19 protein-coding genes (1 of these 19 only partly in view) are annotated in these 57,671 nt (G+C 68.5%); 10 read left to right on the top strand and 9 right to left on the bottom strand.

Annotated elements, in window-relative coordinates; all coding sequences use genetic code 11:
* Positions 1–68: 68 nt before the first annotated feature.
* Positions 69–1,406, bottom strand: coding sequence for a lysine N(6)-hydroxylase/L-ornithine N(5)-oxygenase family protein (locus AC0SZ7_RS26065; RefSeq protein WP_475507079.1), 1,338 nt, complete (start codon positions 1,404–1,406; stop codon positions 69–71).
* Positions 1,407–1,662: 256 nt separating this feature from the next.
* On the opposite strand from AC0SZ7_RS26065, the gene AC0SZ7_RS26070 reads away from it, so the two are divergent.
* The 5 genes from AC0SZ7_RS26070 (at position 1,663) to AC0SZ7_RS26090 (ending at position 9,530) form a co-directional block, all read left to right on the top strand.
* On the top strand, positions 1,663–3,333 hold the full coding sequence (locus AC0SZ7_RS26070) for a cyclic peptide export ABC transporter (RefSeq protein ID WP_475507080.1): 1,671 nt from the start codon (positions 1,663–1,665) through the stop codon (positions 3,331–3,333).
* Between the two features lie 10 nt (positions 3,334–3,343).
* Positions 3,344–4,234: an ABC transporter substrate-binding protein gene (locus tag AC0SZ7_RS26075; RefSeq protein ID WP_475507081.1), complete on the top strand. Its 891-nt coding sequence runs from the start codon at positions 3,344–3,346 to the stop codon at positions 4,232–4,234.
* Complete coding sequence (fhuB, locus tag AC0SZ7_RS26080; RefSeq protein ID WP_475507082.1) at positions 4,227–6,245, top strand: Fe(3+)-hydroxamate ABC transporter permease FhuB; 2,019 nt, start codon at positions 4,227–4,229, stop codon at positions 6,243–6,245. Before AC0SZ7_RS26075 ends, fhuB begins: the two co-directional genes overlap by 8 nt.
* Positions 6,242–6,979 carry a siderophore-iron reductase FhuF gene (gene fhuF, locus AC0SZ7_RS26085; protein ID WP_475507083.1) on the top strand — a complete coding sequence of 246 codons (738 nt, stop codon included), beginning with the start codon at positions 6,242–6,244 and terminating at the stop codon, positions 6,977–6,979. The genes fhuB and fhuF overlap by 4 nt, the downstream gene beginning before the upstream one ends.
* Positions 6,980–7,058: 79 nt before the next feature.
* Positions 7,059–9,530, top strand: a complete 2,472-nt coding sequence (locus tag AC0SZ7_RS26090; RefSeq protein ID WP_475507084.1) for a TonB-dependent siderophore receptor — start codon at positions 7,059–7,061, stop codon at positions 9,528–9,530.
* Between the two features lie 326 nt (positions 9,531–9,856).
* On the opposite strand, the gene AC0SZ7_RS26095 is transcribed toward AC0SZ7_RS26090, so the two are convergent.
* The 8 genes from AC0SZ7_RS26095 to AC0SZ7_RS26130 form a co-directional block, all read right to left on the bottom strand.
* Complete coding sequence (locus tag AC0SZ7_RS26095; protein ID WP_475507085.1) at positions 9,857–10,825, bottom strand: alpha/beta hydrolase; 969 nt, start codon at positions 10,823–10,825, stop codon at positions 9,857–9,859.
* 26 nt (positions 10,826–10,851) lie between these two features.
* Positions 10,852–24,885, bottom strand: a complete 14,034-nt coding sequence (locus AC0SZ7_RS26100; protein ID WP_475507086.1) for a non-ribosomal peptide synthase/polyketide synthase — start codon at positions 24,883–24,885, stop codon at positions 10,852–10,854.
* Between the two features lie 140 nt (positions 24,886–25,025).
* A complete protein-coding gene (locus tag AC0SZ7_RS26105; protein WP_475507087.1) occupies positions 25,026–35,801 on the bottom strand; it encodes an amino acid adenylation domain-containing protein in 10,776 nt (3,591 codons plus the stop codon).
* 143 nt (positions 35,802–35,944) lie between these two features.
* Complete coding sequence (locus tag AC0SZ7_RS26110) at positions 35,945–38,974, bottom strand: non-ribosomal peptide synthetase (RefSeq protein ID WP_475507088.1); 3,030 nt, start codon at positions 38,972–38,974, stop codon at positions 35,945–35,947.
* On the bottom strand, positions 38,971–44,661 hold the full coding sequence (locus AC0SZ7_RS26115; RefSeq protein WP_475507089.1) for an amino acid adenylation domain-containing protein: 5,691 nt from the start codon (positions 44,659–44,661) through the stop codon (positions 38,971–38,973). Before AC0SZ7_RS26115 ends, AC0SZ7_RS26110 begins: the two co-directional genes overlap by 4 nt.
* On the bottom strand, positions 44,658–49,865 hold the full coding sequence (locus AC0SZ7_RS26120) for an amino acid adenylation domain-containing protein (RefSeq protein WP_475507090.1): 5,208 nt from the start codon (positions 49,863–49,865) through the stop codon (positions 44,658–44,660). Before AC0SZ7_RS26120 ends, AC0SZ7_RS26115 begins: the two co-directional genes overlap by 4 nt.
* A 16-nt stretch (positions 49,866–49,881) precedes the next feature.
* Entirely contained in the window at positions 49,882–50,595 is a 714-nt protein-coding gene (locus AC0SZ7_RS26125; RefSeq protein WP_475507091.1) for a thioesterase II family protein, read from the bottom strand.
* The gene (locus AC0SZ7_RS26130; RefSeq protein WP_473005379.1) at positions 50,595–50,810 is read right to left on the bottom strand and encodes an MbtH family NRPS accessory protein; all 216 of its coding nucleotides are present in this window, start codon (positions 50,808–50,810) and stop codon (positions 50,595–50,597) included. Before AC0SZ7_RS26130 ends, AC0SZ7_RS26125 begins: the two co-directional genes overlap by 1 nt.
* A gap of 224 nt (positions 50,811–51,034) precedes the next feature.
* Here AC0SZ7_RS26130 and AC0SZ7_RS26135 point away from each other — a divergent pair, with 224 nt between their 5' ends.
* The 5 genes from AC0SZ7_RS26135 to AC0SZ7_RS26155 all read left to right on the top strand — a co-directional run.
* Positions 51,035–51,742, top strand: coding sequence for an SIMPL domain-containing protein (locus tag AC0SZ7_RS26135; RefSeq protein WP_475507092.1), 708 nt, complete (start codon positions 51,035–51,037; stop codon positions 51,740–51,742).
* Between the two features lie 144 nt (positions 51,743–51,886).
* Positions 51,887–53,488 carry an ABC transporter substrate-binding protein gene (locus AC0SZ7_RS26140; protein WP_475507093.1) on the top strand — a complete coding sequence of 534 codons (1,602 nt, stop codon included), beginning with the start codon at positions 51,887–51,889 and terminating at the stop codon, positions 53,486–53,488.
* Between the two features lie 331 nt (positions 53,489–53,819).
* On the top strand, positions 53,820–55,433 hold the full coding sequence (locus AC0SZ7_RS26145) for an ABC transporter substrate-binding protein (protein ID WP_475507094.1): 1,614 nt from the start codon (positions 53,820–53,822) through the stop codon (positions 55,431–55,433).
* 264 nt (positions 55,434–55,697) lie between these two features.
* Positions 55,698–57,299, top strand: a complete 1,602-nt coding sequence (locus tag AC0SZ7_RS26150; protein WP_475507095.1) for an ABC transporter substrate-binding protein — start codon at positions 55,698–55,700, stop codon at positions 57,297–57,299.
* Positions 57,300–57,463: 164 nt separating this feature from the next.
* Positions 57,464–57,671, top strand: partial view of an OprD family porin gene (locus AC0SZ7_RS26155; protein ID WP_475507096.1) — the start only. Its footprint extends 1,169 nt past the window's final position; the window shows 208 of its 1,377 coding nt (coding positions 1–208); its start codon is at positions 57,464–57,466; its stop codon lies off the right edge, out of view.

Raw genomic sequence — 57,671 nt, forward strand, 5'->3', positions numbered from 1 at the left:
CGGGGGGGGGGGGGGTCCCAGCCATAAATAACCCGCGGGGGGCAACCCCCGCTCCCACACCAGCACTGCTACGCGGTCTGGCGCGTCGGCTCGCGAACCGGAGCGCCATCGAACGCCGACTTGAGATTCTCATGCAGCGCCGTCGCCACTTCTTCCGCGCGAATCGGCAGAATCGACAGCAACGTGTCGCTCAGGCCATGACTGGACTGGCTGAAGCCCTGAATGAACACCGGCGCCTTCAGGCGCGGGTCGGCCTGCACGCGGTACTCGCGGTTCACCTGGTATTCGTCCAGGTACTCGGCTAGCGGCGCGAGGATCTGCTGGTGCGAGATACGCTCGTAACCGGTGGCCAGGATGATCGCATCGTAGCGGTGCACCTCGGTGTCGCCGGTGGCCAGGTCACGCAGCACCAGCTCGATGCCGTTGGCATCGGCCTTGGCCGACTCGATCGAGCGCCGGCACAGGAAGCCGTGGCGCGGCTGCCCGGAAACTTTCTGGCGGTAGAAGATCGAGTAGATGCGCTCCACCAGGTTCAGGTCCACCACCGAGTAGTTGGTGTTGTGGTACTCGTTGATCAGGCGCTCACGCTCAAGCTCCGGCTGGTTGAACACCAGGTCGGTGTACTGCGGCGAGAAGATCTCGTTGACGAACGGACTGTCGTCGGCCGGCTTCAGCACGGCGGCGCGCAGCACCATGTCGACCTGGGCGCTGGGGAAGCTGTCATTGAGGTCGATAAAGGCCTCTGCGGCGCTCTGCCCGCCGCCGATCACGGCAATGCGCATGGGCTGGCCGTTGGCGCACGGCTGTTCGTTCATGCGTTCCAGGTAGCGCGAGTGGTGGAACACCCGGGCGTCGCCCTTGAGCGGGCGGAACACCTCGGGAATGCGTGGCGTGCCGCCGGTGCTCAGCACCACCGAGCGGGTGTGGCGCACCTGTTCGCGGCCCTGGCTGTCCTGGGAAATCACCCGCAGTTGCTCGATGCTGTTGCCGCTGTGCACCGGCTCCACCGCCAGCACGTTCTCGCCGTAGGCGGACTGCTCGGTGAAGTGCCCGGCCACCCAGCGCAGGTAGTCGTTGTACTCCATGCGGCAGGGGTAGAAGGTGCCCAGGTTGATGAAGTCCACCAGGCGCCCGTGCTGGTGCAGGTAGTTGACGAAACTGAAGGGGCTGGTGGGGTTGCGCAGGGTCACCAGGTCCTTGAGGAACGAGATCTGCAGCTCGCTCTGCGCCACCAGGGTGTTGCCGTGCCAGCGGTAGTCCTGCTGGCGGTCCAGGAACAGCGCGTCCAGGTGCCGGCCGCGCTTCACGCCCAGCTCTTCCAGGGCGATGGCCAGCGCAAGGTTGGAGGGCCCGAAGCCGATGCCCAGCACATCCAGCGGCGTGCTTGTAGTTACTGTTTGAGTCATCTCGCCAATACCTTTCGATCCATTAGTCGATTGGCACGAACACCCGTGGCGGCCCCAAGGGCGGCGCCAGGCGTATCGCCCAGGAACGGCGTCCCCTGTCGGAACGCTTACCCATGTGGTGACGAGAAGCCTGTGGGAAAATTTAAACGGCACTCATTCGCGATAGCGCCCAACGCCGGCAAGAAATTAATTTTTAAGGTTTTACCCCGCTCGTGCGTCCTATCTGGATATGAATCCCATTTGTGACGACAGCCCAATGACGCAGCCCAAGCCCCCCAAAGGTACGCTCTCCGAACTGTTCAGCCTGCTCAAGCCGTTCTGGCCCATCCTGGCGGTGTCCATCACCCTGGGCATCATGGGGGGCCTGAGCATCACCGCGCTGCTGGCCACCATCAACCAGAGCCTGCACGCCGACGGCCCCGCCGCCGGCACCCTGCTGCTGGCGTTCGGCGGCCTGTGCAGCCTGGCGCTGCTGGGCTCGATCTTCTCCGACATCGGCACCAACCACGTCGGCCAGCACGTCATCGCCAAGCTGCGCAAAGACCTGGGCAGCAAGATTCTCTCCGCGCCCATCGAGCAGATCGAGCGCTACAAGTCGCACCGGCTGATCCCGGTACTCACCCACGACGTTGACGTCATCAGCGACTTCGCGTTCGCCTTTTCGCCCCTGGCCGTGTCGCTGACCGTGACCCTGGGGTGCATGGGCTACCTGGCGCACCTGTCGTTGCCGATGTTCGTCTGCACCGTGGTGGCGATTTTGCTGGGCACCACCGCCCAATACTTCGCGCGCCTGAAAGGCATACGCGGTTTCTTCGAGGCCCGCGAGGCCGAGGATGACCTGCAGAAGCACTACCGCGCCATCTCTGAAGGCGCCAAGGAACTGCGCATCCACCGCCCGCGCCGCTTCCGCGTGTACCGCGACCACCTGCAGAAGACCGTGGAGAAAATCTGCGACATCCAACTGCGCTCGATCAAGCTGTTCGTGGTGGCCAAGACCTTCGGCTCCACGCTGTTCTTCATCGTCATCGGCGTGGTGCTGGTGTACCAGAGCCTCTACCCCAACACCGACAAGGCCACCCTCAGCGGCTTCATCCTGGTGCTGTTGTTCATGAAAGGCCCGCTGGAACACCTGATCGGCAACCTGCCCATCGTCAGCCGCGCCCAGGTGTCGTTCCGCCGCATCGCCGAGCTGTCTGCACAGTTCGCCTCGCCCGAACCGCACCTGCTGCTGGAAGGCACGGTAAAACCCGCCACGCCGCTGCAAAGCATCGAACTGCGTGACGCGCGCTACACCTTCCCCACCGTCGAAGGCGTGACGCCGTTCACCCTGGGCCCGGTGAACCTGCGCCTGAACGCTGGCGAGATCATGTTCATCGCCGGCGAGAACGGCGCCGGCAAGACCACCCTGATCAAGGTGCTGCTGGGCCTGTACGCGCCGCAGCAGGGCAGCATCCTGCTGGACGGCAAGGAAGTGGGCGTGGAAAACCGCGACGACTATCGCCAGCTGTTCACCACCATCTTCGCCGACTACTTCCTGTTCGACGACCTGATGGGCCCCGACGAAAAACTGCCCGACGAAGCCCACCAGTACCTCGACCGCCTGGAAATCAGCCACAAGGTCAGCATTCAGGACGGCAACTTCACCACCACCGACCTGTCCACCGGGCAGCGCAAGCGCCTGGCCCTGGTGCAAGCGTGGCTGGACCACCGCCCGGTGCTGGTGTTCGACGAATGGGCCGCCGACCAGGACCCGGCCTTCCGGCGCATTTTCTACACCGAGCTGCTGCCGGACCTGCAACGCCTGGGCAAGACCATCATCGTCATCTCCCACGACGACCGTTACTTCCATATCGCCGACCGCCTGGTGCGCATGGAGCCTGGGCGCATCTACGAAGACACCCGCCAGCAACACCCCGTGGAGGCCTGATAACGCGATCATGCACAGGCGCTCATTCCTGCAACTGATGAGCGTGGCGGCACTGGCGGCAAGCCCGCTGCTCCACGCTCAACCCCAGGCCCTGCGGGTAGCCCCGCTGGACTGGCAACTGGCCGAGATCATGCTCGGCCTTGGCGTTTCTCCGTTGGCCATTCCCAGCCTGGAGATGTACCGCGCGCGGGTGCCGCAGCCGCCGCTGCCGGCCGGCGTGCTGGACCTGGGCGCATCGTGGGAGCCGAGCCTGGAACTGCTGGCGCGGCTCAAGCCCGACCTGATCCTGCTCAGCCCCGTGCAGCAGATGGCTCAGGCGCAGTACGCCGCCATCGCCCCGGTGCGGGTGCTGGACGTGCCTACCTCGCTGACACCGATTCCCCGTGGCCTGGCCGCCATCGCCGAAGTGGGCGAGTGGCTACAGTGCCAGCCCCAGGCACAGGCCCTGGTGGCCAGCCTCACCCGCCGCCTGGACGACGCCCGCGCGCACATCCTCAGCCAGCAGCACCGGCCGCTTTACCTCGCGGACATCGACCAGGGCGGCAGCCACGTGCGCTTGTGGGGCCACAACAGCCTGCTGGGCGACACCTTGGCGCAGGTTGGCCTGGTGAACGCCTGGGACGGCGAGCTGGGCCCGGCCGGGTTCGCCCTGGTGCCACTGGAGAAACTGGTGGAGCGCCCCGAGGCGCGGATGATCTACCTGAACTTCGGCAAGGCCAGCCAGCGCTCGCTCAAGACCCTGGGCGCCAGCACCTTGTGGAACGTGCTGCCCTTCGTGCGCGAGGGGCGCCTGAGCGCCATCCCGCCGACCTATGTATTTGGCGGCACGCAGACCGCGGCGCGCTTTGCCGAACTGCTGGTGGAGCACCTGCCCGACGACCCGGAGTACGCCCATGGCTAGTTCCGCCCTCGATTACGCCGCCACCAAGGTGCGCAACCCGCAGCGGCGGCGCTGGCTGCTGGTGGTCAGCCTGCTGGCGCTGGCCGCCGTGGCCCTGAGCCTGCACGGCCTGCTGCGCCACCTGCCGCCCGGCCTGTGGTGGAGCGCCGCCGTACACCCCAGCGCCACCGACACTGCGCAGCTGCTGGTGCACCACGCCTGGCTGCCGCGCCTGGCCGTGAGCCTGCTCGCCGGCGCCGCACTGGGCCTCAGTGGCGCGCTGCTGCAAAGCATCCTGCGCAACCCGCTGGCCGACGCCTCCACCCTGGGCATTTCCGCCGGGGCCAACCTGATGCTGGTGGTGGGCCTGCTGTTCGCCCCCGGCCTACTCGACCAGGGCCGCACCCTGCTGACCAGCGCCGGCGGTGGCCTGGCGATGCTGCTGGTATTCGCCCTGGCCTGGCGCCAGGCGCTGGCGCCGTTGGCAGTGGTGCTGGCAGGGCTGATCATCGGCCTGTACTGCGGTGCCCTGGGTTCGATCATGGTGCTGTTCAACCATGAATACCTGGGCGAGCTGTTCGTCTGGCAGACCGGCAACCTGGCCCAGAACGGCTGGGGCCTGACCCGCCACCTGACCTTCAGCCTGATCCCCGGCATGCTCGCCGCACTGCTGCTGGTGCGGCCGCTGGACGTGCTGCAGCTGTCCGATGAAAGCGCGCGCAGCCTGGGCCTGTCACTGTCCTGGAGCCGCACCCTGGGCCTGGCGCTGGCGGTATTCCTCAGCACCACGGTGGTCAGCCACATCGGCATGGTCGCCTTCGTCGGCCTGGCCGCACCGGCCCTGGCGCGGCTGCTCGGCGCCCGCCGGCTGCGCCAGCAACTGTGGTGCGCACCGCTGTTCGGCGCGCTGCTGCTGTGGCTGGCCGACCAGGTCATCCAGAACTTCGCGCCGCTGCTGCCCACCGGCACCGCCACTGCCCTGCTGGGCGCGCCGCTGCTGTTGTGGCTGCTGCCGCAGATGCGCCGCAGCCTGCACCCGCCGCGCACTACGCCTGACGCCCAGCAGCCGAAACAGCACCGGCCGGCGCGCATCCTCGCAGTGAGTGCCGTGGCCCTGGTGGTGTGCCTGGGGTTGGCGCTGACCCTGGCCCCTGGCCCCAGCGGCTGGGCCTTCAGCAGCGTCAGTGAAACCCTGCAGCTGCTGCCCTGGCGCGCGCCACGGCTGTTCGCCGCCATGGCGGCCGGCGCCATGCTGGCCATGGCGGGCACCATGATCCAGCGCACCACCGGCAACGCCATGGCCAGCCCGGAAGTGCTGGGGGTCAGCTCCGGCGCCGCGCTGGGGGTGATCGTCGTGTTCCTCGCCAACCTGCCGCTCAACCCCGGCATCATCCTGCTGACCGCCAGCGCCGGGGCGCTGATCACCCTGCTGATTCTGTTGTCGTTCGGCTGGCGCCACGGCTTCTCACCCGAGCGGCTGCTGCTGACCGGCATCGCCCTGGCGACCATCTCCGGCGCCTTCTCCAGCATCATCCTGGTCAGCGGCGACCCGCGCCTGGGCACCCTGCTCAGCTGGATGGCCGGCTCCACCTACCGGGTCACCACGCCACAGGCGCTGGTGGCCTGCGCGGTGGCGGTGGTCGGCCTGGCACTGGCGCCGCTGATTCGCCGCTGGCTCGACCTGCTGGCCCTGGGGCCCAGCACCGCCAGCATGCTCGGCCTGAACCTGGGCCGCAGCCGCCTGGCGCTGCTGGCCCTGACCGCACTGCTGACCGGCGCCGCCACCCTGGTGGTCGGCCCGCTGAGTTTCGTCGGCCTGATGGCGCCGCACATGGCGCGCCTGCTGGGCCTGCGCCGGGCGCTGGTGCAACTGTATGGCGCCGCGCTGCTGGGCGCGCTGTTGATGGTGGCCGCCGACTGGCTGGGCCGCACGTTGATCTTCCCCTGGCAGATCCCGGCCGGGCTGCTGGCCACCTTTGTAGGCGGGCCATATTTCATGTGGCTGATGATTCGCCGCCGGGGTGGCGCATGATCGCCGCCTTCGCCAGTGCGTTTCCGGGGCCGCTGGCCGGGGTCGGCGAGTCGCTGGCGCTGGCCGACGACGCCGCGCCGGGCATCGTCCTCAGCGACCTGCTCGACCCGCAGCGCTACCAACCGCCGCTGGCGGCGTTCGCCCGGCGCTACCCTGGCGGCGACACCAAGGCGCTGGTGTCGCTGTGGACCCAATGGTACTTCTCGGTGCTGGTACCGCCGGTGGTCATCCTCGACCTGCTGCAAGACCGCCTGCTGCCGCTGGGCCTCGATCACACCCGCCTGCACCTGGACGCCGAAGGCAACCCGCAGCGCGTCGCGCTGAGCGGCGACGGCCAGGTGCGCGAGCCACGCTCGACCTTCGAGCGCTTCGCGCCGCTGGTGTTCGAGCACCTGGCGCCGCTGTGCGCCACCCTCGCCCAGTTCAGCGGCCTGTCGCCGCGCGTGCTGTGGAGCAACGCCGGCGTGCGCGTGGCCTGGGCCGTGGGCGTGGTTGCGCGCCACCCGCTGGGCGGCGCCGAACGGGCCGCGCCGGGGCGTGAGCTGCTCAGCGCCAGGCAGTGGCCGAACGGCTGCAGCAACCCGCTGTTCGAACCGGTGCGCTTCGCCGTGCCCGATGACGAAACCAGCGCCAGCACCCGCCGCGTGTGCTGCCTGCGCTACCGGCTGGACAGCGTGGATTACTGCCCGTCGTGCCCGTTGCCCGCCAATCGGCGGCAGTGCAAAAAAAAGTGAAAAAAACGTTCTGGTTTTGCTCGCGGGTTTCGTCTTATTGGAAACGATTCTTATAAGCTAACCTTAACGAGTGCTAATAATGTTTGAGTCTCGACACAACAAAGGGCGTGAAACGCAAGGTTCCGGTTTCACCAAGACCCTGTTGGCGGCAAGCCTGGCACTGGCCGCGTACAGCGCCCAGGCCCTGGCGGCACCGGTAGCCGTGCATATCCCGGCGCAACCGCTGTCCAATGCGTTGATGCAGTTCGGCACCCAGACCAACATGCAGGTGCTGTTCAGCGCCGACTCGATCAAAGGCCGCAACAGCCTCAGCGTTGACGGCACCATGGAGCCGCAACAGGCCCTGGAACAGATGCTGCGCGGCACCGGCCTGCGCTACGAAGTGAACGGCAACACCATCACCGTGGGCGCCGCCACCGCCGACGGCAACGCCATGCTGCTGCAGAACGTCAACATCAACGCCGCCGGCGACAGCAGCGGCTACACCCCCGACTACAGCATCGTTGCCAAGCGCACCAGCACCGCCACCAAGACCGACACCCCCATCGGCGAAACCCCGCAATCCATCTCGGTGGTCACCCGCAAGCAGATGGACGAGCAGGCGGTGCAGGACGTCAGCTCTGCCGTGCGCTACACCCCGGGCGTGTTCGGTGAATACACCGGCGCCAACAACACCCGTGAGCAGTTTCGCATTCGCGGCTTCTCGCCCTACGTCTTCCAGGACGGCCTGCAACTGCCCTACGGCGAGAGCGGCCAGGGCGGCATGTCCGAACCCTATGGCCTGGAAAGCGTAGAAGTACTGCGCGGCCCGGCGTCCATGCTGTACGGCCAGAGCCGCCCGGGCGGCCTGATCAACCTGACCAGCAAGATGCCCACCAGCACTCCCTACCACCAGGTGCAGATCCAGGGCGGCAGCTACGACCTCAAGCAACTGGGCTTCGACTTCGGCGGCCCCATCGACGACCAGGGCGTGTTCAGCTACCGCCTGACTGGCCTGGTGAAGGACAGCGGCACCCAGGTCGACCACGTGCAGAACAACCGCAACTTCATCGCCCCGGCCTTCACCTGGCGCCCGGACGAGGACACCTCGCTGACCGTGCTGGCCAACTACCAGCGCGACTGGGGTGGCAGCACCGAGCAGTACTACCCGGAATCGGGCACCCTGCACCACTCCCAGTACGGCAAGATCTCCAGCGACACCCTGCTGGGTGACAGCGACTTCGACAGACTGCGCCGCGAAAGCTCGCAGCTGGGCTACCTGTTCGAGCACCACTTCAACGACACGTTTACCTTCCGCCAGAACCTGCGCTACAGCCAGGTCAACATCGAGAACCGCACCGCCTTCGGCAACGGCTACGTCAACGAAGCCACCAGCCCGAACGTGGCGCGCCTGACCTCGGACATCAAGCGCAACCTGCAGATCTTCAACGTCGATAACCAGCTGGAAAGCAAGTTCAACACCGGCCCGCTAGAGCACACCCTGCTGACCGGCCTGGACTACCGCCGCAGCACCCTCGACAACAACGTGGTGAACAGCAGCTACACCTCCACCAACCCCTACGCCGGCGGCAACGGCAGCGGCACGCGCACCAACATCTACACCTCCCGCGACATGTACCAGGTGCAGAAGCAGACCGGCGTGTATGCCCAGGATCAGATCAAGCTGGACCACTGGCTGTTCACCCTGGGCGGGCGCTTCGACTGGGCCGACTCGGAAAGCCACTACCGTCCCGACCGCAGCAACGCCACCGACCGCTACATCGACCAGGACAACCACAAGGGCACCTACCGCTACGCCGTGGCCTACCTGTTCGACAACGGCGTGATGCCGTACTTCAGCTACTCGCAGTCGTTCGACCCACAGCTGAACACTGCGGTCAGCGCGGCCACGCCGATCTTCAAGCCTACCCAGGGTGAGCAATACGAGCTGGGCATCAAGTACCAGCCGCCGGGCCAGGAAAGCTACATCACCGCCTCGGTGTACAAGCTGAAGCAGAAGAACGTCACCACGGCTGACCCGACCAACATCAACAACACCATCCAGATCGGCGCCGCTGAAAGCCGTGGCTTCGAGCTGGAAGGCAAGGCCGTGCTGAGCAAGAACCTTGACCTGCTGGCGTCGTACACCTACACCGACAGTGAAGTGACCCGCACCGGCTACGTCACCTCGGCATACACCGACAAAGGCAACGAACTGCCGTTCACCCCGCGCCAGCAGGCCTCCGCGTGGCTTGACTACACCTTCCATGAAGGCCTGATGGACGGCCTCGGCGCCGGCCTGGGCGCCCGCTACACCGGCGACCTGTGGGGCAGCAGCGTGTCCTCGCCTTCAGCCGTGTATAACCGCATCGAGACCGGCAACTTCACCATCGTCGATGCCGCCGTGCACTACGACCTGGGCAAGCTGTCGAGCAAGCTGAACGGCACCAAGGTGGCAGTCAACGCCAGCAACCTGTTCGACAAGGAATACGTGGCCAGCTGCAGCAACTACGCCGCCTGCTACTACGGCCCGCGCCGCAACGTGATCGCGACCTTGAGCTACAACTGGTAAGCGCTACCCGCGGCACAAAAAACGCCAGCCCCTTGCGGGGTTGGCGTTTTTTTTGGGGCGGGTGATTGCGGCGTCTGGGGACGCTGTTTTGTGGGAGCTGGCTTGCCAGCGAGCTTTGATGGCCCCAACAGCTCGCTGGCAAGCCAGCTCCCACAGGATGTAGCAGCCGCCGAAAGCTGCGTCAGGCGGCGGTCCTGCATTGCTCCAGGACGCGGCCTGCGGCCGCTGCTACAGGGGGCGGGGTACGCAGGATTTCGCGTAGGCCGCGCGCCTGCGCAGCTTACGGCAGGGGCTACAGATTCGCGTAGCAGCTGCCGAAGGCTGCGTCAGGCTTTCGCGTGGAGCGCCTGGGCGAGCACGGCGGTGAAGGTTTCGTAGAGGTGCAGCGCCGCCGAGGTGATGCTGGCCATGCGCAGGAAGTCATGGGTCAGGTCAGCCTGGCAGTGCAGGGTCACCGGCACGCCGGCGGCGCTAAGGTGCGCGGCGTAGGCACGGCCTTCGTCCAGCAGCGGGTCGAAGCCGGCCACGGCGATGTAGGCCGGGGCGGTGGCCGGTGGAATGGCGGCGCGCAACGGCGAGGCGCGCCAGTCGCTGCGTTGTTCGACGTTGGGCAGGTAATGGTCGTAGAACCACGCCAGTGTCGGGGTCTCCAGCAGGTAGCCCTGGTCGAACAGGTCGGCCGAGGTGGTGCTGCCGGCCGCATCGGTCACCGGGTAGAACAGCATTTGCAGGCACGGCTGCACAGGCAACGCGCCCTGCCCGGCCGCAATCGCCGCCACCGTGGCAAGGGTGGCGCCAGCGCTGTCGCCGGCCAGGGCCACGCGGTTGCGGTCCAGGCCCAGGGCCGGAGCCTGCTCCCACAACCACACCAAGGCGTCCTCGGCGTCGTTCACCGCCGCCGGGAACGGCTGCTCCGGCGCCAGCCGGTAACCTACCGACAACACCGCGCACGGCGTGCGCCAGCAGAACTCGCGGCACACCTGGTCATGGGAATCGAGGCTGCCCACCACGTAGCCACCGCCGTGGTAGTACACCAGCACCGGCCACGGCTGCTGGCGTTCCGGCACGTCGGCGGGCAGGTACAGGCGCACCGGCACGCTGGCGCCATCGCGGCCGCTGAACTGGTGCTGGCTGACCGTCACCGGCCCCGCCACCTGCCAGCCCAGCTCCTGGGTGGAGCGCTCGAATTCGGCGCGCGCCTGCGCCACTGTCTGTTCGTGCATTGCCGGGCGCCCGGCGTCGCGGCCCTCGTCCACCAGGTCGAGAAAGGCCGCCAGTTCAGCGTTCAACGCCATTGTCTGTTTTCCATGCGAAAGAAGGTTCATAGCGCGGCCACCGGCAAGGTGCTGTCCACCAATTGCTCAAGCTCTGCGCGCAGGGCGTCCATCAGCCCCTGCACGGTCTCCGGCCGGTAGCATTTGCGGCTGTACACGCAGCGCAGGCTGAGGCTGCCGTCGTAGACCTGGCCGATGATTTCCAGCCAGTTGGCCAACTGCGCCACCGGGCTGTAGACATCGCCCATGGACTCGCGCGCCGGGGTGAACAGGCCGCCCTCGAAGGTCTGGTCGAACTGCCCCAGATAGTTGAAGGTGATGCGCGGCTGCGGCATGCCCTGCAGCTGTTTGCGCGCCTGGACGCTGCCGGCGTGGCGCAGCAGGCCGTAGCCGATGCCCTTGTCGGGAATGCGCTGCAGCTGCCGGCGTACGCGGCCCACCGCCTCGGCGAAATCATCGCCGGTGCCGGGTTTCAGGTGCACCGGGTACATGGTGGTGAACCAGCCTTGGGTACGGCTCAGGTCGAGGTCGGCGAACAGGTCCTCGCGGCCGTGGCCTTCGAGCTGGATCAGCGCCGAGCTGTCGCCGGTCCAGCGGCACAGCACGCGGGCCAGGGCGGTCAGCAGCAGGTCGTTGATCTGCGCCTGCAACGCCCCCGGCACGCGCTTGAGCAGCGCCTGGGTGCGCTCGCGGTCAAGGTTCATCTGCGCGTTGCCGCGCACCCCCACCAGGTTGCGGCCACGCGGGTTGTCGCGCGGCAGCTCGCGCGGCGCGTCGTCCAGCAGTTGCAGCCAGAACGGCAGCCCCTGCTCATCGGCGGCCATGGCCTGCAAGCGCTCCACCCACAGGCGGTAGCTGCTGGTGCGCGCCGGCAGGTTTGCCGGCACGCCGCTGACCTGCGCCTGGTACAGCGCCTGTACATCGTCCAGCAGGATGCGCCAGGACACGCCGTCCACCACCATGTGGTGAATCACCAGCAGCAGGCGCGCGCTGCCGTCGGGCAGGTGCATCTGCACCGCGCGCAGCAGCGGCCCGCCTTGCAGGTCCAGGCTGCGCTGGGCGCGGTTGGCCAGGGCTTCGATAGCCTCCGCCGACGCCAGCCGTTCATCCCACAGCAGTGCCTGGCTGGCGTCATGCTCGGCATAACGCTGTTGCCACTGGCCATCGCCAGCCTGTTCGAAGCGCAGGCGCAGGGCATCGTGGTGCTGCACCAGCGCCTGCAACGCCTGCTCCAGCGCGAGGGTATCCAGCGGCGCGACCATGCTCAGCATCAGCGCCTGGTTGAAGTGGTGCGGCTCGGCCATGTGCTGGTCGAAGAACCACGACTGAATCGGCAACAGGCCAAAGCGCTCGCCTGCGCCCTGCTGCTGGCTGTCCAGCGCCACCAGCGGGGTAGCGCTTTCCTCCGGGCTGCGCGCCAGCAAGGCGTCGATGGTCTGGTAGCGCATCAGGTCGCGCAGCTTGATCTCGATGCCCAGGCCTTCGCTGTTGCGCACCTTGGACACCAGTTGCAGGCTGAGGATGGAGTCCCCCCCCAGCTCGAAGAAGTTGTCGAACACACCTACCTGCTCGACGCCCAGCACCTGCGCCCAGATGGCCGCCAGTTGCGCTTCCAGCTCGGTGCGCGGCGCCACGTAGTCGCCACCCTGCCACTGCGGCTCTGGCAACGCCTTGCGGTCGACCTTGCCGTTGGCGTTCAGCGGCAGCTGGCTGAGCACCAGGATCTGCGCCGGCACCATGTACTCGGGCAACTGGCTGTGCAGGCTGGCCAGCAGCCGCTCGGCCAGGCCGTCGATGCGCGCGGCGGCCACATAGCCCACTAGCTTCTTGCCGCCGGCGGTTTCCATGGCCACCACGACCGCGGCTTGCACCTGCGGCTCGGCGCGCAGGCGCGCCTCGATCTCGCCCAGCTCGATGCGGAAGCCACGAATTTTCACCTGCTGGTCGATGCGCCCCAGGTAGTCATATGTGCCGTCGGCACGGGCGCGCACCAGGTCGCCGGTGCGGTACAGGCGCCCGCCCTCCTGGCTGAACGGGTCGGCAACGAAGCGTTCGGCGCTCAGGCCCGGGCGCTGGTGGTAACCACGGGCCAGGCCCTGGCCACCGATGTACAGTTCGCCGCTGGTGCCGGCCGGCACCGGGTTCAGGTCCGGGTCCAGCACCCAGGTGGTCCGCGCGCCGACCCGCTCGCCGATGGGCGCGATGGCCGCGCCACACGGCGTCTCGGGCGCCGCTTTCCACAGCAGCGGGGTGACCACGGTCTCGGTGGGGCCGTAGCCGTTGATTACATGCTGCGGGCGCAAATGGCGGCGCACCTGGGCCAGGCTGGCCTCGGGCACCGCGTCACCGCCGAAGCAATAGATGCGTACCGGCGGCGGGTTGCCGTCGCGCTCGCCCTGCTCGGCCAATTGCTGCAGGTAGGCCGGCGGGAACGCCACCACGCTGATGCGCTGCTCGTGCAAGGCCTGCCAGGTCTGCTCGATGCTCCACGGCTGGTTGTCGCGCAGCACCACGCAGCCGCCATGGCTGAGCGGCGTGAGCCAGCGCTCGTGGGCGCCGTCGAAGGCGAACGACATGAAATGCAGCTCGCGGTCTTCGGGCGTCATTTGGTAGCGCTCGCCGATCGCCTGGCAGTGCATGGCCAGCGGCCCGTGCGCCACCGCCACGCCCTTGGGCAGGCCGGTGGAGCCAGAGGTGTAGATCAGGTACGCGAGGCTGTCGCCGTGCAGCTTAGGTTGCAACGGCGGCAGGCGTTCACCGTCCACCGGCAGGTCTTCCAGCGCCCAGCATTCCAGCCCTTCAGGCAGCGGCAGGCGGCCCTGGGTGGCGCGGTCGGTAATCAACACGCGCATGCCCGAATCGCGCATCAGGTAGGCCAGGCGCTCTGGCGGGTAGTCGATGTCCAGCGGCAGGTAGGCAGCGCCGCTCTTGAGCACCGCCAGCAGCGCCACCGGCAGCTCCACCGAGCGCGGCAGGGCGATACCCACCACCGCTTCGGCGCCGATGCCGCCCTGTTGCAGGTGCTGCGCCAGCACCTGGCTGCGCGATGCCAGCTGTTGGTAGCTGATTTCACGGCCCGCGCACACCAGCGCCGGGCGCTCGGGCTGGCGCGCCGCCCAGGCGTCGATGCGCTCATGGACGAACGCCGTGGCGGCAGGCTCGAAGCGGTTGGCTGTTGCCAGCGCCAGACGCTCGCTGGCGGTCAGCAGGCCGATGCTGCCCAGCGGCCGCGTCGCATCCTCAAGCAGGGTCTCCAGCAGGCCTTCCAGGTGCTCGCGCAGGCGCAGCACCGCCGACTCGGCGAACTGCTCGCGGCGGTACATGTATTCAATCTCAAGGCCTTCGCCCAGGGTCACCATCAGGTCCATGGCGAAGTCGGTCACGCCAAAGCCCTGGCCCACGTCGAAACGCAGCTCGCTGTTGTCCCAGTCGCGCAGCAGGCGGTCCACCGGCTGGTTCTCGAAGACGATGATGCTGTCGAACAGCGCCTGCCCGGCCTGGCCGGACCAGCGCTGTATCTGCCCCAGCGGCGTGTACTCGAAGTCGCGGGCGCGCAGGTTGTAGTCCTGCAGCGCGCGCAGCCAGTCACCCAGGGCCTGCTCCGGCGCCAGGGTCTGGGCGATGGGCAGGGTGTTGATGAACAGCCCCAGCAGGTTTTCCGCCCCCGGCAGGCTGGCCGGGCGGCCCGATACGGTGGCGCCGAACGCCACGGTGCGCTGGCCGGTGTAGCGCTGCAACAGCAGCAGCCACGCGCCCTGGATCAGGGTGTTGAGGGTCACCCGTTGCTGGCGAGCGAACTGGCGCAGGCGCTCGGTGCGCGCTTTGTCCAGGCGCGAGTACAGCGCCGTGTGGCCCTGGCCCTGTGGCGCGTCAACCACGGCCTGGGCCAATAGCGTCGGCTGCTCCAGCACCTGCAACTGCGCCTGCCAGAAGGCTTGCGCAGCGCTTTCATCCTGGGCCTGCAGCCAGGCAATGTAGTCGCCGTAACGGCCGCTGACCGCTGGCTTGTCACCGCCCAGGTAGCGGCGCAGCACCTGGCCGATCAGCAACGATACGCTCCAGCCATCCAGCACGATGTGGTGGTAGGTCCAGATCAGTCGGTAATGGGACTCGTCCAGGCGCAATAACAACAGGCGTTGCAGCGGTGGCTGCTGCCAGTCGAACCGCTGGGCGCGCTCGGCCAGCACGTGCTGCTCGATCAGCGCCGGGGTCACCACCTGGCCGCGCAGGTCCACTTCACGCACCGGCAACGGCACGTCCGTCAGCACCACCTGCAACGGCTGGGCAAGGCCCTGCCACAGGAACAGGCTGCGCAGGCTGTCGTGGGCCTGGCTGACCTCGGCCCAGGCCTGGCGGAAGCGCGCGGCATCCAGGCCCTCGATGCCAATGTTCAGCTGGTTGACGTACAGCCCGGCCTCCTGCACCTCGACGCTGTGGAACAGCATGCCCTGCTGCATCGGCGACAGCGGCAGGATGGCTTCCACCCGGCCCGGGTCCAGGTCCAGGGCATCCAGTTGCGCCTGGTTGAGGCCGGTGAACGGGAAGTGTTCGGCCAACAGCGGCGTGCCGGGCACATGGCGTACCTGCTCGGTCACCCCGGCCACCGCTTGCAGCGGGCTGGCCTGGGCCGCCAGTTGCTCCAGGCGCTGGTGCTGGAACAGGTCCTTGGGCGTCAGGTGCAAGCCGGCGTCGCGGGCGCGGCTCACCACCTGGATGGAGATGATGGAGTCGCCGCCCAAATCAAAGAAGTTGTCGTCCAGGCTCACCTGCTCAAGGCCCAGCAGCTCGCCCCAGATGGCGGCCAGCTGTTGCTCGGTGGCGCTGGCCGGGGCGCGGTAGGCACGCGCCTGCCACACCGGCTCGGGCAGCGCACGGCGGTCGAGCTTGCGGTTGGGGGTCAGCGGCATGCGCTCCAGCAGCACGATCTGCGCCGGCACCATGTACTCGGGCAGGCGCTCGCGCAGGGCCTCGCGCAGCGCTTGCGGCTCGACCTCGGCGGCCACGGCGTAGCCCACCAATTGCTGGCCTTGCGGGGTGGCGCGCACCACCACGGCGGCTTCGCGCACGCCGGGCTGGGCCAGCAGCAGCGCTTCGATCTCGCCCAGCTCGATACGGAAGCCGCGCAGTTTCACCTGCTGGTCGGCACGACCGACGTATTCCAGGGCATCGCCCTCGCGCCAGCGCACCAGGTCGCCGGTGCGGTACAGGCGCTGGCCCGGCGCGCCAAACGGGTCGGGCACGAAGCGTTCGGCGGTCAGCTCAGGCCGGCCGTGGTAACCCCGGGCCAGCCCCGCGCCGCCAATGTACAGCTCGCCAATCACGCCCACGGGCACTGGCACCAGGGCGGCGTCGAGCACGTAGAGCGTGGTGTTGGCCAGCGGCAGCCCCAGGTCGGGGCGCGGCTGCCCGGCGCTGAGCAGGTTGCGCGCCGACCAGATGGTGGTTTCGGTGGGGCCGTAGACGTTCCACAGCGGGCCTTGCAGCGCCAGCAGGCGCGCGGCCAGGTCCGCCGGCAGCGCCTCGCCGCCGCACAACAGGGTGCGGCCGTGCAGGCGCGCGAACGCCGGCTGCTCGCTGAGCAGCCGCCAGGTCGACGGTGTCGCCTGCACCGCGTCCACCTGCTCGGCGTCGATCACCTCGATCAGGCGTTGCGGGTCGCGGGCGGTGTCGCGGTCCACCAGCACCACGCTGGCCCCGGTGAGCAGCGGCAGGTACAGCTCCAGCGCGGCGATGTCGAACGACAGCGAGGTCAGCGCCAGCATCTTCTGCCCGGCCGCCAGGCCCGGCGCCTCGGCCATGCTGTGGAGGAAGTTGACCAGGCCGCCGCGGCTGACTTCGACGCCCTTGGGCTTGCCGGTGGAACCGGAGGTGTAGATCACGTACGCCAGGTTCGACAGCAGCGCCGCATGCTGCGGCGCCTGCTCGACCGGCGCCAGCGTCAGCGTATCCAGGCTCCAGGTCGCACCGCCATGGCCCAGCTGCGCCGCCAACGGCAGCAACGAGGTCTGGGTCAGCAGCAGCGGGCTGCCGCTGTCCGCCACCATGTGCGCCAGGCGTTCGGCGGGGAATTCGGGGTCCAGCGGCACGTAGGCGCCACCAGCCTTGAACACCGCCAGCAGCGCCACCAGCAAGGCGTTGGTGCGTTCCAGGCACACCGCCACCGCCACGTCAGGGCCCACACCTGCCGCTTGCAGGCGCACGGCCAGGGCGTTGGCGCAGGCGTCCAGCTCGGCGAAGCTCAGCGCCTGGCGGCCATCGCTGACCGCCACGGCCTGCGGCGTGCGCCGGGCCTGCTCGGCCACGCAGTGTTCGAAGTGCTGGGCCGGGTATTGGCGTGCGGTGTGGTTGACCGACGCCAGGCGCGCCTGTTGCTCATCGGCACCCAGCAACGGCAGTTGCCCCACCGCCATTTCCGGCGCCTGCAACACGGCCGTCAGCAGGCGGGTGAAATGTTCACTCAGGCGCTGCACGGTGACGGCGCTGAACAGGTCGGTGGCGTAGTTGAAGTTGAAGGTCAGCGAGTCGTCGGCGTTCTCGTCCATGAACAGCGACAGGTCGAACTGCGCCGTGGCGCTGTCGCCACCCATGGCCTCCAGGCTCAGGCCGTCCAGTTCCACGCGGCGCTCGCGGGCGTGGCGCTCGTGGCTGAACAGCACCTGGAACAGCGGGTTGTGGCTAAGCGAACGGGCCGGTTGCACAATCTCCACCAGTTGCTCGAACGGCAAATCCTGATGGGCCTGGGCCTGCAACGCAGTGGCCTTGACCTGCTGCAGCAGGGCTGCGAACGGCTGCTCGGCGTCCAGCCGCGTGCGCAGCACCTGGGTGTTGACGAAGAAGCCGATCAGGCCTTCGGTCTCGCCGCGCTGGCGGTTGGCGATGGGCACGCCCAGGCACAGGTCGTCCTGGCCGCTGTAGCGGTACAACAGCACGTTGAACACCGCCAGCGCGGTCATGAACGGCGTGGCCTGCTGCGCCTGGCTCAGCGCGCGCAGGGCCAGGCCGGTGTCACGCGGCAGGCACCAGCGCAGGTTGGCGCCGCGGTAGCTTTGTTCGGCCGGGCGCGGGTAGTCGCCGGGCAACTCCAGCACCGCCGGCGCGCCCTGCAATTGCTGCTGCCAGTAAGCCACCTGGCGCGCCCCTTCAGGGCCGGCCAGCCAGTCGCGCTGCCACAGGGCGTAGTCGGCGTACTGCAACGGCAGCGGTGCCGGCGCCACCTGGAGGTACAGGCTGGCCAGCTCGTCCACCAACACGGTCAGCGACCAGCCGTCGCTGATGCTGTGGTGCAGGGTCAGCAGCAGGTGATGTTCCTCCGCATCCAGGCGCAGCAACTGCACGCGAATCAGCGGGCCGTCGTGCAGGTCGAACGGCTCGCGCGCCTCGTGCAGCGCCAGCTCGCGGGCACGGGCCTGGCGCTGCTCGGCGGGCAAGGCACCGAGGTCGATCTGCGGCATGTCCAGGGCGATGCTGGGGTGAATGCGTTGCACCGCCTGGCCGTCGACCGTGGCGAAGGTGGTGCGCAGGGTTTCGTGGCGCCCCACCAGTTGCCCGAACGCCTCGCGCAGGCGCTCGATGTGCAGGGTGCCGCGCAGGCGCAGGGCCATGGGCATGTTGTAGGCGCTGCTGCGCGGCTCCATCTGCCACAGGAACCACAGGCGGCTCTGGGCGTGGGACAGCGGCAGCAAGGCTGGGCGTTCGCGGCGTTGCAGGCGAATCGACGGGCTGGCGATGCCGCCCAGGGCGCGGGCGAAATCCGCCAGCTGCGGGGTGTCGAAGACCTGCCGCACCGCCAGTTCCAGGTTCAGCGCCTGGCGCAGGCGCGAGACCATGCGGATGGCCAGCAGCGAATGGCCACCCAAGGCAAAGAAGTCGTCGCCACGGCCCACCTCGGCCACGCCCAGCACCTCGGCCCACACCTGGGCCACCAACACTTCAGTGGCCCCTTGCGGCGCCTCGTAGGCGCGGCTCTGCCATTGTGGTTCCGGCAACAGGCGGCGTTCCAGCTTGCCGTTGGGCGACAGCGGCATTTGCGCCAGCGCGATCAGCTGCGCCGGCACCATGTAATCCGGCAGGCGTGCGCGCAGCACGTCGCGAATGGCGTCCAACGCCAGCACCTCGCCCACCAGGTAGCCGATCAGCTGTACGCCCTGGGGCGAGGCGCGGTCGATGACTACGGCTTCGCGCACGCCAGGCTGTTCCAGCAGGCAGGCTTCAATTTCGCCCAGTTCGATGCGCAGGCCGCGCACCTTGATCTGGTGGTCGATGCGCCCGGCGTATTCGATCACGCCGCTGTCGCGGTAGCGCGCCAGGTCGCCACTGCGGTACAGGCGCCCGGCGCCGAACGGGTTGGGCACGAAGCGCTCGGCGGTCAGCGCCGGGCGGCCCAGGTAGCCACGCGCCAGGTTGATGCCACCGATGTACAGCTCGCCGGTGACGCCCACCGGCACCGGTTGCAACTCGGCGTCGAGGATGTGAATAGCGGTGTTGGCGATGGGCTCGCCAATGGGCACGGCGAACTGGCCGGGCTCCAGGTGGCAGGTCCAGTGGGTGACGTCGATGGCCGCCTCGGTGGGCCCGTAGAGGTTGTACAGCGCCGCCGGGTGCTCGGCCAGGCACTGGCTCTGCAGGTCGTGGGACAGCGCCTCGCCGCTGCAGATGATGCGCGCCAGGCTCGGGCAGCCGCCGCGCAGGGCGCCGGCGGCAATGAACAGCTGCAGCATGGACGGCACGAAATGCAGGGTGGTGACCTGCTCGCGCTCGATCACCGCTTGCAGCGCGGCCGGGTCGCGGTGGGCGCCGGGGTCGGCCATCACCAGCGTGGCGCCGGTCATCAGCGGCCAGAAGAACTCCCACACCGACACGTCGAAGCTGAACGGGGTTTTCTGCAGCACCCGGTCGGCGGCAGTCAGCTGGTAGGCCTGCTGCATCCATACCAGGCGGTTGTGCAGGGCCTCGTGACTGTTGCCGGCGGCCTTGGGCTTGCCGGTGGAACCGGAGGTGTAGATGCAATACGCCAATTGGCCGGGCTGGGTGTCCAGCAGCGGCTCATGGGCGGGCCAGGCGGCGTCGCTGCCGTCATCCAGGCACCAGCGCTCGGCGGCGCCCACCGTCGGCAGGCTGTCGAGCAACGCGCGCTGGGTCAGCAGCAGTTTCACGCCGCTGTCTTCGAGCATGTAGGCCAGGCGCTCGGGCGGGTATTCGGGGTCCATCGGCAGGTAGGCGGCGCCGGCTTTCATAATGCCCAGCAGGCCCACCACCAGCTCCACCGAGCGCAAGGCGGCGATGCCCACCAGGTCGTCGCGGCCGATGCCATGAGCGTGCAGGCGGTGCGCCAGGCGGTTGGCGCGGGCGTGCAGCTCGGCATAGCTCAGGCGCTGGTCGCCGTGCACCAGCGCCAGGGCGTCGGCGCTGGCGTGGCGTTGCTGCACCAGCAACTCGGGCAGCAGCGCGGTGGCGCTGTAGTCGCGGGCGGTGGCGTTGAAGCCATGAACAATCTGCTCGCGCTCGGCATTGGTCAGCAGCGGCACGCTGTCCAGCGGCTGCGCCGGGTCGGCCAACAGCGCGTCGATCAGTTGCAGCCAATGGCCGCCCAGGCGCTCGATGCTGCTGGCCTCGAACAGGTCCAGGGCATAGCTGAGCGCGCCGCGCAGGCCGCCCTCGGCGGTGTCGCGGGTGTACAGCTGCAGGTCGAACTGCAGGGTTTCCTCGTGGCTGGGCAGCGGCGCGATCTGCAACCCCGACTGGGCGATGCGCTCCAGCCCGCGGGTGGCCGGCAGGTGGCTGAACATCACCTGGAACAGCGGGTTGTGGCTGAGGCTGCGCGGCGGTTGCAGGGCCTCCACCAGCTGGTCGAACGGCAGGTCCGGGTGGGCCTGGGCCTGCAGGGTCACGTCGCGCACCTGGGCCAGCAACTGGGTGAACGGCGCGCGGCCGTCAAGCTGGCTGCGCAGCACCTGGGTGTTGACGAAGAAGCCGATCAGGCCTTCGGTCTCCAGGCGCTGGCGGTTGGCCTGGGGCACGCCGATGCGCAGGTCGGCCTGGCCGCTGTAGCGGTACAGCAGCGTCTTGAATGCCGCCAGCAGCCACATGAACGGTGTGGCGCCCTGTTGCCGCGCCTGTTCGCGCAGGCGTTCGGCGCGCGCCACGTCCAGTTCGAACGACCACACCGCGCCGCGATGGCTGGCGCGGGCCGGGCGTGGGTGGTCGCCGGGCAACTCCAGCACCGGATGCTCGTCGCCCAACTGCGTGCGCCAGTAGTCCAACTGCCGCTGGCCTTCGCCCGCCGCCAGCCACTGGTTCTGCCACAGCGCGTAGTCGGCATACTGCAGCGGCAACGCCGGCCACTGCGGCTCGCGCTCGGCTGTCAGCGCGGCGTAGGCCTGGGTCAGCTCGTCGATCAGCACCTGCATCGACCAGCCGTCGGAGACGATGTGGTGCATGCTCAGCAGCAGCCAGTGCTCCTGTTCCTCCAGTTGCAGCAGTTCTGCGCGCAGCAGCGGGCCTTGCTGCAAATCGAACGGCTGGCGCAGCAGGTGCCCGGCCTCGGTGCGCGCGTCAGCTGGCAGCACGCGGCGGGCCGGCAGTTCGAACTGCCATGGCGCATCAATCAGCTGCTGCGGGCCCTGGCCGTCGTCCACCAGGCGCGTGCGCAGGCTTTCGTGGCGGGCCAGCACGCGGTTGAACGCCTGTTCCAGCGCCGGCTGGTCCAGGGCACCCAGCAGGCGCAGGCCGCTGTTGATGTGGTAGGCGGTGCTTTCGGGTTCCAGCTGCCAGATGAACCACAGGCGCGCCTGGTTGCTGGCCAGCGGCAGGCGCTCGGGGCGCGGTGCCGCCAGCAGCGCCGGCGCCTGGGCCCCGCCATTTTCGCGCAGGCGCGCGGCGCAGTCCTGCAGGCGCGGCGCGTCGAACAGCAGGCGCACCGGCACGTCCAGCTCCAGCACCTGCTTGATGCGCGACACCGCCTGCACCGCCAGTAGCGAGTGGCCGCCGAGGGCGAAGAAGTCGTCGTCCAGGCCCACCTGCTCCACACCCAGCAGGCTGGCCCAGATCTCCGCCAGCAGCGCTTCATCCTCGGTTTCTGGGGCGCGGTAGGCGAGGCTGGTCCACTGCGGTTCGGGCAGCGCGTTGCGGTCGATCTTGCCGTTGGCATTCAGCGGCAGGCGCTGCAGCAGCACCAGCCGCGCGGGAATCATGTAGTCCGGCAGGTGGCGCTGCAGGTGAGCGTCAATGGCAGCCTGCAACTCGGCGCTGTCCTCGCCTTCCAGGTAGCCGATCAGCTGCTTGCCGGCCGGCGTGTCGCGGGCCACCACCACGGCGGTGCCGACACCCGGCACTTCACGCAGGCGCGTCTCGATTTCGCCCAGCTCGATGCGGAAGCCGCGCACCTTCACCTGCTGGTCGATGCGCCCCAGGTAATCGACGGTGCCATCGGCGCGCACGCGCACCCGGTCACCGGTGCGGTACAGGCGCCCGCCCTGGTTGAACGGGTCGGCGACGAAGCGCTCGGCGGTCAGGCCTGGGCGCTGGTGGTAACCACGGGCCACGCCTTCGCCGCCCAGGTACAGCTCACCCGCGACGCCGTGGGGCACCGGGTTGAGGTCGGCGTCCAGCACGTGCAGGGTGCGCGCGCCCACCCCGTGGCCGATGGGCGCGTAGGGCGCGCCGCACGGCAGCTCGGCGGGGGCTTTCCACAGCAGCGGCGTGACCACGGTTTCGGTCGGGCCGTAGCCGTTGATCACGTACTGCGGCGCCAGGTGCTGGCGCACGTGGGCCAGGCTGGCCTCAGCCACGGCGTCGCCGCCGAAGCAGTAGATACGCACCGGCGGCGGGTTGCCATGCACCGCGCCATGCTCGGCCAGCTGTTGCAGGTAGGCCGGCGGGAATGCCACCACGCTGATGCGCTCGTCGTGCAGGGCGCGCCAGGTCTGCTCCACGCTCCACAGCGCGTCGTCGCGCAGGAACAGGCTGGAGCCGTGGCTGAGCGGGGTTAGCCAGCGTTCGTGGGCGCCGTCGAAGGCGAACGACATGAAGTGGAATTCACGGTCGGCCGGGGTCATTTCATAGCGCCGGCCAATGCCCGCGCAGTGCATGGCCAACGGGCCGTGGGCCACGGCCACGCCCTTGGGCTGGCCGGTGGAGCCCGAGGTGTAGATCAGGTACGCCAGGCTGCCGGCGTGCAGGGCCACGGCGGGGGCGGTGTCGGGCAGCGCGTCGAGGTCCAGCTGTTCCAGCGCCAGCGCGGGCACGCCGGCGGGCACCGGCAACGCGTCGATCAGGCTGGCGTGGCTCAACAGCAGGGCCATGCCTGAGTCGGCCATCAGGTATTCCAGGCGCTGGCGCGGGTAGCTGGCGTCCAGCGGCAAATAGGCGGCGCCGGCTTTCATCACTGCCAGCAGCGCCACGATCAGCTCGGGCGAACGCGGCATGGCCACGCCCACCAGCGTTTCCGCGCCCACGCCCTGGGCGATCAGGTGGTGGGCCAGGCGGTTGGCGGCGCGGTCCAGTTCGGCGAACGTCAGGCTGCGCCCTGCGCCGCTGACGGCCGGGCCGTCGGGCTGGCGGCGGGCCATGGCGGCGATGCTGTCGTGCACCCAGGCGCTGGCCGCTGGCAGCGGCGCATCATGGGCCAGGGCGGTGCTGCCGCCGTCGCCTTGCAGCAAGGCACCGAGCGCCGTGTCCGGGGCGTCGACCACGGCGTGCAGCAGGCCGGTCAAAGCATTGGCGATGCGGGCGATGGTGCTGGCGTCGAACAGCGCCTGCGGGTAGGTCAGCAGCGCGTTCACCGCGCCGGCCGGGGTTTCGATGACGTCCAGCACCAGCTCGAAATTCACCGAGCATTCGGGGTTGCTGAACGGCTCGATACGCAGCCCACCCAATTGGCGCTGGGCGTCGACGGTCTGCCGCTGGTGGTTGAACAGCACCTGGAACAGCGGGTTGCGGCTCAGGCTGCGGGTAGGCGCCAGGCGTTCCACCAGTTGCTCGAACGGCACGTCCTGGTGGCTTTGCGCATTGATCAGGGTTTCGCGCACCTGGTTCAGCAGGTGGCGGAAGCCCTGGCGACTGTCCAGGCGGGTGCGCAGCACCAGGGTGTTGACGAAGAAGCCCAGCAGCGTCTCGGTTTCGCGGCGGTTGCGGTTGGCCACCGGCATGCCCACGCGAATGTCGTCCTGGCCGCTGTAGCGGTACAGCACGGCGTTGAACGCCGCCAGCAACACCATCGGCAAGGTCGCCCGGGCTTGGGTGGCCAAGGCGCGCAGGCCCTTGACCAGGCCGGCATCAAGGCTGAAATGATGCCGCTCGCCCTGCCCTTGCCAGTCGCGGCCGCGCGGGCGGTCGATGGGCAGTTCCAGGGCGGGCTGCTCGTCGGCCAGGGTAGCTTTCCAGTAGTCGAGCTGGCGCTCGGCTTCGCCCGCTTCCAGCCACGAGCGCTGCCACAGGGCGTAGTCGCTGTACTGAATGGGCAGCGCCTGCGGGGCGTGGGCCGGGCCGGCCAGGTAGCCTTTCACCAGCTCGTCCAGCAGCAGGTTCATGGACCAGCCGTCGGTGATGATGTGGTGCAGGGTGAGGCTCAGCAGATAGTCGTCCGCGCCCAGCACGAACAGGTGCGCGCGCAGCAGCGGGCCGCTGGCCAGGTCGAAGGGCTCGCGGCCGACGGCGCGGCAGCGTGCCTGCAACTGGTCTTCGCTGACCGTCTCCACGGCCAGCTCGACCTTGGCCTGTTCAGCCGGCAGCACCTGCAGGCGAATGGCCGCGCCATCCTCGACGAAGCGGCTGCGCAGGGTTTCGTGGCGCGCCACCAGCGCCTGCAGGGCCACGCCCAGCGCCTGGCGGTCGACGTTGCCGCGCAGGCGCACGGCGGTGGCCACGTTGTAGGCGGAACTTGCGGGCTCCAGCTTCCACAGCAACCACATGCGCCGCTGGGCATACGACAGCTCGCGCTCGTCACCGGCATGGCTGTGCGCGGGAATCGGGAACAGGGCGAAGTCGACACCGTCATTGCGCAGGCTGCTCAGGAACAGGCGGCGCTTTTCCAGGGGCAGGGCAATGAAACGCTTGGCAAGGGCGAGGGATTGGTCTGGGTTCATCACAAGGAATTCCGGGTTCTTTGTGATTCAAGACGAAATGGGAAGGGGAATCGTTAACAGCAACATTGTGGGAGCTGGCTTGCCAGCGAGCTTTTGGGGGCCCTGAAAATCTCGCTGGCAAGCCAGCTCCCACAGGTCAGTTACAAGGCTTCCAGGCGGGCCATCAAGTCGTCCAGGTCGGTGGTGGGTTGCGGGGCGCGGGCGGCGTCGACCAGGTCGGCGAGCTCGGCGACGGTGGCCACCTCGAACACCTGGCGCAGGCTCAGCGACACCTGCAAGGCGCTCTGCAGGCGGGTGAACACCTGCGTGGCCAGCAGCGAATGGCCGCCCAGTTCGAAGAAGTTGTCGGTCACCCCAACCTGCTCAAGGCCCAGCACCTGCGCCCATATGTCGACCAGCAGCTGCTCGGTCTCGGTGCGCGGCGCCACGTAGTCACGCGGTTGCCAGTCCGGTGCCGGCAGGGCCTTGCGGTCGAGCTTGCCGTTGGGGGTCAGCGGCATGCGCGGCAGCGCCAGCAGTTGCGCGGGCACCATGTAGTCCGGCAGGTCGCGGCGCAGCTGCGCCTTGAGCGCTTCGAGGCGGCTGTCGTCGACGCCGGTGACATAACCCACCAACTGCTTGCCGTAGGCCGACTCACGGGCGACCACGGCGGCCTCCGCGACGCCCGCCTGGGCCAGCAGGCAGGCTTCGATTTCACCCAACTCGATGCGCAAGCCACGGATTTTCACCTGCTGGTCGATGCGCCCCAGGTACTCCAGCACACCATCGGCGCGCCGCCGCGCCAGGTCGCCGGTGCGGTACAGGCGCGCGCCGCTGGCACTGAACGGGTCGGCGACGAAGCGCTCGGCGGTCAACCCGGGCCGTGCGTGGTAACCCCGCGCCAGGCCATCGCCGCCGATGTACAGCTCGCCCGCCACGCCAGGCGGCGCCGGGTTGAGGCTGTCATCGAGCACGTGCAGCTGGGTGTTGGCCAGCGGCCCGCCCAGGTCCGGCCGCCCTTGCACGCGGTTCAGCGCCGACCAGATAGTGGTCTCGGTCGGCCCATAGAGATTCCACAGCTGCGCCGCCTGTTCGCCCAGGCGCGCCGCCAGCTCGGTGGACAGCGCCTCGCCGCCGCAGAAGAACCGCTTGCCGCGCAGGCGGCTGAAGCCCTCGTGGCTGGCAAGCATGCCCCAGCTCGACGGCGTAGCCTGGATCACCGTGACGTCATGCTGCTCGATCACCTCCAGCAACCGCGCCGGGTCCTTGGCCGCCATGCGCTCCACCAGCACCACGGCGCCGCCCACCAGCAACGGCAGGTACAGCTCCAGCGCCGAGATATCGAACGACAGCGAGGTCAGCCCCAGCACCCGGTCAGTCGCCGCCAGGCCCGGCTCGGCGGCCATGCTGTGCAGGAAGTTGACCAGCCCGCCCTGGCGCACCGCGACGCCCTTGGGCTTGCCGGTGGAGCCGGAGGTGTAGATCACGTAGGCCAGGTGCTCGGGGTGGCCCACGGCCGGGCCGTTGTCGGCAGCGTAGTGCGCCAGGCCGTCGAGGTCGTCCATGCAGAAGGTCGGCACCTGGGTGGTTGGCAGCGCCGCCAGCAGGCGCCGCTCGCTGAGCAGCAGGCTCAGGCCGCTGTCCTCAAGCATGTGCGCCAGGCGCTCGCGGGGGAACTCGGGGTCCATGGGCACGTAGGCGCCACCGGCCTTCATCACCGCCAGCAAGGCCACCGGCAAGGCGGCCCCGCGCTCCAGGGCGATGCCCACCGCCACGTCGGGGCCCACGCCCTGCTCGCGCAGGTAGCCGGCCAGGCGGTTGGCCCGGGCGTTGAGTTGCGCATAAGTGAGCTGGCCGTCGTCGGCGATTACCGCCACCGCGTCCGGGCTGCGCGCCGCCTGCGCCTCGATCAACTGGTGCAGGCTGTGCGCCGGGTCATAGGCCATGGCGCTGCAGTTGCAGTCGAGCACCAGCGCGCGCTGGCCGGCGGCGTCCAGCAACGGCAGCTCACCCAATGGCCGCGCCGGGTCATCGAGCATCGCCAGCAGCAGGGTCTGCAGCTGACTGGCCAGGCCCTGCACGGCCGGTTCGCTGAAGTGGCTGCGGCGGTAATTGAACGCCAGCTTGAGGCTGTCGCCCAACGACGCCATCAGCGTCAGCGGGTAGTTGGTGTTGCCGTGGATGCCCGCGCCCGAGAAAAGAACCGGGCTGTCGGCGCGCTCCAGTACTTCGGCCACCGGGAAGTTTTCGAACACCAGCAGGCTGTCGAACAGCGCTTCGCCATCGCCATGGCGGCGTTGCAGCTCGAACAGTGGCGTGTGCTCGAATTCGCGCAGGGCCACGGCCTGCGCCTGCACCTGCTGCAACCATTGGCCGACAGACAGCTGCGGCGCCGGCAGCGACACCACCGGCAGGGTGTTGATGAACAGCCCCAACTGCCGGTCGATACCCGCAAGCTCCGGCGGCCGCCCCGCCACCGTGGCGCCAAACGCCACCGCCGGCTGGCCGCTGTAGCGCTGCAGCACGATGGCCCAGGCCGCCTGCAACAGCGTGTTGACGGTGACCTGGCGGCTGCGCGCGAACGCGGCCAGCGCTGCCAGTGGCAGGTGGACTTCATGCTGGCCGAAGCCCTCGCCGCCCTGGGGTTTCACCAGGCAATCAGCAAGCCGCGTGGGGGCTTCCAGCGCTGCCAGCTGCTGGTCCCAGAACTGCTCGGTGGCCGCCGGGTCGCGGCGCTGCAGCCAGCGCAGGTAATCGCCATAACGGCCGGGGCTGGCCGGTGGCGCCTCGCCGAGGTAGCGCTGCATCACTTCGCCCAACAGCTGCGCGGTGCTCCAGCCGTCCATGAGAATGTGGTGGTGGGTGTAGATCAGGTGGTAGCGCTGCTCGTCGCAACGCACCAGGGTCAGGCGCAGCAACGGTGGCTGGTCGAGGGCAAAGCCGCGAGCCTGGTCGTCGCCGGCCAGGCGGTCGAGGGCCTGGCTGTCGAAATCATTGCGCCAGTCCAGCACCTGCAACGGCAAGGTCAGCGCCGGCTGCACCCATTGCAGCGGGGTGTCCAGGCCCTGCCAGCAGAAGCCTGTGCGTAGGCTGTCGTGGGCGTCCAGCGCCGCTTGCCAGGCCTGGCGCAGGCGCTCGACGTCCACCGCCTCGACGTCCACGCGCAGCTGGTTGACGTACACGCCGTCGCGGTTGTCGAGCAGTTGGTGGAAGAGCATGCCGTGCTGCATGGGCGTCAGCGGCAACGCCTCGCTGACGCCAGCCGGCAACGCCGCGCGCTGGGCGTCATCGAGCACCAGCAGCGGCGCGTCGTCATCGGTGCTGGCCGCCACGGCTTCGACCACAGCGGCCAGGGCACGCACGGTAGGGTGTTCGAACAGCGCCTTGGGGCTGAACACCAGCCCGGCCTGGCGGGCCTTGCCCACCACCTGGATGGTGACGATGGAGTCGCCGCCCAGTTCGAAGAAGTTATCCTGCACGCCGACCTTGTCCAGCCCCAGCACCTGCGCCCAGATCTCGGCCAGCACGGTTTCGCGCGCGCCTTCCGGCGCCTGGTACCTCTGGCCTTGCCAGTCCGGCGCCGGCAGGGCCTTGCGGTCCAGCTTGCGGTTGGGGGTCAGGGGCATGGCGGCTAGCTGCAGCAGTTGCGCCGGCACCATGTAGTCGGGCAGCTGCTGCTTGAGCGCAGCCTTGAGGGCGTTCAGGTCAAGCGCCTCGCCCACCACGTAGCCCACCAATTGGTGGCCCTGGCCCACGCTGCGGGCAACCACGGCCGCCTCGCGCACGCCGGGCTGGCGCAGCAGCTGTGCTTCGATTTCGCCCAGCTCGATACGGAAGCCGCGCACCTTCACCTGCTGGTCGATACGGCCGACGTATTCCAGCTGGCCGTTGGCGCGCCAGCGCGCCAGGTCGCCGGTGCGGTACAGGCGGCCGTGCCCTTGCGGGTCCGGCACGAAGCGCTCGGCAGTCAGGTCGGCGCGGCCGTGATAACCGCGGGCCAGGCCCTGACCACCGATGAACAGCTCACCTGCCACGCCCTGGGGCAGCGGCTGCAGGTAGGCGTCCAGCACGTACAGGCCGGTGTGGGCGATGGGCTCGCCCAGCCACGGCTGCGGTTGCTGCTGGTCGAGGCGGCGGCGCGCCGACCAGATGGTGGTTTCGGTGGGGCCATACAGGTTCCACACGTGCCCGGCGGCGGCAATCAGGCGCTGCGCCAGGTCGGCGGGCAGCGCTTCGCCACCGCACAGCACCTGGCGCCCGGCAAGCTTTGCCGCCAGCTGCGGGTGGTCGGCCAGCATGCGCCAGGTCGATGGCGTGGCCTGGATGCTGCGCACCTGGTGCTGCTCGATCGCCGCCCACAGGCGCTGCGGGTCACGGGCGCTGTCGCGGTCCACCAGCACCACGCTGGCGCCGCGGGTCAGCGGCAGGTACAGCTCCAGCCCGGCAATGTCGAATGACAGCGAGGTCAGCGCCAGCATGCGCTCGCCCGCCGCCAGGCCCGGTTGCTCGGCCATGCTGGCGAGGAAGTTGAGCAACGCACCGTGGCTGACTGCAACGCCCTTGGGCCGGCCGGTAGAGCCGGAGGTATAGATCACATAGGCCAGGTGCTGCGGCTGGGTGACAGGCGCAAGGTCGCTGGCATCTTCATCGGCCCACAGCGCCTGGTCACGGTCCAGGCACCAGGTGTTGGGGTGCGCGGGCAGCTCGGCCAGCAGGTGCTGCTGGGTCAACAGCAGGCGCGCGCCGCTGTCGCCGAGCATGTGGCCCAGGCGCTCGGCGGGGAATTCGGGGTCCAGCGGCACGTAGGCAGCGCCGGCCTTGAGCACCGCCAGCAACGCCACCAGCAGTTGGCTGTCGCGCTCGCACGCCACGGCCACGCGGTCGTCGGGCTGCACGCCGGAGGCACGCAGGGCGCGGGCCAGGCGGTTGGCGCGGCGGTTGAGCTCGGCGTAGTCCAGGTGCTGGTCGCTGGCGATCAGCGCCAGGCTGGCCGGCGCCTGCGCGGCGTGCTGTTCAAACAGCGGCACCAGGCTGGCGGCGGCCAGCGCCGGGCCGTCCTGCACGCCACGTTGCAACAGCAGCTGGCGCTCTTCGGCGGCCAGCAACTGCAGCTCGGCCAGCGGCCGGTTGGCGTCCTCGGCCATGGCCAGCAGCAGGTGCTGGAAGTGCCGCGCCAGGCGCGCCATGGCTTCGCGGTCGAAGCTGGCCAGGTCGAAAGTGAAGCGCAGGTGCAACTGCTCGGCGAGGTTGACCATCAGCATCAGCGGGTAGCTGGACTGCTCGGTGGCACGCGCGTTGGCGAAACTCACGCCGGCGGGTGCGCCTTGTTGCAGGGCTTCGCTGACGGGGTAGTTCTCGAATACCAGTACGTGGTCGAACAGCCCGCGGCCGCTGTAGCCCAGCCACCGCTGAATGTCGTAAAGCGGCGTGTGCTCGTGCTCGCGCAGGTCCAGGTTCAATTGCTGCACCTGGGCCAGCCAGGCGTCGACGCTGTGCAGCGGCTGTGGCGTGGCCGCCACCGGCAGGGTGTTGATGAACAGCCCCAACTGCTGCTCGATACCCGGCAGCTGCGCCGGGCGCCCGGCCACGGTGGCACCAAAGGCCACGGTGGCCTGGCCACTGTAGCGGTGCAGCAGCAATAGCCAGGCGGCCTGCACCAGGGTGTTGAAGGTTACGTGGCGCTGGCGGGCGAAGGCCTGCAACTGAGCGGTGCGTGCAGGGTCGAGCTGCACCTGCACCTCGGCCTGGCCGCTGTCGCCGTTGCCTTCGTAGGCCAGCAGGTTGGCCAGGTAGGTCGGCTCATCCAGCTCGCCCAGGTTGGCACGCCAGAAGCGCTCGCTGCTGGGGCGCTGGCCGAGCCAGCGGATGTAGTCGCGGTAGGCCGGGGCGCTGCGGTCCGGCACCTGGCCGGCGTAGCGCTGCAGCACCTCGCCCAGCAGCTGCGACTGGCTCCAACCGTCCAGCAGCAGGTGGTGGCAGGTCCAGATCAGGTGCTGGCCGCCGTCGGCCAGGCGCACCAGGCGCAGGCGCATCAACGCCGGCCGGCGCAGGTCGAAACCCCGCTGGCGTTCGGCGCGGGCCACCTGCTCGGCGTCCTCGCCAGCGCTGCCCTGCTCCAGCACCAGGCTGACGTGGCGGTGCACGATCTGCAGCGCCGCGTCGCCCTCGCCTTCCCAGGCAAACCCTGCGCGCAGCACCGGGTGCGCGTCCAGCGCTGCCTGCCAGGCCGCGCGGAACCGCACCAGGTCCAGGCCCTGCACGTCCACGCGCAGCTGGTTGATGTAGGCGCCGGCGGTGGGCGTGAACACGCTGTGGAACAGGATGCCTTGCTGCATCGGCGACAACGGGTAGATGTCCTCGATTTGCGCGGCGGGCACCGGCAGGTCGTCCAACTGCGCCTGGGTCAGGCACGCCAGGGGGAAGTCCGACGGCGTCAGGCCGCCTGCCGCCGGGCTGATGCAGTGCTCGATCAGGCTGTTCAGTTCCAGCTGCCAGGCATCGGCCAGGCCCTGCACCTGCGGGGCGCTGAACCACTGCGGGGCGAAGCTCCAGGCCAGGCGCAGGCAGCCATCGCTGATGCTGCCGTTGATGCTCAGCCAGTTGCCCGGCGGCGCCTCGGGGTCGCTGTTGCGGCCACTGCTTTCGGCTGCCGGGTACAGCAGCGCGTCATCGCCGAAGCTCTGGTCGAACTGGCCCAGGTAGTTGAAGGTGATGCGCGGCGCCGGCAGCGCGCGCAAGGCTGCGCCGTGGGGCGACAGCCAGGCCAGCACGCCATGGCCGATGCCGCGGTTGGGCACCTGGCGCAGGTGTTCCTTGATGGCCTTGATCGAATCGCCCATATCGCTGGCAGCCTGCAGGCGCAGCGGGTAGGTGCTGGTGAACCAGCCGACGGTGCGGCTCAGGTCGGCGCCGCTCACCCACGCCTCCTCACGGCCGTGGCCTTCAAGCTCCACATGCACGGCCGCCTGCCCGCTCCAGCGCTGCCAGGCGCGGGCCAGTGCGGTCAACAGCAGGTCGTTGACCTGGGTACGGTAGGCCGCCGGGGCCTGGCGCAGCAGCTGCCGGGTACGCTCGGGGGCCAGGCGAGTTTCGATCACTTGCAGGTCGCGCTGGCAGGCTTTCGCCTGGGGCGTGGCCACCAGTTGCTCTACGCGGTTGTCGGCCAACTGCGCCTGCCACCAAGGCAGCTCCGCCGCCAATTGCGCGCTGCCGGCCTGGCGGTGCAAGGCCTCGGCCCAGTCACGCAGGGCGGTGGTGCGCGGTGGCAACTGCGGCCGCGCACCATCGGCGAGCTGCCGGCACAGCGCCTGCAGGTCTTCGAGCAGGATGCGCCACGACACGCCGTCCACCACCAGGTGGTGCACCACCAGCAACAGGCGCTGGCTGCCGTCCCACAGTTGCAGTTGCACGGCGCGCAGCAGCGGGCCGTCGAGCAGGTCGAGGCTGTTCTGCGCCTGCTCGGTCACCGCCGCAAGCTCCGCTGCATCGGCCACTGCCACTTGCCACAAGACGTTCTGGCCGGCAGCGGCGTGCTGGGCCTGGCCCTGGGCGTCGAAGCGCAGGCGCAGAGCGTCGTGGTGCTCCAGCAGCAGGTGCAGGGCCTGGCGCAGGTGTTCGCCGATAATGGTGCGGTTGAAGCCGAGCATCACCGACTGGTTCCAGTGCTGGCGCTGGGCAATTTCGGTGGCGAAGAAACGCGTCTGGAACGGCAGCAGGCGGCTGGCGCCGGTCACGGCTGCCTGCTCTACCTGCGGGGCTTCGGCCTGCTGCGCCGCCTTGGCCAGGGCCGCCAGGGTCTGGTGCTGGAACAGGTCGCGCGGGGCCAGCAGCAGGCCGGCCTGGCGGGCGCGGCTGACCACCTGGATGGCGATGATCGAGTCGCCGCCCAGTTCGAAGAAGTTGTCGTTGGCGCCCACCTGCTCAAGGCCCAGCACCTGCTGCCAGATGCCGGCCATGACGGTTTCACGCTCGCCCTGCGGCGCCACGTAGGCCTGCACCTGCGCCTGGGGCTGCGGCAGCGCCTTGCGCTCCAGCTTGCCGTTGGGGCTCAGCGGCATCTGCTCCAGGGTGATCAGGTGTGCCGGCACCATGAAGTCCGGCAGGCGCTCGGCCAGCCAGGCGCGCAGCGGCGCCTCGACGCTGCTGTCGCCGACCACGTAGGCCACCAACTGCTGCGAGCCGGCCACGCCGTCCACCGCCAGCACCACGGCTTCGCGGGTCAGGCCGGACTCCAGCAGGCAGGCTTCGATTTCGCCCAGCTCGATACGCAGGCCACGGATTTTCACCTGGTGGTCCAGGCGCCCCAGGTACTCGATGATGCCGCCTTCGCGCCAGCGCACCAGGTCGCCGGTGCGGTACAGGCGGCCACTGCCTTCGGCGGCGGGCACGAAGCGTTCGGCGGTCAGCGCCTGGCGCTGGTGGTAGCCGCGCGCCAGGCCGACGCCGCCCAGGTACAGCTCGCCGGCCACGCCAATGGGCACCGGTTGCAGGCGCTTGTCCAGCACCTGGGTGCTCAGGCCGTCGATGGGGCGGCCGATGGGCACGCTGTCGCGGCCGTCGAGGCGGCAGGTCCAGTGGGTGACGTCGATGGCCGCCTCGGTGGGGCCGTAGAGGTTGACCAGCTCGGCGTTGGGCAGCGCCTTCAGGGTGCGTGCAGCCAGGTCGGCGGGCAGCGCCTCGCCACTGCACACAATCAGGCGCAGGCTGGTGCAGCGGGCCACGTCGGGCTCGGCCATGAACGCCTGCAACATCGAGGGCACGAAATGCAGGGTGGTGATGCCCTGCTGGCGAATGCGCCGGATCAGCGCCGCCGGGTCGCGGTGCTCGCCGGGCAGCGCCAGGGTCAGGGTGGCGCCGGTCATCAGCGGCCAGAAGAATTCCCACACCGACACGTCGAAGCTGAATGGGGTCTTTTGCAGCACGTTATCGGCAGCGCTCAGGTCATAGGCCTGCTGCATCCACGCCAGGCGGTTGAACAGCGCACCGTGGCTGTTGCCGGCGCCCTTGGGCTTGCCGGTGGAGCCGGAGGTGTAGATCACGTAGGCCAGGTGTTCGGCGCCCAGCGTTGCCGGGGCCAGGGCCACCGGCTGGCGCAGGTCCAGGGCGTCGAGGTCGAGCACGTCCAACGCGCGGCCGGCCAGCGGCAGCTTGGCCAGCACCCGCGCCTGGGTCAGCAGCAGGCCGATGCCGCTGTCGTCGAGCATGTGCTTGAGGCGTTCGGCCGGGTAGTCGGGGTCCATGGGCACGTAGGCGCCGCCGGCCTTGAGAATGGCCAACAGCGCCACCACCAGTTCCGGGCTGCGCTCGGCGGCCACGCCCACCATTACATCGGCGCCCACGCCGCGCTGGCGCAGCAGCATGGCCAGGTGGTTGGCACGGGTGTCGAGCTGGGCGTAAGTCAGCTGGCGGTCGTCGAACAACACCGCCAGGGCGTCCGGGCGCAGCGCCGCCTGCTGTTCGAACAGGCGGTGCACCGGCGCGCTCATGGCGTGGGCCGCCCCGCCCTGGCTCCAGGCCTGCAATTGCTCGCGTTCTTGCTGGCCGAGCAGCGGCGCGTCATCCAGGCAGGCGTCGGGGTGGTCGAGCATGTAGCCCAGCAGGTGCTCGTAGTGGCCGGCCAGGCGCGCGATGGTGCTGGCGGCGAACAGGTCTCGGTCATATTCCAGGGTGCACAGCAGGTGCTCGCCCAGGGCCACGTCCAGGGACAGGTCGAACTTGGCGGTGACGCTCGGCAGCGTCATCACTTCCACGTTCAGGCCCGGCAGCTGCAGGCGGGTGCTGTCGTCCTGGTTGCGCAGGTTGAACAGGGTCTGGAACACCGGGCTGTGGCTGAGGCTGCGCTCGACCTGCAGGTGGTCGAGCAGCAGTTCGAAGGGGTAGTCGGCGTATTCCAGCGCCTGCATGGCCTCGGCGCGCAGGCGCCGGCACAGGTCGCGGGCACTGAGCGGCTGGCTGAAGTCGGCGCGGTACACCTGGGTGTTGACGAAGAAGCCCACCAGCTCCTGGATCTCGCGCTGGCTGCGCGCCGCGTTCGGCACGCCCACGGCGAAGCTGTCCTGGCCGCTGTGGCGCGCCAGCAGCGCCTGCCAGGCGCCCAGCAACAGCACGAACGGCGTGCATGCCTGTTGTTGGCAGAACGCCCGCAGGCGCGCCAGCAGGGCGTCGGGCAACTGCACCTGCAGCGATTCGCCGCGGTGGCCCTGGATGGCCGGGCGCGGGTGGTCCAACGGCAGGTTCAGCACCGGCAGGTGGCTGCCCAGGTAGCCGCGCCAGTAGTCGGCAGCGGCCTGGGCGTGGCCCTGTTCATAGCGCTGGCGCTGCCAGGCGGCGTAGTCGGCGTATTGCACTTCCAGCACCGGCAGGCGCGCGTCGGCCTGGCCCAGGGCGGCGGCGTAGGCCACCGACAGGTCGCGCACCAGGATGGCGTTGGACCAGGCGTCGGAGACGATGTGGTGCAGGGTGAACAGCAGCACCTGCTCGCACTCGTCGGCACACGACAGCAACGTGGCGCGCAGCAGCGGCGCGCGGTCGAGCACGAACGGAATGGCGGCCTCGGCGCGGATGCGCGCGTTGATCTGGCTGCAGTCGACCTTCTCTTCGCGGTGCAGCTGGAAGGTCACGTGGGGCTCGATGACCTGGCGCGGCTGGCCGTCGACTTCGACGAAGCGGGTGCGGAACACTTCATGGCGCTGGATCAGCGCCTGGAACGCCTGCTCCAGCGCCGCCACGTCCACCTCGCCTTCCAGGCGCAGCGCCCGCGGCAGGTTGTACTGGGCCGCGGCCGGGTCGTAGCGGTGCAGCAGCCACAGGCGCTGCTGGGAGAACGACAGGGGCGCACTGCCTTCATCGGGACGCCTGGGAATGCCTGGCTCGCCCGCTTCCTCGGCAAGCAGCAGCGCCAGCAGTTCGTCGTCCTGATTTTCGATGAATTGGTTCATGTCGTCCCGTCTCTCGACCGTGTCGTTGGTGTCTTTGAAGGACGAAGGGGGGGTGGGGGAATTTAGGATCTGTGGCCTGCGCTGGCCCATGAGAGCGGTGGTGCTCTGACGGGCCAGCGCAGCCTGGCGGCAGCGGCTACGGGTTAACGGCGGTTGAGCAACGCCTCGCGCTGCGCCGGGCTCAACGCCTGCAACTTCAAGCGCAACCCGGCCGCTTTCTCCAGCTGCCCCGGCGCGCGCTCGCGCTCGCGCAGGGCGGCGGCCAGGGCCACCACGCTGGGGTGGTCGAAGACGATGCCCGGCGGCACTTCCAGTTGCAGGCCCTTGCGGATCGCCGCCACCAGTTTGATCACCGTCAACGAATGGCCACCGGCCTCGAAGAAGTCGCTGTCGATGTCCAGGCTCTCGCGCCCCAGCAGTTCGGCCATGTGGCCGGCCAGCAGGGTTTCCAGGGCGTCGCGCGGGGCGCGGCCACTGGCAAGGTCGGGCTGCACGGCGGGGAGTGCCTGGCGGTCGATTTTGCCGTTGGCCAGGCGCGGCAGACTGGGCAGCCGCACGTAGCGCAGCGGGCGCATGGCTTCGGGCAGGCGTGCCTCCAGCTGCTGGCGCAGCGCCGCTTCGTCGCCCACCACGTAGGCCACCAGGCTGGCTTCGCCATCAGCGTCGCGCAGCACTTTCACCGCCGCTTCCCCCAGGGCTTGCAGGGTGGCCTCGACCTCGCCCACTTCCACGCGGAAGCCACGGATCTTCACCTGGCCGTCGCCACGGCCGCGCAGCTCCAGCGCGCCATCGTGGCGGCGCACGGCGCGGTCGCCGGTGCGGTACAGGCGCTGGCCGGGTTGCTCGGGGTCGGCAATGAACGCCGATGCGTCGCCGCTCAGGTAACCCCGGCACAGCTGTGCGCCACCCAGGTACAGCTCGCCGATGGCGCCCACCGGCACGCGGCGGCCCTCCTCGTCCAGCAGGGTGGCGACGTTGTTGGCCAGCACCCCGCCCAGCACCAGCGGGTCACCGGCTACTGCCTGGTAGAGCACGCCGACCGTGGCTTCGGTGGGGCCGTAATGGTTGAACAGGCGCGTGGCCGGCGACTGCGCGCGAATGCGTTCGGCCAGCGCTGACGTGGTCGCTTCGCCCCCCAGGATGACCGTGGCCGGCAACGCCCCGCCCTGGTCGTCGAGCAAGGCAGCCAGGTGCGACGGCACCATCTTCAGGCAGTCGATGCGCTGGGCCGCCAGGAACCGCGCGAAGGACGGCGCGTCCTGCATGTCCTCGGTGCTGGCGACCACCAGGCAGGCACCCTGCTCGAAAGCGCCGAACAGGCAGGTGTTGCCCAGGTCGGCAGCCACCGTGGAGGTCAGCGCAAAGCGCTGGCAAGCGCGCAGGTCCAGGGCCTGGCTGACTGCCTGAACATAGTTGTGCAACTGTTGATGCTCGACGACCACGCCCTTGGGCTGGCCGGTGGAGCCGGAGGTGAACAGCACGTAGGCAGCCTGGCGCGGCGTCGGCAGCGGCAACTCTGTGGCCACTGCTGGCTGCGCCGCCCAATCCGCCCACGACAGCTGGCGGTGGCCGGCCAGCGCCGCGTCGGCGCCGATGACCAGCAGCGGCTTGGCGGCGTCGGCCAATTGCTGGCGGCGCGCCTGCGGCCACTGTGGGTCCAGCGGCAGGTAGGCGGCGCCGCTGCGCATCACGGCCAGCGCGGCGACCACCAGTTCGGTGGAGCGTGGCAGCGCCAGGGCGACAATGGTCTCGGGGCCAGCACCCTGGGCGTGCAAGGCGCTCGCCAGCTGTTCGATGCGTTGCTTGAGCTCGCTGTAGGTGAGCATGCCATCGGCGCCCTGCAGCGCTGCGGCGTTGGGCGACACCGCCGCCCAGTGAGCGATGCGCGCCAGGGTGCTGCCTTCGCCGAAGGTCTGCACCGGGCCGGACAGGCGTGCGTCAGCCACCGTCGGCTGCAGCAGCCGCTCGATGCTCTGTTCGATGCCATCCGGCAGGCGTTCCAGCAGTTGCAGGTACTGCTGCAACAGGCCTTGGGCGTCACCGGGGCGGTAGTGCAGCAGGTTCGCCGACAGCCCCAGGCCCGTGACCTGGCCGTGGGCGTCCTGGTGCACCTGCAGGGCCAGTTCGAACGGCGACGGCCGCGCGCTGAGCGCACGCCAGCCGGCCGGCACCGCAGATTCGACGCTGAAACCGGCCCGCAGGCAGTCGCTGCGCAATTGCGCCGGGGCGTGTTCCTGCCAGCCGCGATGGCTGTCCAGCAACCCACTGCACTCGGCCAGCCAGCGCGCGAACGGCTGGCGGCAGTCCAGGCTCAGGGCCAGCGGCAGGGTCTTTTCGTAGACCCCGGTGCTGGCGGCGAAGAAGTCATAGTCGCTGCGGCAATCGTGCAGCCAGCCGCCCAACAGTTGGCCCTGGCCGCCGATGCGCGCCAGCAGCGCCCACCAGGCTGCTTGCAACAGGCTGTCGACGCGCACCTGGCGGCTTTCGGCCAAGGCGTTGAGGCCATGCACCTGCTCGTTGCTCAAGGGGCTGAACGCCTGGTCCTGGCCGGCTTGCCCGTGCAGGCGGCGCAGCGGCAATTGCAGCGCCTGTTCGGCGCCAGCCGCACGCAGGTGCTCGGCCCAGTAGGCCTGGCCGGCAGGAGCGTCTTCGTCCTCGGCCATGGCCTGGCGCCATTCGACGAACTGGCCGAAATGGCCGCTCTCCTCGTCTTCGGCCTGCGCCTCTTCAACCATCAACCGCGCCAGCAGGCGCAGGCTGCCAGCGTCGGCCACCAGGGCGCTGGCGCGCAGGCACAGCCGCCAATCGTTGTCGGCCACGGCAAACAGCTGGGCAGCCACGACTTCGCCACGGCCGATGTCGAACGCCGGCGGCTCGCCATGCAGTGCCGCCTGGGCATCGGCCACGCCGCGCAAATCGGTGAACTGCCAGCGGCCACTGCCGGGCGCTTCCAGCGGCTGCTGGCGCAGGCCGCGGTAGCCGGGCTGCTGGCTGAAGCGGCAGTTCAGGCTCCACTGGCCACGCACCGCACGCTCGAAATTCTGCCGCAGGGCCTGGGCGTCGACCGCGGCGGCAGCCCCCAGCCACAGCACCGGCGGCTCGCCACCGGCATCCTGCGCAGCCCGCTGTTCCGGGCTCAGGGCCAGGTGTTCGAGTTCCATCACTTCGCTCATTGCACAGTCTCCAGGGGCGCTTGGGCCAGGGCAGCACGCTCTTGCTGCAGGCGCGCGCGGTCATACATGTCGCCCATGGCGACGACGATCTTGCGCGGCCCCTCGTAGGGGTCGCGGGCGTGAGCGGCGATCATGTTGTCGAGCATCACCACGTCGCCCTGCTGCCAGTCGAAACGCACCGCGCATTCTTCGTACAGGCGGCCGAGCAACTCCATCACCTCGTCCTCGATGGGCGTGCCGTCGCCGTAGTAGACGTTGCGCGGCATGCGCTCCAGGCCAAGCATGTCCAGCAGGTCGCTGCGCACCTCGGGCTCAAGGCAGAAAATGTGATGCAGCTGCACCTGGTTGAAGAACGAACGCTCGCCGGTCAGCGGGTGCACGATCACCGCCGGGGCGCGGGTGCGGGTCTGCAACTCGTCGTCGCCCAGCCAGCGGTAGTCGATGCCGCCGGCCTCGCAGCGCGCCTCCACCTCGGCGCGGTCATCGGTCTTGAAGAAGTGCTGCCAGCTGACGTCAAGGTTCTGCAGGAAGGTGCGCACGTACAGCAGGCCGCGCTGTTCGAAGCGCTGGGCGATGTCGGCGGGCAGGCGCCGGTACAGCTCACGGCAGTCGACAATGGGCGTGCAGCCGCCGATGGCCGACGGCAGTTCGCAGAAGAACCACTGCTTGCGCGGCCAGCGGTCCAGGTGCGCGCTTTCGTTGTGGTACAGGATCATCTGCCGCTCGGGGAACGGCGTGGAACGGTAGGTGTTGCGCCCACCCTCCTTCTTCGGCAGGTCGCCGTAGGCGCCGTACAGGCCTGGCTGCAGGGCTTCGGCGAAGGCCTCGAAATCAGCCGGGGTGACCACGCCGAAGTTGCGCAGCACCAGGCCGCCGTGGCGGCGCAGCAGGGCCTCGACCTGGTCACGGTGGGCAGCCGCCCAGGCCAGGGCGTCGAGGTCCTGGCTGGCCGGCTCGATCAGCAGCGGGAACACTTTGCCAGGCTCGATGGGCCGGGTCTTGATCAGCTCGCGCGGGCCCTGGGGCCTGGCCGTCGGCTGCTTCATGAATTTTTTCAGCTTGTCGAGCTTGTTGCCCATGGCCGGCGCATCGCGGCCAACGGGGGTTTCGCTGCTGTCGTGCACGGTGAACTCCTCCAGCGGGGTGTGGGGCGAAGCAATCGCCAGGGCAATCAGTTGCAGCCAGGCCTGGGCCAGGCGCTGGATGCGGGCGGCGCTGAACAGGCCGCTGGCGTAGGCCCAGCGCACCAGCAGGCCGCCGCCTTCAGGTTCGAGGAACAGGCCCATGTCGAATTTGGAGCTGTGCTCCAGCGCGCCCAGGCGCTGGATGTGCAGGCCGTCGATGTCGAACTGGCCCTTGGGGGTGTTCTGCAGCACGAACAGCACCTGCACCAGCGGGTTGCGGCTGCGGTCGCGGGGCACGCCCACGGCTTCGACGATGCGGTCGAAGGGCAGCTGCTGGTGCTCGAAGGTGGCCAGGGCGCTGTCGCGGGCCTGGGCCAGCAGGGCCTCGAAGGTCATGCCCGGCGTGGTGCGCGAGCGCAGCGGCAGGACATTGACGAAGAAGCCAATCAGGCCTTCCAGCGCCTGCTGCTGGCGGCCGGCAAGGTCGGTGCCCAGCAGCAGGTCGTCGGTGCCCGCCACCCGGTGCAGCAGCCACTGGAAGCTGGCCAGCAACCACATGAACGGCGTGACGCCGGCGCTGCGGCAGTGCGCCTCGATCTGCGCGTACTGCGCCGCGTCGATGCGCAGCAGATGCTCGGCACCGGCAGTGGAGGCGAGGGCCGGGCGCGGGAAGTCGGTGGGCAACTCCAGCACCTTCGGCGCCCCTTCCAGCCGCGCCTGCCAGAACCCGCGTTCGCGGCTGAAGGCTTCGCTAGCCAGCCAACGCTGCTGGTGGATGGCAAAGTCCAGGTACTGCACCGGCAGCGGCGCCCATTGCGGCGCGCGTTGGGCGCCAAGGGCACGGTAGGCCTCGGCGAATTCGCGGATGAGGATGCCCACCGACCAGCCGTCGCCGACGATGTGGTGCAGGCTGAACAACAGCAGGTGGCGCTGTTCGCCCAGGCGCAGCAGCCGGGCGCGCAGCAGCGGCCCGGCCAGCAGGTCGAAGGGCTGCCGGGCGTCGTCCAGCGAGGCCTGGCGCACCAGTTGCTCGCGCTCATCGGCGGCCAGCATGGACAGGTCAGCGAAGGGCACGTCGAGCTTCAGGGTGTCGAGCACCTGGGTGTGCGGGTCGCCGTTGTCGTCCTCGGGGTAGTGGCTGCGCAGCACTTCATGCCGCGCTACCAGCAGGTCGAGGGCGGCCACCAGCCGTTGGCGGTCAAGCGGGCCGTCCAGTTGCAGGCGGCCGCTCATGTTGTAGGCATCGGACTGGCCGCCGCTGAGGCGGTCCACCACCCACAGGCGCTGCTGGGCCAGGGACAGCGGCAGCACGCCCTGGCGCGGTTCGGCGGCCAGCGCCGGCAGCGCAGGCGCGGTAACGCCCGCCAGTTCGGCAATGCGCGCGGCCATCTGGTCCAGGCGCGGGGTGTCGAACACTTCGCGCAGCGCTAGGGCCACGTCGAACTGCTCCCGCACCCGCGCCACCAGCTGCGTGGCCAGCAGGGAATGCCCGCCCAGTTCGAAGAAGTGGCCGTCGCGGCTCACGCCTTCCAGCCCCAGAAGGTCCTGCCACAGCTGCGCCAGGCGTTGCTCATGGGCCGTGGCTGGCGGCTCGCTGCCGCGGCTGTGCAGCACCGGCGCCGGCAGCGCCTTGCTGTCGAGCTTGCCGTTGGCGGTCACCGGCAACGCCGCCAGCAGCTGCCAGTGAGCCGGCTGCATGTAGTCGGGCAGCCGGCGCGCCAGGTCGGTTTTGATCGCGTCCAGCGTGGCGCCTTGCGCCAGCACTACGTAGGCCAGCAATTGGCCTGACCCAAGAATGACCGCGCATTGGTGCACGTCGGGATGGGCGACGATTTGCACCTGTACTTCGGCCAGTTCGATACGGAAGCCGCGCACCTTGACCTGATGGTCCTGGCGGCCCAGGTATTCCAGCTGGCCCTGGGCGTTCCAGCGCACGCGGTCGCCGCTGCGGTACAGGCGCGAGCCCGGGGCGCCGAAGGGGTTGGGTACGAAACGCTCGGCGCTGTGCCCCGGCTGGCCCTGGTAACCCTGGGCCAGGCCGGTGCCGCCAATGTACAGCTCACCCACCACGCCCACCGGCAGCGGGTTGAGGTCGGCGTCCAGCACGTGCACGCTGCTGCCGGCCAGCGGACGCCCCAGGGGTGCCCGCGCGTTGAGGTCCTGCACCGCGCCGGCCAGCACGCCGACGGTGGTTTCCGATGGGCCGTAGTGGTTGAAGATGCGGCAAGCCGGGCGTGCCTGGGCGATGCGCTGCAGCAGCGCCGGCTCGCAGGCCTCGCCGCCCAGGATCAGCGCGTGCCACGGCAGCGCTGCGGCTTCGTGGCCGGCCACCAGCAGGCTGTGCAGATGGCTGGGCACAATCTTCAGCACGCCTACCCGGTGCTGGCTGAGGTAGTCGGCGAACAGTTGCGGGTCGCGGGCCTGGTCGTTGTCCAGCAGGTGCAGGGTGCGGCCGCTGCACAGCGCGCCGAACAGCACGGTGTGGCCAAGGTCGGCGGCCACCGTGGAGACCATGGCCATGCTCGCCTCGGGCGCCAGCGCCAGGCGTTGCAGCAGGCCCTGCACGTAGTTGCCCAGGGCGCCGTGGCTGATGACCACGCCCTTGGGGCGGCCAGTAGAGCCGGAGGTGAAGATCAGGTAGGCCGGTTGCAGGCCATGGCTGACGGGCTGCACCGGGGCAACGGGATCGGTGACGGCCAACAAGTGATCGAGGCGAACCAGCGGCAAAGCCAGCTCGGGTTGCACGGCGCAGGCCAGCACGCGGCGGGCCTGCAGGTCGGCGCAGATCTGCTGCAGCCGCCCAACCGGCGTCTGCGGTTCCAGCGGCACGTAGGCGCCACCGGCCTTCATCACCCCCAGCAGCCCCGCCACCAGTGCCGGGCTGCGGCCGCACAACAGCGGCACGCGCTCGCCAGGCTGGCAGCCTTGGGCCAGCAGCGCCTGGGCGACGCGGTTGGCGGCCTGGTCGAGCCAGGCGAAGGTGTACGCCTGGCCGCCGTGCATCAGGGCGATGCTGGCAGGCTGCTCGCGCACCTGCTGCTCGAACAGCTGCAGCACCGATGCCAGCGGTTGTTCCAGCGCCTCGCCACACGGCTGCGGTTGTACCGCGCCCTGCAGCAGGTCGAGGTCGGCCAGGCGCAGTGAAGGCTGCGCCAGCACCTGGCCCAACACCGCCAGGTAATGCTGTTGCAGGCGCGCCACCGTGGCGCGCTCGAACACGTCGGCGCTGTAGCCCAGGCTGGCGAGAATCTCGCCGCTGCCCCGCTGTTCGGTGCTCAACGTCAGGTCGAATTTCTGCGCACGGCGCTCGCGTTCCACCAGCACCATCTGCACCTGTTCATCCAGCCGCCGTGCGCCCAGCGCGCCCTGGCGCTGGTGGTTGAACAGCACCTGGAACAACGGCGTGTGGCTGGCGCTGCGCTCGGGTTGCAGGGCGTCGACGAGCATTTCGAACGGCAGGTCCTGGTACTGCTGGGCCTCTATCGCCGTGGCCTGCACCTGGGCCAGCAAGGCGGCGAACGGCAGCGCGCCGCTGACCTCGCTGCGCAGCACCTGGGTGTTGACGAACAGCCCTACCAGCGGCTCCAGCTCGCTGCGGTTGCGCCCGGCCAGGGCCACGCCAACCTGGATAGCCGGCTGGCCGCTGTAGCGGTACAACAGCGCCTTGAACGCCGCCAGCAGCACGCTGAACACCGTGACCCGCGAGCGCTCGGCCAGTTGTTCCAGCTGCCGCGCCATGGCCGTGGGCAGGGCAAATTCCAGGCTGCCACCGCGCTCGCTGCGCTGCGCCGGCCGTGGCCGGTCCAGCGGCAATGCCAAGGGCGGATGCTCTTCGCCCAGGCGCTGCTTCCACCAGTTCAGCTGGCGGTCGCCCTCCCCCGACTCCAGCCAGTGCCGTTGCCATTGGGCGAAGTCGGCGTAGTGCAACGCAGGTTCCGGCAGTTGCAGTGGCGTGCCCTGGCGCAGCTCCGGGTACAGCTGGGTCAGTTCCTGGATTAGCAGGTTGATGGACCAGCCATCAGCGACGATGTGGTGCACCGCCAGGGCCAGCACCTGCTCACCCGCCGCCAGCTTGATCAGCGCGCCGCGCAGCAGGCAGTCGCAGGCCAGGTCGAAGGGCCGCGCGGCCTCGGCGTCGAGCAGTTGTTCAAGGCGTATCTCGCGTTCGCCCACCGGCAGCGCGCTGAGGTCCCAGCGGGTCAGTTGCAGCGGCGTCGGCGCCTGAATCTGCTGCACCGGCACCCCGGCTTCGACCTGGATACGGCTGCGCAGCGGTTCGTGGCGGGCCAGCAACTGGTCCAGCGCGGCCTGCAACGCCGCTTCGTCCAACGGCCCGGTGAGGCGCAGGGCGCCGGGGATAACGTAGGCGGCGCTGGCGGGCTCCAGCTGTTGCAGGAACCACAGGCGCTGCTGCGCGTAGGACAGCGCCAGCGGCGCGTCACGCGGCACCCGCGGGATCGGCAGCTGACGGAACAGGTCGATGCCCTTCTTCGCCATCACTGCCGCCAGCGCCTTGCGCTGGGCCAGGCTCAGGGTTTGCAACGATTCGAGCACTTTGTTCATGAGTCGCTCTTCTCGGCGGCCAACAGGGCCAGCTCTTCTTCGGACAAGCCTTGCAGGCTCTGCATCAGCGCCAGCACTTCATCGGCCAGCGCGTCCTGGTCGGGCAGCGCCTCGCCGGCATCCAGCGCCGCCGCCAGCGCTTGCAGGTCGGCGGCTTCGAACACCTGGCGCAGGTCCAGGCGCCGCTGGAATTGCACCTCGATACGCGAGGCCAGTTGCGTGGCCAGCAGCGAATGGCCGCCCAGTTCGAAGAAGTTGTCGTGCAGGCCTACCTGCTCGACGTTCAGCAGGCTCTGCCAAATCGCAGCCAGCGCTTGCTCGGTGGCGGTCTGGGGCGCTACGTAGGCCTGTTGCAGCCAGGCGTTTTCGTCCAGTTGCAGGGCGCGCTGGTCGAGCTTGCCGTTGGCGGTCAGCGGCAGGCTGTCGAGCCGCTGCAGCTGCGCCGGCACCATGTGCAGCGGCAGGCTGGCCTTGAGTTGCTGGCGCAGTTGCAACAGCGTCTGCGCGGCGTCGGGCCACGGCTCGGCCGCCACCACGAAGCCCACCAGGCGCTGTTCGCCCTGGGCATCGGCACGCAGCAGCACGGCGGCGTCGCGCACTTGGGGCTGGTCGCGCAGGCGCGCCTCGATCTCGCCCAGTTCAATGCGGAAGCCGCGCAGTTTCACCTGGTGGTCGATGCGCCCCAGGTACTGCACCTGGCCGTCGGCGCTAAAGCTGGCAAGGTCGCCGGTGCGGTACATGCGCGCGCCCGGCACGGGGCTGAACGGGTCGGCCATGAAGCGTTCGGCGCTCAAGCCTGGGCGCTTCAGGTAGCCCCGGGCAAGGCCCGCACCGCCGATGTACAGCTCGCCCACCACGCCCGGCGGCACCGGCTGCAGGGCGGCGTCTAGGAAGTACCACGCAAGGTCCGCCAGCGGCAGGCCGATAGGGCTGGCACTGCTGTGCAGGTCGGCCTGGGTCAGTTCGCGGAAGGTCACGTGGACGGTGGTTTCGGTGATGCCGTACATGTTGATCAGGCGCGGCTGCTGGCCGCCGAAGCGCGCGAACCACGGCTGCAGGCTGCTGACTTCAAGCGCTTCGCCGCCGAAGATCACCGTGCGCAGCGCCGGTAGGCCGTCGGCGCTGGCCAGCAGCGGCACCATCAACTGGCGGAATGCCGAAGGGGTCTGGTTGAGCACGGTCACGCCCTGCTCGCGCAGCAGCTCGGCGAAGGCCCGCGGCTCACGGCTGACGTAATACGGCACGACGATCAGCGTGCCGCCGTGCAGCAGCGCGCCGAAAATCTCCCACACCGAGAAGTCGAAGGCGTAGGAATGGAACAGCGTCCACACGTCGCGGTGGTCGAATGGCAGCAGCGGCGCACTGGCCTGGAACAGGCGCAACACGTTGGCGTGGTCGATCAACACGCCCTTCGGCGAGCCGGTGGAGCCCGAGGTGTAGATGCAGTAGGCCAGGTGCCGGGGGCCGGCCAACTCGGGCGGCGCGGTGTCGGGGTAGCCGGCGCTGTCGAAGCCCAGGCGCTGCACGCCGGCCACCACAGGCAGGCGCTGTTGCAGGTGGGGCTGGATCAGCATCAGCGCAATGCCGCTGTCGGCCTGCATGTAGGCCAGGCGGTCGGCCGGGTAGTCCGGGTCCAGTGGCAGGTAGGCGCCGCCGGCCTTGAGAATGGCCAGCAGGCCGATTATCAGTTCCAGCGAGCGCTCGGCGGCCAGGCCCACCAGCACGTCGGGGCCTACGCCCTGCTCGCGCAGGCGCCAAGCCAGGCGGTTGGCGCGTTGGTCGAGTTCGGCATAGGTCAGCAGTTGGTCGTCGAAGCGCACCGCCACCGCCGCGGGGTGGCGGCGCGCTTGTTCGGCGATCAGGCCGTGCAGGCTCTGCGCGGGTTCGAAGGCCTGGGGCTGCGGGTTCCACTGCGCCAGCAACTGCGCTTGTTCGTCCTCGCCCAGCAGCGGCAGCTGCGCCAGCGGCTGTTCGGGTTGCGCCACCAGTTGCTGCAGCAGCGCGCGCCAGTGGCGAGCCAGTTGCGCGGCGGTGGCGGCGCTGAACAGGTCGAGGCGGTAGGTGAAGGACGCCGACAACTGCTCGGTGCGCTCCACGGTGTGCAAAATCAGGTCGAACTGGGTGGCCAGGGCTTCCTGGCCCAGGGCCTGGACCTGCAGGCCGTCGAACTGCACGTCATCGTTGAGCCACTGGTGGTCGAACGCCACCTGGAACAGCGGGTGTTCGCCCGGCGTGCGCTGCGGTTGCAGCGCTTCCACCAGCGCATCGAAGGGCAGGTCCTGATGGGCCTGGGCCTGCAGGGCGCGCTCATGCACCTGGGCCAGCAGCGCGCTGAACGAGGGGTTGCCCGACAGGTCGGCGCGCATCACCAGCAGGTTGACGAAGCAGCCAATCAACGCCTGGGTGTGGGCCTGGTTGCGGTTGGCCACGGTGCAGCCGACGCGCACGTCGGGCTGCTGGCTGTAGCGGTGCAGCAGCACCTGGAAACTGGCCAGCAGCACCGTGGGCAGGGTCACCCCGTGGCGCTGCGCCAGGCGGCGCAAGGCCCAGCCCAGCGCAGGTTCAATGGCAATGGCCAGTTCGGCGCCGGCCAGGCTCGGTTGCGCCGGGCGCGGCTGGGCGCTGGGCAGGGCCAGGCGCGGGTGCTCGTCGCCCAGCTCCGCCTGCCAGTACGCCAGTTGGCGCTGGGCCTCGCCGGCCGCCAGCCAGTCGCGCTGCCAGGCGGCAAAGTCGCGGTATTGCACGGGTAGCGCCGCCAGCGTGGCCGGGCGTTGTTGGCGCAAGGCGTTGTAGTGCTCGGCGAGTTCGGCCAGCAGCAGGTTCATCGACCAACCGTCGGCGATGATGTGGTGCAGGGTCAGGGCCAGGCGCCAGGTGTCGGCGCTCACCGCCGCCAGGCTGGCGCGCAGGAGTGGGCCCTGGCGCAGGTCGAACGGCTGGCGCGCGGCGCTGGCTTGCGCGTCGAGGGTCAGCGGCTGGATGGCCAGTTGCAGTGCCGGCAGCACCTGTTGGCGAACCGCGCCACCGTCCTCGACAAAGCGGCTACGGAGGCTTTCATGACGCGCCACCAACTGGTCGAAGGCCTGTTGCAGCGCCGCCTGGTCCAGCGCGCCTTGCAGCTGCACCGAGCCGTGGATGTTGTAGGCGTGGCCTTCCGGGGCCAGCTGCCACTGCAGCCACATGCGCTGCTGGGCCGGCGACAGCAGGCCGGCCGCGCCATCGCCGGCGCGGGCAGGCGGCAGGCGGTTGCCGGCAACGGGCTGGCGCTGCACCAGCGCGGCGAACTCGGCCAGGGTGGGCGCTTCAAACAGGTCGCGCAGGGCCACCTCGCGGCCTTGTTCGTCGCGCAGGCGGGCGAGCATCTGCACGGCAGTGATGGAGTTGCCGCCCAGGGCGAAGAAGTTGTCCGCAGCGCCCGGGTCAATGCCCAGGCAGTCCGCCCACAGCGGGGCGATCAGTTGCTCGCTGGCGGTCAGCGGCGCGCGCGCCTCGGCCTGCGCCAGGTGTTGTTCACCCAGGCGGTCGATGGCGTAGCTGTCGAGGCTGCCGTCCTGCAGCATGGCGCGGCAGGCCGAACGTTGCAGCTTGCCGCTGGAGGTCTTGGGCAGCGCGCCGGGGTTGAGCAGCGCGACCACCGCCGGGGCTTCCTGGCAGACCTGGGCCACGGCCAGGCGGATGGCCTCGGCCAGGGCCTGGGCGCTGATTTTATTCTGGGTGCCGCGGCCGATCTCGGCGGCCACGCCAACGGCCTCGCGGCCCTGGTGCTCGATGGCGAACACCCCTACCCGGCCCTGCCGCACGGCGGCGACGTGGGTTTCCACGGCGCGTTCAAGGTCCTGGGGATAGAGGTTCTGGCCACGCACGATGAGCATGTCTTTCAGCCGCCCGGTTACCCGCAACTGGCCCTGCACCAGGCTGCCCAGGTCGCCGGTGCGCAGCCAGGCCTGGCCGTCAGCCTGCACGAAGGCCTGGGCGCTGGCCTCGGGGTTGCGCCAGTAGCCCTTGGCGATGCTCGGCCCGCTGGCCCAGATCTCGCCCACCTGGCCGTCGGCCAACGGCTGGCCGTGCTGCGGGTCGCACACGCGTACGGCGTGCTCGGGCTGCGCGCTGCCGCAGTCCACCAGCGGCGAGCCCAACCCCGCTTCCAGGCGGTTGTCGGCCAGCGCCTGGCTGTCGAATTCGTCCACGGCAATGCCCTGGCCACGCTGGCTGCCGGTAACGAACAGGGTTGCCTCGGCCAGGCCATAGCAGGCGAAGTAAGCGCGTTCCTGGAAGCCGCAGGCAGCGAAGCGCTGGGCGAAACCTTGCAGGGTTTCGCGGCGGATGGGCTCGGAGCCCGAGTACGCCAGCTGCCAGTGGCTGAGGTCCAGTTGCGCCAGGGCCGCGTCGGCGACGCGCTCGGTGCACAGGCGGTAGGCGAAGTCCGGGCCACCGCTGACGGTGCCCTGGTAACGGCTCATGGCCTGCAGCCAGCGCACCGGCCGTTCGAGGAAGTGCCGCGGCGACATCAGCACGCACGGCACGCCGCTGTAGATGGGCTGCAGCAGGCCGCCGATCAGGCCCATGTCGTGGTACAGCGGCAACCAGCTGACCAGGGTGTCCTGGGCATTGATGCCGAAGCCGTGGGTGATGATGCGCTCGTTGGCCATCAGGTTGCCGTGGCTGACCTGCACGCCCTTGGGCCGCGAGGTGGAGCCGGAGGTGTATTGCAGGAAGGCGATGTCGTCGGCGGCCAGCCGCGGCATCTGCCAGTCGGCGGCCATGCGCGCGTCCACCTGGTCCACCGCCAGCACCTGGACCTTGCCGGCGAAACTGTCGCCCAGCAGCCCAGCCACTGTGGAGTCGGTGAGGATGACCCTGGGCTGGGCGTCTTCGATGATCGATTGCAGGCGCTGCAAGTGCTGCGAGCGAGTGGACTCCGGCGGGTAGGCCGGCACCGCGATGACCCCGGCGTGCAGGCAGCCGTAGAAGCTGGCCACGTAGTCCAGGCCGCTGGGGAACAGCAGCACCGCGCGCTCGCCGGCCCCCGCCTGCTGGCGCAGCCACACGGCGATGGCCTGGGCCCGCTGTGCCAGCTGCCGGTAACTGAGCGCCTCGAAGGCCTCTTCACCGTCCACCAGGAAGCGCAGCGCCTCGCGGTCCGGCGTTGCGGCCGCGCGTTGCTGCAAGGATTCCACCAACGAGCTTGCGAAGCGCTCGGTCATTTCGATCACCTTTGGTTCAAATGGCTGTTGCGTGACGGTGCAGCAGGGGTTGCAGCCGGGCCTGGAGCAGCGCGAGGACATCGCTGGCCTGGTCGTGGATGAAGAAGTGGCCGCTGTCGAACAGGCTCAGGTCGAAGCCGCCCGTGGTTTCCTGGCGCCAGGCCTGCAACTGCGCAGGCGTGGTCGAGTCCTGGCGCCCGGCCAGCACCTGGATGGGGCAGTCCAGCGGTGCACGCAGGCGGTACTGGTAGCCGCCGCACAGGGCGAAATCGGCGCGCAGCACCGGCAGCGTCAGGCGCATCAGTTCTTCATTGGCGAGGATGTCTTCGGGGGTGCCGTTGAGCTCACGCAGGTCGGCGATCAACTGGGCGTCGGTCTTGTTCGCGGCGAAGCGTTCGGTGTCGCGCTGCGAAGGCGCGGCGGTGCCGGAGGCGAACAGCAGGCGCGGCGGCGGGCAACCACGTTCGCGCAGCGCATGCGCCAGCTCGTGCACCAGCAGGCCGCCCAGGCTGTGGCCGAACAGCGCGTAGGGGCGGTCGAGCTGCGGGCTGATCTCGGCGGCCAGCTGGCGCGCCAGCGCCACCATGTCGGTGGCCAACGGCTCGCTGAAGCGCCGGCCGCGGCCGGGCAGCTCCAGCGGGCACACCTCGATGTCGGCCGGCAGGCTGCGGCGCCAGCGGCCGTAAACCATCGCGCTGGCGCCCGAATAGGGCAGGCAATACAGACGCATCAGCGGGCCGCCTGCTGTTCCATGTGCTGGCGCAGGCTGAGCGGGCGCATGTCGGTCCAGACTTCCTCGATGAACGCCAGGCACTCGGCCTTCAGGCCGCTTTTGCCGGCTTCGCGCCAGCCTTGGGGAATGGCCTTGTATTCGGGCCAGATGGAGTACTGCTCTTCGTGGTTAACCACCACGGTGAACACGGTGTCTTCGCGATCAAAAGCCATTGCCGACCTCGTCAGTATTGCGTTGCTGGGGGATTGCCGCTTGCACGGCTTTGGAACCACAACGAAGTGACGAGTCAGACGGAGGGAAAATTAATGAGAGGCGTTTCTGATAATGGCGTGGGAGATTTCCCTAAACGCTCCAACGCCACAAACGGTTACACATCCGTGCTGAACCGCTCCAGTGGAACTACAGTCTCATCGGTTTGCCCACAAGGAGTCCCCCCATGCACACCCTCAGTCGCAGCGCCGCCCTGATCCTTGGCGCCGGCCTGCTGGCCAGCCTTCCTGCGCTGGCCGACGAACCCCGCTACAACCAGATTTCCCTGCGCGCCGAGGTCAGCCAGGAGGTGCCGCGCGACCTGATGCTGGTGACCCTGTACAGCGAAGAACAGAACGCCGACCCGGCCAAGCTCGCCGCCCAGGTGACCGAAGCCATGAACAAGGCGCTGGGCACGGCCCGCGCGGCTAAGGACGTGAAGATCAGCCAGGGCAGCCGCAACAGCTACCCCATTTACGATGACAAGGGCCAGAAGATCACCGGCTGGCGCGAACGCGCCGAGCTGCGCCTGGAAAGTGCCGACTTCCCTGCCCTGTCCACGCTTACCGGGCAGCTGTTGCAAGAGCTGAAGATGGGCGGCATGAGCTTCACCATTTCGCCCAAGGTACGCACCCAGAGCGAAGACGCCCTGCTGAAGGACGCCGTGGCCGCGTTCAAGGCCCGTGCACAACTGGCGACCGAGGCGCTGGGTGGCAAGGGTTACAAGGTGGTGAGCATGAACCTCAACAGCAGCGGCTATCAGCAGCCGTTCCCACGGGCGGCCATGATGATGAAATCGGCGATGGCCGACTCGGCGCCCGCGCCTGAAGTGGAAGCCGGCACCAGCCAGGTGACCATGAGCGCCGATGGCGCCATTGAAGTGCAGATGCCGTAACACCGCCCGGCACAAATGATGAAGGTTTTGTGGGAGCTGGCGTGCCCGCGCGCGGTGGGGGTTTAGTCGCAAGCAGGCGCGCCCGCGCCCCCCACGGGGGTCGGCGAGGTAATCTGCCAGGCACTCACTCCCCTAGAGGCTTTCATGGACAAATCCGCCTTCACCCCGCTGCTACTGGCCGCAGCCTTGCTTGGCGCAGCGCCCCTGGCCCAGGCGGCCAGCACCCTGGTCTATTGCTCGGAAGCCAGCCCCGCCGGCTTCGACCCCAGCCAGTACACCAGCGGCACCGACTTCGATGCGTCGGCCGAAACCGTGTTCAACCGCCTGACGCAGTTCAAGCGCGGCGGCACCGAGGTGGAACCCGGCCTGGCGACCTCCTGGGAGGTGGCCAAGGACGGCCTGGTGTACACCTTCCACCTGCGTGACGGGGTGAAGTTCCACACCACCGATTACTTCACGCCAACGCGCACTTTCAATGCCGATGACGTGCTGTTCACCTTCGAACGCCTGCTCAACCCCGAGCAGCCGTTCCGCAAGGCGTACCCGTCGGAGTCGCCGTACTTCAACGACATGGACCTCAACACCACCATCAAGTCGGTCACCAAGACCGACGACCACACCGTGGTGTTCACCCTCAACCACATCGACGCGGCCTTCGTGCAGAACCTGGCCATGAGCTTCGCCTCGATCCAGTCCGCCGAATACGCCAACCAGCTGTTGAGGGAAGGCAAGCCTGCCGACATCAACCAGAAACCCATCGGCACCGGCCCGTTCGTGTTCAAGCGCTACCAGAAGGACGCGCAGATCCGCTACGTGGGCAACAAGGACTACTGGAAGCCTGAGGATGTGAAGCTCGACAACCTGATTTTCTCCATCACCCCGGACGCCGCCGTGCGCCTGCAGAAGCTCAAGCGCAACGAGTGCCAGGTGAGCGGCTACCCGCGCCCCGAAGACATCGAAGTGGCCAAGCAGGACCCTGACCTGAAGGTGCAGAGCCAGCCCGGTTTCAACCTGGGTTTCCTGGCCTACAACGTCACCCACGCGCCGCTGGACCAGCTGAAGGTGCGCCAGGCGCTGGACATGGCCATCGACAAGCCGGCCATCATCAAGGCCGTGTACCAGAGCGCCGGCCAGCTGGCGCAGAACGCCCTGCCACCGGCGCAATGGTCCTACGACCCGACCATCAAGGACGCCCCCTACAACCCCGACAAGGCGCGCCAGTTGCTGAAGGAAGCCGGGGTCAAGGAAGGCACCAGCATCAACCTGTGGGCCATGACCGTGCAGCGCGCGTCCAACCCGAACGCGCGCATGTCGGCGCAGATGATCCAGAACGACTGGGCCAAGGTGGGCATCAAGGCCAACATCGTCAGCTATGAGTGGGGCGAGTACATCAAGCGCGCCAAGGCCGGCGAGCATGACGTGATGATCTATGGCTGGACCGGCGACAACGGCGACCCCGACAACTGGCTGGGCGTGCTGTACAGCTGCGCGGCGGTGAAGGGCAGCAACTACGCCAAGTGGTGCGACCCGGCCTACGACAAGCTGATCCAGCAGGCCAAGCTGAGCAGCAACCGCGACGAGCGCATCAAGCTGTACCAGCAGGCCCAGCACATCCTCAAGGCCCAGGTGCCGATCACGCCGATCGCCAACTCCACGGTGTTCCAGCCCATGCGCAAGGAAGTGCAGGACTTCCGCATCAGCCCGTTCGGCCTGACGCCGTTCTATGGCGTGAGTGTGCAACAGTAAATCGTATTGTGGGAGCTGGCTTGCCAGCGAGCTTTTGACTGCCCCGAAAAGCTCGCTGGCAAGCCAGCTCCCACATCTCGACAGGCGCACCATAATGGCGCACAAAGCTGACCAAATGATCAGCTTTAGTGCGCCCCGTGCACCATTTAAAACGTACGCAAACGTTCAAATGGATAGATTTTTATATCCATGCGACATTCTTGTACGCCTGTTCCACACTTTGTCCTTTCCCTGACGCCAAAGTATTGCTTTGGGTATGCCGCCTGCATAAGTATCGGCGGGTAGACCCACAAGGTCCCCTCAATCAAAAAACACAACAACTGAGGCCACCATGCTCAAACACGCGGTCATTCCGTTTCTGATCGGCGCCGGCATGCTTGCCAGCGCTCCTTTTGCCCTGGCAGCACCCACCAGCCTGGTGTTCTGCTCAGAAGGCAGCCCGGCCGGTTTCGACCCGGGCCAGTACACAACCGGTACTGACTTCGACGCTTCGGCCGAGACCATCTTCAACCGCCTGAGCCAGTTCGAGCGTGGCGGCACCGCCGTGGTTCCTGGCCTGGCGACCAGCTGGGACGTGTCCACCGACGGCCTGACCTACACCTTCCACCTGCGCGAAGGGGTCAAGTTCCACACCACCGACTACTTCAAGCCGAGCCGCGAATTCAACGCCGACGACGTGGTGTTCACCTTCACGCGCATGCTCGACAAGGACATGCCGTTCCGCAAGGCCTACCCCACCGAGTTCCCGTACTTCACCGACATGGGGATGAACGACAACATCACCAAGGTGGAGAAAGTCGACGACCACACCGTCAAGTTCACCCTGAAGACCGTGGACGCCGCGTTCATCCAGGACATGGCCATGAGCTTCGCTTCCATCCAGTCCGCCGAGTACGCCGCGCAGCTGCTCAAGGAAGGCAAGCCGCAGGACCTCAACCAGAAGCCGATCGGCACTGGCCCGTTCGTGTTCAGCAAGTACCAGAAAGACGCGCAAATTCGCTTCAAGGGCAACAAGGACTACTGGAAGCCTGAGGATGTGAAGGTCGACAACCTGATCTTCGCCATCACCACCGACGCCTCGGTGCGCATGCAGAAGCTGAAGAAGAACGAGTGCCAGATCACCGCCTACCCGCGCCCCGCCGACATCGACCCGCTCAAGGCCGACCCAAACCTGAAGATGCCTGAACAGGCCGGCTTCAACCTGGGCTACATCGCCTACAACGTGACCCACAAGCCGTTCGACAACCTCAAGTTCCGCCAGGCGCTGGACATGGCCGTGAACAAGCCGCAAATCATCAAGTCGGTGTACCTGGGCGCCGGCCAGCTGGCCGTCAACGCCATGCCGCCGACGCAGTGGTCCTATGACACCACCATCAAGGACCCTGCCTACGACCCGGAAAAAGCCAAGGCCCTGCTCAAGGAAGCCGGCATTCCCGAAGGCACCACCATCAACCTGTGGGCCATGCCCGTACAGCGCCCCTACAACCCCAACGCCAAGCTGATGGCTGAAATGCTGCAGTCGGACTGGGGCAAAATCGGCATCAAGGCCAACATCGTCAGCTACGAGTGGGGCGAGTACATCAAGCGCGCGCACAACGGCGAGATGGACGCCATGCTGATCGGCTGGAGCGGCGACAACGGTGACCCGGACAACTGGCTGGGTACCCTGCTGGGCTGTGATGCCATCAACGGCAACAACTTCGGCAAATGGTGTGACGCCGACTTCGACAAGCTGGTCAAGGCCGCCAAGGCCACCCCAGACCAGGCCAAGCGCACCGAGCTGTACAAGCAGGCCCAGCACCGCGCCAAGGACCAGGTGCCGATCACCCCGATCGCGCACTCCACGGTGTACCAGCCGATGCGCAACAGCGTGGTTGATTTCAAGATCAGCCCATTCGGCCTGAACTCGTTCTACGGCGTGGGCATCGACGAAAGCAAGAAGTAAACGCCCTGTGGGAGCCGGCTTGCCGGCGAGCTTTTGATGGCCCCGAAAAGCTCGCTGGCAAGCCAGCTCCCACCGTTCAAGGTGGGAAATCCCTGAAGACAACGATTACTGCATTTTCACGCAGGGCCTTCGTGCATTTCAGATATTTCCAACAGGTCACAGCGATTTCGCGCATTTACGGTCAAGGCTGGCGCCCCTAGTTTCGAACCTCGGCCCGATCACCCCTCAGGCCGCCTCGATCCAGACAACAAGGAATAGACCGTCATGCGTCAACACCATCTGGTTGCATCCCTGCTCAGCCTGGGCCTTTTGGCCGAGGTGCCGCTCAGTCAGGCCAACAACAAGAGCCTGGTGTTCTGCTCTGAAGGCAGCCCTGCGGGCTTCGATATCGCCCAGTTCACCGGTGGCACCGACAACGATGCCGCGGAACCGCTGTACAACCGCCTGACCGAATTCGAGCGCGGCGGCACCGCCGTGGTCCCCAGCCTGGCCACGCGCTGGGACGTGGCCGAGGATGGCCTCACCTACACCTTCCACCTGCGTGAAGGCGTGCGCTTCCACAGCAACAAGGCTTTCACCCCCAGCCGCGATTTCAACGCTGACGACGTGCTGTTTACCTTCCAGCGCATGCTCGACCGCGACCACCCGTTCACCCGCGCCTACCCCACAGAGTTCCTGTACTTCGTGTCGATGGGCCTGGACAAGAACCTGGTCAGCGTCAGCAAGACCGACGCCATGACCGTGGTATTCAAGCTGCGCACGGTGGACGCAGCCTTCGTGCAGAACATCGCCATGAGCTTTGCCGCCATCCAGTCCGCCGAGTACGCCGAGCAGCTGCTCAAAGCCGGCAAGCCCAGCGACCTCAACCACAAGCCCATTGGCACCGGGCCCTTCGCCCTGCAGCGCTACCAGAAGGACTCGCAGATACGCTACAAGGCGCACGAGCAGTACTGGGAGCCTAGCCAGGTGAAGGTCGACCAGTTGATCTATGCGATCAACGTCGACTCCTCGGTGCGCGTGCAGAAGCTGCGCAAGAACGAGTGCCAGGTGACCCTCAACCCGCGCCCTGCCGACCTTGCCGCGCTGCGTGCCGACCCCAAGCTGAAGGTCATCGAGACCCCGGGTTACAACCTCGGCTACATCGGCTACAACGTGCAGCACCCGCCGTTCGACCAGCTCAAGGTGCGCCAGGCCATGGACATGGCGGTGAACAAGCAGGCGATCCTGCACGCGGTGTACCAGGAGGCCGGCCAGTTGGCGATGAACGCCATGCCGCCGACCCAATGGTCCTACGACACCAGCATCAAGGACGCCCCGTACAACCCGGACCTGGCGCGCCAGCTGCTCAAGGAAGCCGGGGTCAAGGACGGCCACGAGATCACCCTGTGGGCCATGCCCGTGCAGCGCCCCTACAACCCCAACGCCAAGCTGATGGCCGAGATGCTGCAGTCCGACTGGGCCAAGGTGGGCATCAAGGCGCGCATCGTCAGCTACGAGTGGGGCGAGTACCTAAAGCGCACCAAGAACGGCGAGCACGACGTGGCCCTGATGGGCTGGACCGGCGACAACGGTGACCCCGACAACTGGCTGGGCACCCTGTACAGCTGTGGCGCCATTGGCAGCAACAACATCGCCATGTGGTGCGACCCCACCTTCGACGCCCTGGTGACGAAGGCCAAGACCCTCAACGACCGCGAGGCCCGCAGCGAGCTGTACCGCCAGGCCCAGCAGCGCCTCAAGCAGGAAGTGCCGATCACGCCGATCGCCCACTCCACGGTCAATCAGCCCATCAGCGCCAAGGTGCAGGACTTCAAGGTCAGCCCGTTCGGCCGCAACACCTTCACCGGAGTCTCGCTGATCGACTGACCTCCAGTGCAGCGATGCGCACGCCCAGGCGTGCTGCCATCAACGCCGGCAAACCGCGGCCAGTTGAACGAGGCCAAACGTTTGCAAACGTAGTTGTACCCAAAGTTGACCGAGCACCTGAATGTGCCCGGCATAAAAAAAAGAAAAACCAAGGAGCTTCACCCATGAACATTACAAGAAAAGCACTGCTGGCCCTGTCCATCGGCGGCCTGTCCGCCCTGGCCAATGCCGATGACGCCAGCCAGGCGTTCACGCCCACCACGCTCAAGGACAGCAGCGCCCAGGCCGACGCCAAGGGCTTTGTCGAAGACCAGAGCCTGTCAGGCTCGACGCGCAACTGGTATGCCCGCGAACAGTCCAAGCGCGGGCCCC

It is taken from the genome of Pseudomonas sp. JC1203, from assembly GCF_056175065.1.

Excerpts from the sequence above, each read along its gene's own strand:
- AC0SZ7_RS26065 (WP_475507079.1), bottom strand. The coding sequence starts at position 1,406 with ATGACTCAAACAGTAACTACAAGCACGCCGCTGGATGTGCTGGGCATC.
- AC0SZ7_RS26070 (WP_475507080.1), top strand. The coding sequence starts at position 1,663 with ATGACGCAGCCCAAGCCCCCCAAAGGTACGCTCTCCGAACTGTTCAGC.
- AC0SZ7_RS26075 (WP_475507081.1), top strand. The coding sequence starts at position 3,344 with ATGCACAGGCGCTCATTCCTGCAACTGATGAGCGTGGCGGCACTGGCG.
- fhuB (WP_475507082.1), top strand. The coding sequence starts at position 4,227 with ATGGCTAGTTCCGCCCTCGATTACGCCGCCACCAAGGTGCGCAACCCG.
- fhuF (WP_475507083.1), top strand. The coding sequence starts at position 6,242 with ATGATCGCCGCCTTCGCCAGTGCGTTTCCGGGGCCGCTGGCCGGGGTC.
- AC0SZ7_RS26090 (WP_475507084.1), top strand. The coding sequence starts at position 7,059 with ATGTTTGAGTCTCGACACAACAAAGGGCGTGAAACGCAAGGTTCCGGT.
- AC0SZ7_RS26095 (WP_475507085.1), bottom strand. The coding sequence starts at position 10,825 with ATGGCGTTGAACGCTGAACTGGCGGCCTTTCTCGACCTGGTGGACGAG.
- AC0SZ7_RS26100 (WP_475507086.1), bottom strand. The coding sequence starts at position 24,885 with ATGAACCCAGACCAATCCCTCGCCCTTGCCAAGCGTTTCATTGCCCTG.
- AC0SZ7_RS26105 (WP_475507087.1), bottom strand. The coding sequence starts at position 35,801 with ATGAACCAATTCATCGAAAATCAGGACGACGAACTGCTGGCGCTGCTG.
- AC0SZ7_RS26110 (WP_475507088.1), bottom strand. The coding sequence starts at position 38,974 with ATGAGCGAAGTGATGGAACTCGAACACCTGGCCCTGAGCCCGGAACAG.
- AC0SZ7_RS26115 (WP_475507089.1), bottom strand. The coding sequence starts at position 44,661 with ATGAACAAAGTGCTCGAATCGTTGCAAACCCTGAGCCTGGCCCAGCGC.
- AC0SZ7_RS26120 (WP_475507090.1), bottom strand. The coding sequence starts at position 49,865 with ATGACCGAGCGCTTCGCAAGCTCGTTGGTGGAATCCTTGCAGCAACGC.
- AC0SZ7_RS26125 (WP_475507091.1), bottom strand. The coding sequence starts at position 50,595 with ATGCGTCTGTATTGCCTGCCCTATTCGGGCGCCAGCGCGATGGTTTAC.
- AC0SZ7_RS26130 (WP_473005379.1), bottom strand. The coding sequence starts at position 50,810 with ATGGCTTTTGATCGCGAAGACACCGTGTTCACCGTGGTGGTTAACCAC.
- AC0SZ7_RS26135 (WP_475507092.1), top strand. The coding sequence starts at position 51,035 with ATGCACACCCTCAGTCGCAGCGCCGCCCTGATCCTTGGCGCCGGCCTG.
- AC0SZ7_RS26140 (WP_475507093.1), top strand. The coding sequence starts at position 51,887 with ATGGACAAATCCGCCTTCACCCCGCTGCTACTGGCCGCAGCCTTGCTT.
- AC0SZ7_RS26145 (WP_475507094.1), top strand. The coding sequence starts at position 53,820 with ATGCTCAAACACGCGGTCATTCCGTTTCTGATCGGCGCCGGCATGCTT.
- AC0SZ7_RS26150 (WP_475507095.1), top strand. The coding sequence starts at position 55,698 with ATGCGTCAACACCATCTGGTTGCATCCCTGCTCAGCCTGGGCCTTTTG.